The 56,099-nt window shown below is 61.3% G+C and carries 57 protein-coding genes and 2 tRNA genes (1 of these 59 running past the window's edge); 43 read left to right on the plus strand and 16 right to left on the minus strand.

Translation table 11 applies throughout. The features are described 5' to 3' along the window. Positions 1–66 precede the first annotated feature (66 nt). The 3 genes from ACS8YF_RS12270 to ACS8YF_RS12280 form a co-directional block, all read right to left on the minus strand. Complete coding sequence (locus ACS8YF_RS12270) at positions 67–324, minus strand: hypothetical protein (RefSeq protein WP_440850492.1); 258 nt, start codon at positions 322–324, stop codon at positions 67–69. After that, on the minus strand, positions 302–856 hold the full coding sequence (locus tag ACS8YF_RS12275; protein WP_440850556.1) for an isochorismatase family protein: 555 nt from the start codon (positions 854–856) through the stop codon (positions 302–304). The genes ACS8YF_RS12270 and ACS8YF_RS12275 overlap by 23 nt, the downstream gene beginning before the upstream one ends. A gap of 160 nt (positions 857–1,016) precedes the next feature. Further along, positions 1,017–2,060 carry a DMT family transporter gene (locus tag ACS8YF_RS12280; protein WP_440850493.1) on the minus strand — a complete coding sequence of 348 codons (1,044 nt, stop codon included), beginning with the start codon at positions 2,058–2,060 and terminating at the stop codon, positions 1,017–1,019. Between ACS8YF_RS12280 and ACS8YF_RS12285 the strand changes: the two genes are divergently transcribed. The 6 genes from ACS8YF_RS12285 (at position 2,033) to ACS8YF_RS12310 (ending at position 6,105) form a co-directional block, all read left to right on the plus strand. After that, positions 2,033–2,953, plus strand: coding sequence for a LysR substrate-binding domain-containing protein (locus tag ACS8YF_RS12285; protein ID WP_440850494.1), 921 nt, complete (start codon positions 2,033–2,035; stop codon positions 2,951–2,953). The two genes, ACS8YF_RS12280 and ACS8YF_RS12285, sit on opposite strands and share 28 nt — an antisense overlap. 68 nt (positions 2,954–3,021) lie before the next feature. Continuing rightward, positions 3,022–3,498 carry an OsmC family protein gene (locus tag ACS8YF_RS12290; RefSeq protein WP_440850495.1) on the plus strand — a complete coding sequence of 159 codons (477 nt, stop codon included), beginning with the start codon at positions 3,022–3,024 and terminating at the stop codon, positions 3,496–3,498. A gap of 111 nt (positions 3,499–3,609) precedes the next feature. Next, on the plus strand, positions 3,610–4,245 hold the full coding sequence (locus ACS8YF_RS12295) for an SGNH/GDSL hydrolase family protein (protein WP_440850496.1): 636 nt from the start codon (positions 3,610–3,612) through the stop codon (positions 4,243–4,245). A 158-nt stretch (positions 4,246–4,403) separates the two neighbouring features. Next, positions 4,404–4,928 (plus strand): ester cyclase, encoded by a 525-nt coding sequence (locus tag ACS8YF_RS12300; protein WP_440850497.1) that lies wholly within the window; start codon positions 4,404–4,406, stop codon positions 4,926–4,928. Positions 4,929–4,968: 40 nt separating this feature from the next. Continuing rightward, positions 4,969–5,607 carry a LysE family translocator gene (locus ACS8YF_RS12305; RefSeq protein ID WP_440850498.1) on the plus strand — a complete coding sequence of 213 codons (639 nt, stop codon included), beginning with the start codon at positions 4,969–4,971 and terminating at the stop codon, positions 5,605–5,607. A gap of 255 nt (positions 5,608–5,862) precedes the next feature. Next, the gene (locus ACS8YF_RS12310) at positions 5,863–6,105 is read left to right on the plus strand and encodes an SDR family oxidoreductase (RefSeq protein WP_440850499.1); all 243 of its coding nucleotides are present in this window, start codon (positions 5,863–5,865) and stop codon (positions 6,103–6,105) included. A 31-nt stretch (positions 6,106–6,136) separates the two neighbouring features. On the opposite strand, the gene ACS8YF_RS12315 is transcribed toward ACS8YF_RS12310, so the two are convergent. Further along, complete coding sequence (locus ACS8YF_RS12315) at positions 6,137–7,036, minus strand: DMT family transporter (protein WP_440850500.1); 900 nt, start codon at positions 7,034–7,036, stop codon at positions 6,137–6,139. A 130-nt stretch (positions 7,037–7,166) separates the two neighbouring features. Here ACS8YF_RS12315 and ACS8YF_RS12320 point away from each other — a divergent pair, with 130 nt between their 5' ends. The 3 genes from ACS8YF_RS12320 (at position 7,167) to ACS8YF_RS12330 (ending at position 9,306) form a co-directional block, all read left to right on the plus strand. After that, entirely contained in the window at positions 7,167–8,099 is a 933-nt protein-coding gene (locus tag ACS8YF_RS12320; RefSeq protein ID WP_440850501.1) for a LysR substrate-binding domain-containing protein, read from the plus strand. A 263-nt stretch (positions 8,100–8,362) separates the two neighbouring features. Further along, positions 8,363–8,779, plus strand: coding sequence for an SGNH/GDSL hydrolase family protein (locus ACS8YF_RS12325; protein WP_440850502.1), 417 nt, complete (start codon positions 8,363–8,365; stop codon positions 8,777–8,779). 5 nt (positions 8,780–8,784) lie between these two features. Further along, the gene (locus ACS8YF_RS12330; protein ID WP_440850503.1) at positions 8,785–9,306 is read left to right on the plus strand and encodes a GNAT family N-acetyltransferase; all 522 of its coding nucleotides are present in this window, start codon (positions 8,785–8,787) and stop codon (positions 9,304–9,306) included. A gap of 32 nt (positions 9,307–9,338) precedes the next feature. Here ACS8YF_RS12330 and ACS8YF_RS12335 read toward each other — a convergent pair whose 3' ends face one another. Continuing rightward, positions 9,339–10,280: a GlxA family transcriptional regulator gene (locus ACS8YF_RS12335; protein WP_440850504.1), complete on the minus strand. Its 942-nt coding sequence runs from the start codon at positions 10,278–10,280 to the stop codon at positions 9,339–9,341. Between the two features lie 81 nt (positions 10,281–10,361). On the opposite strand from ACS8YF_RS12335, the gene ACS8YF_RS12340 reads away from it, so the two are divergent. After that, the gene (locus ACS8YF_RS12340; RefSeq protein WP_440850505.1) at positions 10,362–11,069 is read left to right on the plus strand and encodes a DJ-1/PfpI family protein; all 708 of its coding nucleotides are present in this window, start codon (positions 10,362–10,364) and stop codon (positions 11,067–11,069) included. 584 nt (positions 11,070–11,653) lie between these two features. Continuing rightward, positions 11,654–12,253 carry a hypothetical protein gene (locus ACS8YF_RS12345; protein ID WP_440850506.1) on the plus strand — a complete coding sequence of 200 codons (600 nt, stop codon included), beginning with the start codon at positions 11,654–11,656 and terminating at the stop codon, positions 12,251–12,253. 25 nt (positions 12,254–12,278) lie between these two features. On the opposite strand, the gene ACS8YF_RS12350 is transcribed toward ACS8YF_RS12345, so the two are convergent. Both ACS8YF_RS12350 and ACS8YF_RS12355 read right to left on the minus strand, forming a co-directional pair. Continuing rightward, on the minus strand, positions 12,279–12,815 hold the full coding sequence (locus tag ACS8YF_RS12350) for a methyltransferase (RefSeq protein ID WP_440850507.1): 537 nt from the start codon (positions 12,813–12,815) through the stop codon (positions 12,279–12,281). Continuing rightward, on the minus strand, positions 12,812–14,497 hold the full coding sequence (locus tag ACS8YF_RS12355) for an aminotransferase class III-fold pyridoxal phosphate-dependent enzyme (protein WP_440850557.1): 1,686 nt from the start codon (positions 14,495–14,497) through the stop codon (positions 12,812–12,814). The genes ACS8YF_RS12350 and ACS8YF_RS12355 overlap by 4 nt, the downstream gene beginning before the upstream one ends. A gap of 71 nt (positions 14,498–14,568) precedes the next feature. Here ACS8YF_RS12355 and asd point away from each other — a divergent pair, with 71 nt between their 5' ends. From asd to ACS8YF_RS12370, 3 genes are all read left to right on the plus strand, one after another. Then, positions 14,569–15,435: an archaetidylserine decarboxylase gene (asd, locus tag ACS8YF_RS12360; RefSeq protein WP_440850508.1), complete on the plus strand. Its 867-nt coding sequence runs from the start codon at positions 14,569–14,571 to the stop codon at positions 15,433–15,435. A 548-nt stretch (positions 15,436–15,983) separates the two neighbouring features. Beyond that, the gene (locus ACS8YF_RS12365; RefSeq protein WP_440850509.1) at positions 15,984–16,262 is read left to right on the plus strand and encodes a type II toxin-antitoxin system RelE/ParE family toxin; all 279 of its coding nucleotides are present in this window, start codon (positions 15,984–15,986) and stop codon (positions 16,260–16,262) included. 9 nt (positions 16,263–16,271) lie between these two features. Beyond that, entirely contained in the window at positions 16,272–16,592 is a 321-nt protein-coding gene (locus ACS8YF_RS12370) for a HigA family addiction module antitoxin (protein ID WP_440850510.1), read from the plus strand. 91 nt (positions 16,593–16,683) lie between these two features. Here the strand turns inward: ACS8YF_RS12370 and ACS8YF_RS12375 are convergent, their stop codons facing one another. Together ACS8YF_RS12375 and ACS8YF_RS12380 are read right to left on the minus strand one after the other, a co-directional pair. Next, the gene (locus tag ACS8YF_RS12375) at positions 16,684–16,839 is read right to left on the minus strand and encodes a hypothetical protein (protein WP_440850511.1); all 156 of its coding nucleotides are present in this window, start codon (positions 16,837–16,839) and stop codon (positions 16,684–16,686) included. A 378-nt stretch (positions 16,840–17,217) separates the two neighbouring features. Further along, positions 17,218–18,420: an MFS transporter gene (locus tag ACS8YF_RS12380; protein WP_440850512.1), complete on the minus strand. Its 1,203-nt coding sequence runs from the start codon at positions 18,418–18,420 to the stop codon at positions 17,218–17,220. 75 nt (positions 18,421–18,495) lie between these two features. On the opposite strand from ACS8YF_RS12380, the gene ACS8YF_RS12385 reads away from it, so the two are divergent. The 3 genes from ACS8YF_RS12385 to ACS8YF_RS12395 all read left to right on the plus strand — a co-directional run bounded on the left by ACS8YF_RS12385 (position 18,496) and on the right by ACS8YF_RS12395 (position 21,571). Beyond that, positions 18,496–18,987 carry a MarR family winged helix-turn-helix transcriptional regulator gene (locus tag ACS8YF_RS12385; protein ID WP_440850513.1) on the plus strand — a complete coding sequence of 164 codons (492 nt, stop codon included), beginning with the start codon at positions 18,496–18,498 and terminating at the stop codon, positions 18,985–18,987. A 399-nt stretch (positions 18,988–19,386) separates the two neighbouring features. Continuing rightward, positions 19,387–20,577, plus strand: a complete 1,191-nt coding sequence (locus ACS8YF_RS12390; RefSeq protein WP_440850514.1) for an MFS transporter — start codon at positions 19,387–19,389, stop codon at positions 20,575–20,577. Further along, positions 20,552–21,571, plus strand: coding sequence for a helix-turn-helix domain-containing protein (locus tag ACS8YF_RS12395; RefSeq protein WP_440850515.1), 1,020 nt, complete (start codon positions 20,552–20,554; stop codon positions 21,569–21,571). Before ACS8YF_RS12390 ends, ACS8YF_RS12395 begins: the two co-directional genes overlap by 26 nt. A gap of 94 nt (positions 21,572–21,665) precedes the next feature. Here the strand turns inward: ACS8YF_RS12395 and ACS8YF_RS12400 are convergent, their stop codons facing one another. Continuing rightward, on the minus strand, positions 21,666–22,574 hold the full coding sequence (locus ACS8YF_RS12400; protein ID WP_440850516.1) for a LysR substrate-binding domain-containing protein: 909 nt from the start codon (positions 22,572–22,574) through the stop codon (positions 21,666–21,668). 87 nt (positions 22,575–22,661) lie between these two features. Between ACS8YF_RS12400 and ACS8YF_RS12405 the strand changes: the two genes are divergently transcribed. Next, positions 22,662–23,579, plus strand: coding sequence for a DMT family transporter (locus ACS8YF_RS12405; protein ID WP_440850517.1), 918 nt, complete (start codon positions 22,662–22,664; stop codon positions 23,577–23,579). A 41-nt stretch (positions 23,580–23,620) separates the two neighbouring features. Here the strand turns inward: ACS8YF_RS12405 and solA are convergent, their stop codons facing one another. After that, positions 23,621–24,748: an N-methyl-L-tryptophan oxidase gene (gene solA / locus ACS8YF_RS12410; protein ID WP_440850518.1), complete on the minus strand. Its 1,128-nt coding sequence runs from the start codon at positions 24,746–24,748 to the stop codon at positions 23,621–23,623. A gap of 105 nt (positions 24,749–24,853) precedes the next feature. Further along, positions 24,854–26,152: an MFS transporter gene (locus tag ACS8YF_RS12415; RefSeq protein ID WP_440850519.1), complete on the minus strand. Its 1,299-nt coding sequence runs from the start codon at positions 26,150–26,152 to the stop codon at positions 24,854–24,856. A 230-nt stretch (positions 26,153–26,382) separates the two neighbouring features. Between ACS8YF_RS12415 and ACS8YF_RS12420 the strand changes: the two genes are divergently transcribed. After that, on the plus strand, positions 26,383–27,795 hold the full coding sequence (locus tag ACS8YF_RS12420; RefSeq protein ID WP_440850520.1) for a PLP-dependent aminotransferase family protein: 1,413 nt from the start codon (positions 26,383–26,385) through the stop codon (positions 27,793–27,795). 111 nt (positions 27,796–27,906) lie between these two features. Here ACS8YF_RS12420 and ACS8YF_RS12425 read toward each other — a convergent pair whose 3' ends face one another. Continuing rightward, entirely contained in the window at positions 27,907–28,923 is a 1,017-nt protein-coding gene (locus tag ACS8YF_RS12425; protein ID WP_440850521.1) for a DMT family transporter, read from the minus strand. Positions 28,924–29,021: 98 nt separating this feature from the next. On the opposite strand from ACS8YF_RS12425, the gene ACS8YF_RS12430 reads away from it, so the two are divergent. Both ACS8YF_RS12430 and ACS8YF_RS12435 read left to right on the plus strand, forming a co-directional pair. Continuing rightward, the gene (locus tag ACS8YF_RS12430) at positions 29,022–29,912 is read left to right on the plus strand and encodes a LysR family transcriptional regulator (RefSeq protein ID WP_440850522.1); all 891 of its coding nucleotides are present in this window, start codon (positions 29,022–29,024) and stop codon (positions 29,910–29,912) included. Positions 29,913–30,083: 171 nt separating this feature from the next. Next, a tRNA-Leu gene (locus tag ACS8YF_RS12435) sits at positions 30,084–30,170 on the plus strand. Between the two features lie 385 nt (positions 30,171–30,555). Here ACS8YF_RS12435 and ACS8YF_RS12440 read toward each other — a convergent pair. After that, positions 30,556–31,572 (minus strand): diguanylate cyclase domain-containing protein, encoded by a 1,017-nt coding sequence (locus tag ACS8YF_RS12440; protein WP_440850523.1) that lies wholly within the window; start codon positions 31,570–31,572, stop codon positions 30,556–30,558. A 29-nt stretch (positions 31,573–31,601) separates the two neighbouring features. Beyond that, positions 31,602–31,946, minus strand: coding sequence for an EAL domain-containing protein (locus tag ACS8YF_RS12445; protein WP_440850524.1), 345 nt, complete (start codon positions 31,944–31,946; stop codon positions 31,602–31,604). A gap of 736 nt (positions 31,947–32,682) precedes the next feature. Here ACS8YF_RS12445 and ACS8YF_RS12450 point away from each other — a divergent pair. The 22 genes from ACS8YF_RS12450 to ACS8YF_RS12555 all read left to right on the plus strand — a co-directional run bounded on the left by ACS8YF_RS12450 (position 32,683) and on the right by ACS8YF_RS12555 (position 55,185). Continuing rightward, complete coding sequence (locus ACS8YF_RS12450; RefSeq protein ID WP_440850525.1) at positions 32,683–33,564, plus strand: MaoC family dehydratase; 882 nt, start codon at positions 32,683–32,685, stop codon at positions 33,562–33,564. Positions 33,565–33,648: 84 nt separating this feature from the next. After that, positions 33,649–34,554, plus strand: a complete 906-nt coding sequence (galU, locus tag ACS8YF_RS12455) for a UTP--glucose-1-phosphate uridylyltransferase GalU (protein ID WP_440850526.1) — start codon at positions 33,649–33,651, stop codon at positions 34,552–34,554. Positions 34,555–34,870: 316 nt separating this feature from the next. Beyond that, positions 34,871–37,786: a 2-oxoglutarate dehydrogenase E1 component gene (locus ACS8YF_RS12460; protein ID WP_440850527.1), complete on the plus strand. Its 2,916-nt coding sequence runs from the start codon at positions 34,871–34,873 to the stop codon at positions 37,784–37,786. Positions 37,787–37,832: 46 nt separating this feature from the next. Next, positions 37,833–39,140: a 2-oxoglutarate dehydrogenase complex dihydrolipoyllysine-residue succinyltransferase gene (odhB, locus tag ACS8YF_RS12465; RefSeq protein ID WP_440850528.1), complete on the plus strand. Its 1,308-nt coding sequence runs from the start codon at positions 37,833–37,835 to the stop codon at positions 39,138–39,140. 64 nt (positions 39,141–39,204) lie between these two features. Further along, positions 39,205–40,644, plus strand: a complete 1,440-nt coding sequence (gene lpdA / locus ACS8YF_RS12470) for a dihydrolipoyl dehydrogenase (RefSeq protein WP_440850529.1) — start codon at positions 39,205–39,207, stop codon at positions 40,642–40,644. A 248-nt stretch (positions 40,645–40,892) separates the two neighbouring features. Then, a complete protein-coding gene (locus ACS8YF_RS12475) occupies positions 40,893–42,737 on the plus strand; it encodes a potassium transporter Kup (protein WP_440850558.1) in 1,845 nt (614 codons plus the stop codon). A gap of 527 nt (positions 42,738–43,264) precedes the next feature. After that, positions 43,265–44,014, plus strand: a complete 750-nt coding sequence (locus tag ACS8YF_RS12480; protein WP_440850530.1) for a YebC/PmpR family DNA-binding transcriptional regulator — start codon at positions 43,265–43,267, stop codon at positions 44,012–44,014. A gap of 269 nt (positions 44,015–44,283) precedes the next feature. Continuing rightward, positions 44,284–44,787, plus strand: coding sequence for a crossover junction endodeoxyribonuclease RuvC (gene ruvC, locus ACS8YF_RS12485; RefSeq protein WP_440850559.1), 504 nt, complete (start codon positions 44,284–44,286; stop codon positions 44,785–44,787). Beyond that, the gene (ruvA, locus tag ACS8YF_RS12490) at positions 44,784–45,392 is read left to right on the plus strand and encodes a Holliday junction branch migration protein RuvA (protein ID WP_440850531.1); all 609 of its coding nucleotides are present in this window, start codon (positions 44,784–44,786) and stop codon (positions 45,390–45,392) included. Before ruvC ends, ruvA begins: the two co-directional genes overlap by 4 nt. Position 45,393: 1 nt before the next feature. Then, positions 45,394–46,458, plus strand: a complete 1,065-nt coding sequence (ruvB, locus tag ACS8YF_RS12495; RefSeq protein WP_440850532.1) for a Holliday junction branch migration DNA helicase RuvB — start codon at positions 45,394–45,396, stop codon at positions 46,456–46,458. After that, positions 46,451–46,858 (plus strand): tol-pal system-associated acyl-CoA thioesterase, encoded by a 408-nt coding sequence (gene ybgC, locus ACS8YF_RS12500; RefSeq protein WP_440850533.1) that lies wholly within the window; start codon positions 46,451–46,453, stop codon positions 46,856–46,858. The genes ruvB and ybgC overlap by 8 nt, the downstream gene beginning before the upstream one ends. Continuing rightward, complete coding sequence (gene tolQ, locus ACS8YF_RS12505; RefSeq protein ID WP_440850534.1) at positions 46,855–47,610, plus strand: protein TolQ; 756 nt, start codon at positions 46,855–46,857, stop codon at positions 47,608–47,610. The genes ybgC and tolQ overlap by 4 nt, the downstream gene beginning before the upstream one ends. A 30-nt stretch (positions 47,611–47,640) precedes the next feature. Beyond that, on the plus strand, positions 47,641–48,084 hold the full coding sequence (tolR, locus tag ACS8YF_RS12510) for a protein TolR (RefSeq protein WP_440850535.1): 444 nt from the start codon (positions 47,641–47,643) through the stop codon (positions 48,082–48,084). Next, on the plus strand, positions 48,085–49,191 hold the full coding sequence (gene tolA / locus ACS8YF_RS12515) for a cell envelope integrity protein TolA (protein WP_440850536.1): 1,107 nt from the start codon (positions 48,085–48,087) through the stop codon (positions 49,189–49,191). After that, entirely contained in the window at positions 49,188–50,504 is a 1,317-nt protein-coding gene (tolB, locus tag ACS8YF_RS12520; RefSeq protein WP_440850537.1) for a Tol-Pal system beta propeller repeat protein TolB, read from the plus strand. The genes tolA and tolB overlap by 4 nt, the downstream gene beginning before the upstream one ends. Positions 50,505–50,579: 75 nt before the next feature. Continuing rightward, positions 50,580–51,164: a peptidoglycan-associated lipoprotein Pal gene (pal, locus tag ACS8YF_RS12525; protein WP_440850538.1), complete on the plus strand. Its 585-nt coding sequence runs from the start codon at positions 50,580–50,582 to the stop codon at positions 51,162–51,164. Positions 51,165–51,180: 16 nt separating this feature from the next. Beyond that, on the plus strand, positions 51,181–51,957 hold the full coding sequence (gene ybgF, locus ACS8YF_RS12530) for a tol-pal system protein YbgF (protein ID WP_440850539.1): 777 nt from the start codon (positions 51,181–51,183) through the stop codon (positions 51,955–51,957). 61 nt (positions 51,958–52,018) lie between these two features. Beyond that, positions 52,019–52,687: a 7-carboxy-7-deazaguanine synthase QueE gene (queE, locus tag ACS8YF_RS12535; protein ID WP_440850560.1), complete on the plus strand. Its 669-nt coding sequence runs from the start codon at positions 52,019–52,021 to the stop codon at positions 52,685–52,687. A gap of 31 nt (positions 52,688–52,718) precedes the next feature. Next, on the plus strand, positions 52,719–53,420 hold the full coding sequence (queC, locus tag ACS8YF_RS12540; protein ID WP_440850540.1) for a 7-cyano-7-deazaguanine synthase QueC: 702 nt from the start codon (positions 52,719–52,721) through the stop codon (positions 53,418–53,420). A 52-nt stretch (positions 53,421–53,472) separates the two neighbouring features. Next, positions 53,473–53,548 (plus strand) — tRNA-Lys (locus ACS8YF_RS12545). 120 nt (positions 53,549–53,668) lie between these two features. After that, on the plus strand, positions 53,669–54,268 hold the full coding sequence (locus tag ACS8YF_RS12550; protein WP_440850541.1) for a helix-turn-helix domain-containing protein: 600 nt from the start codon (positions 53,669–53,671) through the stop codon (positions 54,266–54,268). Positions 54,269–54,393: 125 nt separating this feature from the next. Next, positions 54,394–55,185 (plus strand): hypothetical protein, encoded by a 792-nt coding sequence (locus tag ACS8YF_RS12555; protein ID WP_440850542.1) that lies wholly within the window; start codon positions 54,394–54,396, stop codon positions 55,183–55,185. A gap of 236 nt (positions 55,186–55,421) precedes the next feature. Here the strand turns inward: ACS8YF_RS12555 and ACS8YF_RS12560 are convergent, their stop codons facing one another. Further along, positions 55,422–56,099: the end of a replication endonuclease gene (locus tag ACS8YF_RS12560; protein ID WP_440850543.1), read on the minus strand. The gene runs 1,137 nt beyond the window's last position; 678 of the gene's 1,815 nt are visible here — the last part of the coding sequence; the start codon falls outside the window, past its right edge — the gene reads right to left on this strand; it ends in the stop codon at positions 55,422–55,424.

Genomic DNA, 56,099 nt, shown 5'->3' on the forward strand with positions numbered 1-56,099 from the left:
TTCGCATCGGTTCGGCTCCTATTCACTCTCCACTGCTGACTATTGTCCCGAGATTTGTCGGGTTTTTCAGCAGCGCCTTAATGGGCCCGGCGTGTCAGGCAGCGGCTCGATACCGGACAGAACCAGCGGCGCTAACCAGTCGATCGAACACTGCGGACCGAAGAAATGGATCGTGATGTCGGCGCCCAGACGCTGTGCGCTGTGTAATACCTGCAGCGGCCCGGCCAGATCGAGCGGGACCTGGCCGGGCAGCATTAAGACGCCGACTTCGAGCGGGGTTGCCTCGGATTTTGTTGCACTTTCAGCCATGGCCTTGCCATTCATCGATCAGCGTGGCCGTATCGACGATACGGGCAAAACGATCCGCCAGGACGAGCTCGGTACGCGCCCGGATCTCATCCGCTGGCCAAGTACGATCGTTGCGCGTCATGGGAAACGTCAGGGTCGCGTCGCTGACGAAGTCGACCGTAAAGCCGAGATCGGCGCCGACACGCGTCGTGGTCTCGCAGCATTGTTCGGTCCGAATACCACTGATCGCGATCCGATCGATGCCGCGTTCTTCGAGCCAACTTTGCAGGCTCGTGTCGGTAAACGCGTTGTGGGCGCGTTTACGAAAAGTAGCGTGGGCTTCGTCGGCAAAGCCCTCCAGCGGACGAACCAGGCCCTGATCCGGGTCGAACGGGCCCGCGGTGCCAGGTTGCTCGTGGAATATTCGGACCAGCGGCACATTCGCGCTCAATGCCGCATCGATCAATGCGCGTTGCCGTCTTGCCCACGGATCCACCAAAGCCTCATCCCAGTAATCACGCGCCGTAAAAGACGCCTGAACATCAATCATGAGGAGTGCGGTTGTCATCATCAATTCTCTGTGTGGTTTGCGATGCAACCAGCTTACGAAGCAATTGGGATACCACCGAGGGGAGATGCGGCACAAAACCGGACGTTTTTGGCCAATATAATCGCGAAGCTCAATCGGCGGCACGCCAGGCATCGGCAGAGTGGTCAGGTAGTTTTTATTACCGGCCGGCGGTCATAGCCGACCCACCGGCGAGTGCGATCGCGGCCATGCCGATGAGTTTTGCCCAGCCGACGTCCTCACCGAAGAACACGACGCCCCAGATCGCCGCAAACACGAGATGAGAATAATCAAAGGTGGCGATCACCGGCGAGTCCCCACGTTGATACGCCGCTGCCATGCTGGCGCTCGCGGCCACGATAATGCCGCCCAACGCGACAATGGGCAGCCAGATCAAAGGGTCGATCGAGCACCAGCTGTCAACGATGAAAGCGGCTGTTTCGTTACTGGCGTATGGCACAGGCAGCCCATCGAGCACGCCCAGCATGATCGCGCCAACGATCGGGAAACCCACGTTCATCGCGAGCGAGATCATCCACGGGCTTTCGTGTTGGCAGCGATGTCGCGTGACCCACGCTTGCAGCGCATAGCACACAGCAGCCCCGATCGGTAGCAGGCTAGCCGCCGAGAACGCGGCACTCGTCGGTCGAAGCACGAGCAGTACGCCGGCAAAGCCAAGCACCAAGGCAAAAATGCGCCGCCCGGTCAGCGATGGGCCGCCCCTGAGCCACGTCAACAGCACCAGAAACAAGGGGAACGTATAAAGGCCGGCCGAGGCGACCGCCAATCCAACGGTTGGCAACGCGGCATAGAAGAACACCCACATCGCCACCATGAGCAGACTACGAACGACCAGCCAACCCGGACGATGGAGCCGTCGTGCCGTTCGTCGCTTGGTGGCGATCAACGTCGCCAGCAAGGGCAGGGCGATCCAGGCGCGCATCACGTACAACTGCCACACGCTGATGTCGTCGGTCAGCGTCTTGACCAGCGCATCGCCGATTGAGGTCAGAAAAGAAGACAAGACCATCAGGCCGATCGCCTGGCGCATGCCGTTGGTGGAGGGCTCTGGCACCACATCCTCTGTGTGACTGGACGCTACCATCCTCATCACGCAGACGAACGGCGTCATGCGATTTATATGATAGTTCGCTTGCGTTTGAGTAAAGTCATGCCATGTCGTCTTCTCGTTATCGTCTGCCACCGCTGGCCGCCTTGCGACCATTTGAACTCGCGGCCCGGCATGAGAGTTTCAAGCGGGCCGCCGATGAGTTGCATCTCAGTCAAGCGGCGATCAGCCGCCAGATTCGGGCGCTCGAAGCCGATGTGGGCACGCCGCTGTTCACCCGGCATCATCGCCGCGTGGCATTGACCGCCGAAGGCCGTAGCCTGGCGGATGCCGTGATACGTGGGCTCGCAGAGATCGGCAAGGCCGCTGACGTGTTACGCGCACGCCGCCCCGAGGGCGAGGTGGTGGTTCTCGCCGAACTGTATGTCGCGATGTATTGGCTCGTGCCGCTGCTGCCGGCATTTCATGCCGTCCATCCCGACCTGACAATTCAGGTCAGTGCCACCACCGAGCCGGTAACGCGAGCTGGCGATCGCTTCGATCTCGCCGTTCAGAGTACGGATCGCCCCGCGGGCACGCTGACGCCGCTGTTTACCGCATTCGACGATATTTTTCCGATCTGTGCTCCAGGCTTCGCGGCGTCCGGGTCGATGACGCTCGAAGAATTGGCCGAGCAGCCCCTATTTTACTTTCGCGAACCGCCCGATGACTTTTGGCTCAATTGGCCGCAGTGGTTCATGCAGGTGGGCGTACCGATCGAACCGGCCGCGCCGGCGCAGATCTTCGATAGTTATCCGGTCATGGTTCAAGCCGTTCTGGCCGGTCACGGCATTGGGCTAGGCTGGGGACGGGGTCTGGGTTCACTGCTCGAACGCGGTGATTTGGTCACCCCGACGCGCGAGTCGCTGCATCAGCCGGCAGGTATGGCAGTCTATAGTAACGGCGTGTCGGCACCATCGACAGCTGTCGGTCACGTCGCCGATTGGTTGCGTCAGCGATTGAATGAACCGACGGTGAGTTCGACGTGAATCGTCGGCCGACAGGCGAGCTTTTCACGCACCCTACCATCAAATTGCATCTTCAAATGGAGGCTTAGATGCCTAGGAACGGCGAGCATGACTATTCCGCTACCGTGGTTTGGACCGGCAACTTAGGGGACGGAACAAAAAATTACCGCGCGTTTTCCCGCGATCACGAAATAACGTGCGGAGTTAAGCCGACGATACATGGATCGGCTGACCCAGCATTTTTGGGCAACTCATCTCGTTACAATCCGGAAGAGATGTTGCTGAGCTCGCTTTCTGCGTGTCACATGCTTTGGTATCTGCATCTATGCTCAGATTCTGGAATTACGGTATCCGATTACATAGACAAGGCGACGGGCATAATGATTGAAAGTGAAAATGGCAGTGGTCATTTCAAATCGGTCACGTTAAAACCAAGTATCAAAATCGGCGTAGAAGATGATGCTGAGCTGGCCAAGTCACTTCACGATAAAGCGCATTCCTTTTGCTTTATCGCGAATTCAGTGAACTTCGAAGTCCGATGCGAGCCGGCAATACGCAATGGGTGACCGTGTGCCTGTCAAATCGCTGTAGTGGATTTCCGCAGGTGCTGGACAGCTAGGGTCAACGCAGAGCCCGTGGGTGAATCGCGACTCGGCGCGCGAAGGAGGTAGGGAGATATGCATCAAATTCTGGTTTACGCGGATTCGCTCAGTTGGGGCATTATTCCGGACACCCACGAACGATTTGACTTCGGGCAGCGCTGGCCGGGCGTTATGGAGCTCGAACTGGCCAAATTGGGAAAATCGGTTCGCGTTATCGAAGATTGTCTCAACGGCCGCCGTACCGTCTGGGACGACCCCTACAAGCCGGGGCGCAACGGACTGACCGGCTTGGAGCAGCGGATTGAAATCCACTCACCGCTGTCACTGGTTACGGTGTTCCTGGGCACTAATGACTTTCAATCGATGCACCAGCGTACGGCGTGGGAGTCGGCTCAAGGCCTCGGCGCGATCGTGGCGGCGATTCGTCGGGCACCCATAGAGCCCGGGATGTCCGCGCCTGAAATACTGATCATCGCGCCGCCAGCGATTCAAAAAGCAAAAGGCGCGATCGCGCCGAAATTCGAGGGCGCAGAAATTAAAGCGGTCGGTCTCAGCCAAGCCATACGGCAAGTAGCAAGCGATGCCGGTTGTCATTTCTTCGATGCAGGCTCAGTCACGAAGACGAGTCGGGTCGACGGTGTCCATCTGGACGAAGATCAGCATCTGACGCTGGGCAAGGCCATGGCTGGGATGGTCGGTCAGTTGCTGTGATCGCGGGGGTATGCCATGTCTCACAAAGACCAAGTACGACGGTTCTACGAACGGCTGTGGGACGCGCACGATAAATCCGCGATACCCGCTGTTTTAGGGCCTGTTGCCGTTCCGTGCGAGTCCGCGCCAAGCGCTGTTTTGTGGCAAGACGAGGCGTAGTGCGCGCCGCGCAGTCATTCTGCGCAAGCGTGCTGCAACGCTGGATTGCCGCAAAACAGCGCTTGTCCCGAAGGGTTGGGCCGCAAATCGTGCCCGGCGGCGTTGCAAGTCTTGATCGTGGCACGCCACGATCGGCGACTCGCGCCTTGCCGGACACGATTTGCGGTCTCCAACGCGGCGCTCGCACGAAACGGCAGCAGGCCCTAAGCGAACAATGCACGTTTCGGGGCTCGCTCGGTGACCAGAAAAGCGGCCACGACGGGTTTATTGAATACGTCGACGATGCCCATCGTGCGCTCAGCGAATACCGTTGTGTTATCGAAGAACTGGTCGCCGAAAACGACAAGGTGTTCGCCAAAATGCTGTTTACCGGTATTCACCGCGGGCGCTTCATGGGCGTAGAGCCTACACAAAGACGCGTCAATTGGCATGGTTGCGCGCTGTTCTCGTTCGACGGCGATCTGATAAACGATGTCTGGGTACTCGGGAATTTGCAGCCGCTCAAACAGCAGTTGCATGCTTGATGACTCGGGTTCAGTTGGATCGGTATCAGGAGGAGGCGCCATGTTCGATTACAGCTTATTACACTGGATGACGTTTTTCGGCGCCGCCGTCTTGCTGAATATATCGCCCGGCCCGGATATGGCGTTCATCATGAGCCAGGCGGCGCGGCGCGGGCGCCATGCTGGGTTCGCCGCGATGTTCGGTGTGTGGACCGGCGCATTGGTCCATGTTGTGTTAGCGGCGGTCGGGCTATCGGCAATCCTGCTGGCGTCCGCAGACGCGTTTACCGTCATCAAATGGATCGGCGGCGGCTACCTGATCTGGCTTGGGATTCAGTCCCTGCGCTCGGATGGCGGCGGGATGCTCGGGGAAAAATCAAGCGTGGGCGTGAGCGCAGGCCGGATCTATCGGCAAGGTGTCATGGTCGCGGCGCTCAATCCCAAGGTCGCCATGTTTTTTCTGGCCTTTCTCCCCCAGTTCGTGGTGCCCGGCGCCGGACCGGTAAGTGTCCAGCTTTTCCTGCACGGCGCATTGATCATTGTTGTCGCCGCCATGATCGAGCCGTGGATCGTACTCGGCGCGGCGAAAGCGGCTCGAGTGTTGGCCCATAACCACCAGGTTGGGCTGTGGCTCGATCGCAGCCTCGGCGCGCTGCTGGTGATGTTCGGACTGCGCCTCGTTTTCAGCGCAAGGGAGTGACGGATGGCCGCCGGTGAGAAGGCCGGCATGTAGCAACTTCGGCCGGCGACGACGAACGACGCATCGGCTATCACGGCCCTGTGCCGAGCGTCTCGGGTTCTGGTTGAAGAAAACGGTTGGCGGTATCTTCGTCGGGCTGGGGGTGCGGTTGGCCTTGAGCGGGCAGCGTTGATTGGCCAGCCCAAGCCGGTCAATGCCGAATAGAAATGGTTGGGTTGCGCGCGTGACTGGTTCTACATCCAGTATCGCTATCATATGACGCAACTACCCGCGAAGACCTTGGCGCCGGATATTCGCGTGAATGCCGTCGTGCCCGGCCTGGCCAATACGCCGATAACGGCCAGCTGCGACAAAGCGCAGACGTTATGGCGTGATCACGCGCCGATGGACCGTGCCGCCGACCCGGCCGATATCGCCGACATCGTGGTTGTACTCGCGCAGCTGGCTTTTCTCACGGGCGAGATCGTTATCGCTGGCAGTGGCTTGAACCTGACATGACGAATGCCCGCATCGAGGTTTAGATCGCCTCTCAGCGGTTGACTCCGGGCGCTTTCCCCGCTGCGGGCCGGTTAATCAGGATGAGGCCGGCGACGACCAGCAGCATGCCGATCAATGCGGGCACGGACAGTCGGTCGCCGAACAACAGGAAGTCCCACAGTACGGTGGCAGGCGGAACGCAGAAGAACAGGCTGGTGACCCGTGTAACCTCGCCCCGCTGAATCATGAAGTAAAGCAGCAGTGTCGCACCGACCGACACGACCAACGACATCCAGCCCAGCGTCAGCGTGAACACCGGCGTCCAGTGAACGGATTGCCCCGGCAGCCACAGCGCAATCACCACCAGAACCACCGCACTTACTGAATACTGCACGGCCATGTCGCACAGAATGGGTCTCGACGCACTGTTGAACTTTTGCATGAGCGTGCCGGCGGTAATACCCAGTAGTGCCAACAGGCCCCACACAAGGCCTGCTATCGGCACCTGATGCGCGAGCGCGCCAACACCGACCACCAGGATCAGGCCGCTGAGACCGAGCACCAAGCCTAACCATTGGCGTGCGTGTGTTTGCCGAAAACGAACCAGGCCGGTCAGCAGCGGCTGGGTTCCGAGAATGATCGCCATCATGCCAGGGGTCAGTCGATACGCCAGTGCCAGAAAGAAACACGATTGATAGACCACCTGCATCAACAGGCCGGTTGCGACGGTGATGGCCAACCCCGACCGCGAATACGGCCATTTCGGCCGCACCCACAGGATAATCAACCACACGGCCAATGCGGCGATGGGCATCCGCAGCGCCAGAAACGCCAAGGCGGTCGTATCCTGCAAACCCAGCTTGACCACGATGGCGCCGGCGCTCCAGATGAGCACAAAGGCATAGGGGATGGCGTTCACGCCGCGCGGGCGGCCATGATCATGAACCGACATGACTCTGTTCTCGGATCGCAGTGGGTACAGGCATGCGGCAGCATAGGAGTGGATCGATCGATCATTCCAACTATTTATACTGGGCTCATTCATAACCAATGCTTATGTATTAGCCGCGACGGTAGCCGCCATGAAACAGCCAGTCGATCCCGAGTTGTTGAGAACATTTATGTGCGTCGCCGATACGGGCACGTTTACCGCCGCGGCTCGGCAGGTTCACCGCAGTCAAGCCGCAGTCAGCTTGCAGATGCGCAAACTTCAGGAGGACATGGGTGCGCGCTTGTTCGAAAAGTCCGGTCGATGTAAACGACTCACCGCCGACGGTGAAAAACTACGGGTTCATGCGCACCGTATCCTGCGCGCCTACGAAGCGGCGGCCGCTGCCTTCGACCGGGAGCCGCTGAGCGGTCATATCCGTTTTGCCGCACCGGATGATTTCGCGGCCACGCTCTTGCCCGACCTGCTGGCGCGTTTCTCGAAGACGCATCCCGAAGTCGGCGTCGAGTTGTACTGCAATACCTCCGCCAATATCTTGCGCCGCATCGAGGCCGGCAGTCTGGACATGGCATTGATTACCAGCGGGCCCGGCGACGACTTCGGCCGCGTCATTCAACGCGGCGCGCTTGTCTGGATCGGGTCGCCGGAAACCGCTGTCTACGATCACGACCCGTTGCCCCTGGCGCTGTTTCCCGAAGGCTGCCGCTTTCGTAAAGACGCATTGCACGCGTTGGAACAAGCCGGCATTCGCTATCGTCTGGCCTACACCTGTGTCAGCCTTTCAGCGGTGACCGCGGCCGTCGGTGCCGGCCTTGCGGTCAGTGTACTTCCCCATCGCTGCCTGCCCGACTTATCGGCCCGCGTGGTCGAGTTGACTGCGGCGCGGCATCTGCCGGCATTGCCCGATTACGAACTGTCGGTCTGGCGCAATGGCGCCAGTGGCAATACCGCGCTGCTCGACCACTTGGAAAACTACTTACGGCAGGGCTCGCTCACTACCACGGCACACTCGGCGCGTACGCTCGAGCCCTTTCGCTCCGGACCGACGCCCGTTTCGGATGGTTGATGGATTGCAAGAGCGCACTGAGCTTACGAAGTCCGCAAGATCGGTAACTGATTTCAGGTCGACCCCACTGGGTATATCGTCAAACTGACCACGGCTTGGTCCTGACAAAAAATGGCGGGGCGTAGGCGTGCCTGCATCGGACGAACTCAAAATCGCGCGATGAACTCAGACGGTTGATTCGCTGAGACTGCGGTTCTTGTTTTCTCCCGGGGCCTGCCGGCGACCGAAATGGCCAAGGTGTGCCGGGCGCCGAAGTGGTCGTCGTGGCCTTGGCCCAGCGCCTGTTTGTCTTGGTTTTCGTCGGCGTCGACGATGTCGCTGCACGCACGTCGTCGAGGCAGTGGGCCGACAATCTGCGGAAAATTGTTTCGTTACTCAAAACGAAGTTTCAAGCCCGCCACATTTTGCTGGCCAGCGTGCCGCCGATGCATCAATCCCCGGCGCTGCCACAGCCCTTGCGCTGGTGGCTGCGCGCACGCGCGAAAAGACTCAATCGAATCATGCAAAATATTGCGCAGGATAACGCGGCGTGTCGTTTTGTTCCGGTGATCTTTCCCGCCGAAAAAGTTCATTTCGCAGTCGATGGCTTCCATCCGGGCGCGGCGGCGTATACGTTATGGGCAGATCGCATCGCTAGAATTATCCAATCCGAGCTGGAAGCCGTCGCTACCTCTTTTTAATTGCTATGAAGCGTCTTGTTAAAACAACCTACCTGGAGATGCGTGAACCCGGGCAGTTGCGAGCCGCAAAATCCGGCTACGACCGGTTTCAATTAATCCAGAGCGAAATAGCGTCGCCCGAGTTTAATCGTTTCCTGTACGCTGGCGTCGGCGCTGAATGGTTCTGGACTTCACGGCTCTCATGGACGGATACAGACTGGCTTGCCCACCTGAATCGTCCTGAAACCGAGATATGGGTCGCCCATGTCTCGGGTACGCCGGCGGGCTATTTCGAACTTGAATTTCAGAACGACAAACGTGTTGAAGTCGTATATTTCGGGCTTCTACCCACCTTTATTGGTACGGGTATCGGGGGCGCGTTTCTTACCACAGCCATTTCCCGGGCCTGGGATATGGGCGCCGAGCGCGTATGGGTGCACACCTGCACACTGGATCACCCCAAAGCGCTACAGAACTACCAGGATCGCGGATTCAAAATATTTCATACCGAAGAAGCGATGGAAGAGATCCCCGAAGCGTTTTCATAGCTCAGAACAAGTGTCCAGCCGGATAGACGAAATTAACGGCTGGCGTGCCGTAGCGCCTGTGGTGGATGGCCGAGACGTCGGATGAAGGCTCGCCGCATCCGTTCGGGGTTGGCGAAGCCAACGGCGCGGGCGATTTGTGCCACGGATAGTCCGCCATCGTCGAGCAGTCGTCGTGCTTCTTCCACCCGAAGACGCTCGACCGCTCGCGCAGGTGTCAGGCCGGTTTCGGCTTTGAACCGTCGCGTGAGTTGTCGCGCGCTGAGCGCGGCTGCCGAGGCCAGGCATTCGATCGACAGATCGGCTTGCAGATGGGCATGTGCATATTCCAGCGCGACACGAACACGATCCGACGCCGGTTGCAGCGCTTGCAAGGCCGAAAACTGCGACTGGCCGCCCGAGCGTCGATGATAGACCACCAATTCGCCGGCGATCGCTCGCGAGAGTTGCGGGCCGAAATCAGATTCCATCAGCGCCAGGGCCAGATCGATGCCGGCCGTGATTCCGGCAGATGACCAGAATCGGTCGTCCTGAATAAAGATACGCTCGCCGTCGACAAGAATCCTTGGAAACCGGCTTTGTAGCTCGCCCGCGTGGCGCCAGTGTGTGGTCGCCTTGCGGCCGTCGAGCAGGCCGGTTGCGGCGAGCACAAAGGCGCCGGTGCAAACGCTGGCGGTCCGGCGCGCTGTGGTGCCGGCGTATCGCACGGCGGCTACGCTGTCGACACAGGCGGAAGCGGCCCGAGAACCGCGGCCACCGACCACGATGAATGTATCAACGGGTTGGCGGTTCCAGCGAGTCGTGTCCGTGACCAGGCCCGACGAGCTGCGAATCAGACCACCGGTCATGGATAACATCTGGATGTCGGCGCTGTAGGCGCGACCGAAATAGCCGGCACTATCGAACACCGACAATGGGCCGGTGAGATCGAGGATATGGAAATCCGGAAATACGAAGAAGCCGACGCGGTAAGTCATGGCTGAAAAAGAGGGAAGGATGACATTCGCGACATCCGCGAAATCGCTATCCTGAATCAACCACCCCAATCAGACCAGCCCATGACAAGCGCCGCTCCCACGACGCATATCGTGTTCCCACTGTATCCGGGCGTAACCCATCTGGATTTTTGCGGCCCGCATCAGGTCTTTGCGCGCCTGCCCGGCGTTCATCTCAGCGTAGCCTCGGAAGGCGGCCGGGATATCGAGGCGGAAGGGCTGGTATTCACAGGTCTGGAAGACCTTGCGACGATTACGCACTGCAATGTGCTGTGCGTGCCGGGTGGATTCGGCTGCGTGGAGGCGATGGCGCGTCCCGGCTTCATGGCCGCGATCCGGCGCCTGGCCGGTTTGGCCGACTACGTGACATCGGTATGCACCGGCTCATTGATTCTGGCGGCCGCCGGTCTGTTAGAGGGGCGGCATGCGGCTTGTCACTGGGCATGGCGGCATATGCTGACCGAGTTCGCCGCGATCCCCGACGAGGGCCGCGTCGTCAATGACGGTAATATCTGGACCGGTGGCGGGGTAACGGCCGGCATCGACTTCGCACTCGCGCTGGTCGCCCGGATCGCCGGCGTGGGCGTGGCGCAGACCATCCAGCTCGCGCTCGAATACGCGCCCGCGCCGCCATTCGATTCGGGCCGCCCCGATCTGGCACCGGAAACGGTCGTCAATGGATATCGTGAAAAGCTGGCTGATGTGCTGCGCGATCGCGAAGCCGCCATTCGTCGCATCGCTGCTGGTCGCGCTAACCGAGCATCGCAATGATCGCTTGGGGCGTGTATTGCGGGCTCAGATGGCTCGGTTTAAGCCGACGATCCGGCGAATGCTTGTTCACGGCAGCGATCGCCGATACCAGCGGCGAGCCTCGGGTCGATACAGAACCGACAAGTGCCCGCCGTCGTTGAGGCGGCCGATGACGTGCGTATCGTCTGAGTTCCCGTTTGGTCCACATCCCGAAAACCCGCGCTCGCGGGTTTTTGTGCCCGGTGCCCGGGATTTTGCGTGATCATGCGCAGGTGCCGCGCAGTCTGCGGGTTCGCCGGGCATGCGGCGCCCCGGTATCGAGGCCAGCGGCGCCCGTTCGTCGGAACCTGTGCCTGTGCTGCAAGATCAAAACAACACTGTTACATAGTCGCAAAGATTGTGTGTCAGCATTCGGTAGCGTGCAGTCCGGATGTCGCTTTCACGCTCGTGCGCATCGTGGCGAAACTCGTTTCGGCTGGATTCATTACGCCATTGCCGACGCCCCGACACGAGGCGTAATCGAACGCGTCGAGCGTCTGGCGCGATCCGCTTTGCTCTGCACAGGGGCAATCTGAGGTTCCATCTTTAATTCGGAAACAAGATCAATGACGAAATTCCTCACTGAGCTAAAACAACAGCGATGGGATGATCACCGTTACTATCATCACAGCCGGATCAACCAGTCACTGCATCTGTTCAGCGCCTGCTGTTTCCTCATGACCTACTTCCTGGTGTTCAGGTCCCCCGTGTCGGCTGCAATAACGGGCTGGTTTCTGGCGATGATTTCCCGGCAGATCGGACACTTCTTCTTCGAACCGAAAGGCTACGACGACGAGAACGAAGCGACCCACGAATACAAGGAATCCATAAAGGTCGGCTACAACCTGCGGCGCAAGATCGTGCTGCTGAGTGTCTGGGCACTTTCGCCGATCGTATTGATCCTCAAGCCAAACCTGTTCGGACTGCTGTCGCCGCATACCGACATCTATCAATTCATGCATAACGTCGCGGTGACCTGGATCTGCATCGGTATCGGGGCCGTGCTGTTTCGCATGGTGCAACTGTTCATGCAAGCCAGCATCGTGACCGGGTTGGCCTGGGCAACCAAGATCATCACCGATCCGCTGCACGACCTGAAGCTTTACTGGAAAGCGCCGCTCTATGTGCTGCGTGGCGATCTCTATGATCCCATGATCGCCAGGTAATGATGCACAGGCGCCGCCGGTGGGGTCATTGCTCGAAGTGGGCGCCCAGCACGTAGTAAAGCGTTTCCAGCAGGGGCAGCACAAACCAGTCGGGGTGGGGGAACCGCATGATCAGGAAGAGCCCCCAGATCGCCAGAACGGCACCGACGTACTGCGGATGGGGAACCAGTGAAAACGGAAAGTCTTCCCGCCAGGGCACGTCGTAGCCCAGCTTGTTGCCGTAGAACACGCCCGTTTTGCCGAGCACGGCGAAGACGCTGAAGTTCAGCACCATCCCCGCGACGATCATGGCGGCGCCAATGAGCCACGGGGCGAGGGTCGCCGTGGGGATCGGGAGGCCATCGGCGAACCAGGCGCACCAGAACAAAAAGACGCCGATCTGCAGCACTTTGAAGCCCCGGAACAAGACCTGGACGACATCAATGGGCGCGCCCAGGGCAGCGGGCAATCGATGGCGGCAGATCTGCTGGAACCTTTCCGGATGACGCCAGACCAGGAAATACGTGACGCGCTCGGCGCTCAAAAGGACTGCGCAGAGCAGGAAAACGAGGGTTGTAGTCATATCTGCTGTTGTCTCTTGGTTCGGGCGCCACCAGCGGAGCCCAGCTTCGCTTGAAGCATTTCCCGGAGGATGCGGCGCTGTATCCGTTGATTGGTAAGGGATGGATCGTGCCACCACCAACCGCCTTCGCTCATTTGCCGGGCCGCGGACACAAAGCGGTCCACGACGGCCGTGAACTCGTCTTCCGTGTAGTTCAGACTGAAGATGAACCGGCCGGTGCCGATCCATGGCAGGGTCAGCCCCTCGGCGATCAAGTAGAACTGCAGCATCCAGTTGTAGCGCGATGGCTGCGTGTACAGGACGGTGAAAATGGACGAGAAATGGGCCACGCGAAGCGGCAGGTGCTCGGCCTCGAGACGCTGGTTGAACAGGCGAGCGCGGCGTTGCCAGATTTCGTCTGCATTGGCATAGATCGCCTGTATATCCGCGCCCGCACTGCGCCGGAGAAACTCGTTCATCGTCGCCATGACATAGGGGTGGGAATTGAAAGTGCCGCGGGCAAAGCAGATATCGACCGGGCGGTCATCGCGGAACCGCTTCATCAGGTGGGCACGGCCGCACACCACGCCCACCGGCAGCCCGCCGCCAAGCGTCTTGCCATAGGTAACGAGGTCGGCTTGAACACCAAAATATTCCTGCGCACCGCGATAGGCGATACGGAAACCCACGAAGACCTCGTCGAGAATCAAGACGATACCGCGCTCGGTGCACACCTGGCGCAGCTCGCGCAGCCACCGTCCGTAAGCCGCCACGTCGGGGTTTGCAGACCGCGCGCTGTTAATCAGCGAACCGTCGCCCGGGGCGTTGGCGTTCGGATGCAACACCTGCAGCGGGTTGACCAGAACACAGGCAATGTCGCGCCGCTGGCGGAGCACCCGCAGCGTTTGTTCGTCCATGTCCCGGAGGGTGTAGACGTCGCCGGTCTTGTGCGGGTTGCCGATGCCGGGCTGAACGCCATCCCACCAGCCATGATAGGCACCGCAGAAGCGCACCAGGTGGCTGCGCCCGGTGTGGTAAAGCGCCAGTCGTACCGCCTGCATGACGGCTTCGGTGCCCGACATGTGGAACGAAACCTCATCCAGCCCGGAGATTTCCGTGAGACGCCGGACGTTGTCCTCGACAACCGGGTGATAGGGGCCAAGCACCGGCCCCAGATCGTCGACCCGCTCGGCCCCGGCTGCAATGCAGGCCTTGTAAAAGTCGTAGCCGAGGACGTTGACGCCGTACGCGCCGGTCAGATCCAGGGACTCGTTGCCGTCGAGATCAGTCAGGGTGACGCCCGCGGAGGCGCTGACGAACGCGCCGACGCTGAGGTGTTCCCGCACGTGGCCGGCATACTGGAAAGGCACCCGGTAGCGACGCACGAACTGCATGTCCGAGACCATCCCGGCGACGCGTTCGCCGGCGGTGATCGACACCGGACTGCGCTCACGCAGGCGGCAGGCGAGTGCCTCGAACGCCTGGCGGCGCTGCCGGCCCACGTCCGCCGGGGCGTCGTCGCTCCGATAGAACGCCTCACCCGTGTAGGCATAGCTTGGCACCTGGCGTGCGAAACGACGGGCGATTCGCCCGTGACCGACAAGCGATGGATGCTTGGCCCGGGACAGCAACAGCCGCGAGTACCCGGCCCGGGCGGCAGCGACCAGGGCCGCGATTACGATAACAATGCCTATGACGAGCATAGTCGACGACATATCAACTCCGATGGGCCGGCAGTGCGGGCTGGCCGGCGATCTTTAGTGGAGAGCGCCCCATGCTGAATGTTGCGCGCGCCCGAGCGGCGCTGAATTTCTGGATCACCAACCGCATGATTCCGCGCCGATTGCTGAGTCGGGCATTCGGAGGGTTCAGCCGCATCGAGCACCCGCTGGTCGCCCGGTTGTCGATCGCCGCCTGGCGTCTGTTCAGTCGTGAACTGGATCTGTCCGAGGCCAGGAAAACCTCGTTCGCCAGCCTGCACGATTGCTTCACGCGCGAACTTCGGGATGGCGCAAGGCCGGTCGATATGCGGGCGTCAGTCATCACCAGCCCCTGTGACGGGGTCGTGGTGGCGTGCGGGCCGATCAGGGACAACATGCTGTTTCAGGCCAAAGGTATTGATTACGACCTCCACGAGCTGCTCGACAACGAATCCTGGGGCGGGCTGTACCGCAATGGTCGCTACGCCACCTTGCGCCTGACGGCCGCCATGTATCACCGTTTTCATGCTCCGTATGACTGCAGCATCCGGCAGGTCCGACACATCGCCGGCGATCTCTGGAACGTCAACCCCCCGACATTCGAGCGCGTGCCCCTTCTGTATTGCCGGAACGAACGTGTGGTCATGCCGCTTCAGCTGGAATCGCTGAATACGACCGTGACACTGGTCGCCGTCGGCGCGGTGCTTGTAGGCAGCATACGGCTGGACTTTATAGATTCGGGGTTAAATGCTCGTGACATCGGGCCGGCCACGATCGCGTGCGAGGCGTCCGTCGCCAAGGGCGATCAGCTCGGCCATTTTCAACACGGCTCGACCATCATCGTCCTCGCCCCGGAACACTGCCGTCTGCACGAGACGATCCGCTGCGGGCAAGTCGTTCGCATGGGACAACCGCTGATGCAGGCCGGCACGTCGGCGTGAGATCAGGCCCCGGCCAGGCGGCTCGTGTGCCGAAACGAAAATTCATCGCCTTGTTTCGGCGTTTTTCACCCCATGCGCGGTTGCGGCCATTTGCCGTATCCGCTGAGACGGCTCACCGGGTGGTCGGCTGTGACGATCAATGACGTCGGAAACAGTCTGCCGATGCCCGGCAACAAAAGAGCCAGGACGGCTAACGACTTCGGCGCGATAACCGGGCAGAGCAAGCCGCAGCCGATCAGTCCCCGCTTGCCGCAGCACATCGCGCGGGCCAGCCAGCGACGCCTCGCCGACTGCGGCTGGGCCGAACAATACGATTCTTTCGGTAAATTACGGCAGCACGATGCCAGGGAGGGCATTTGGTCGTCGCTCGGGGCATCGAACTGGCGGGCCGGGCGCGTGCCTGGGTCGTGCGACGCCATTGCATCCGGCGGCGGAATTTTCGGTAGCAGGTGGTGCTCAGGGCGAGCACGAATAAGCCATGAACCATCATTGCGGAGACGCTCCATACTCACATTGTAACCCAAGCCGTTACGGGTTACGATCAATAGGTGATCAAGAGCTTCAAGCACAAAGGTCTCAAGAAGTTCTTCGAAACGGGCAGCAAGGCAGGGATTCAGGCGCAACACGCCAATCGATTGCGCCTGGTTTTGGGCCTTCTGGATGCGGCTACCAAGGTTGGGGAGATGGATGTGCCCAGTTTGCGGCTGCACTCGCTTTCCGGTGACCGGGCCGATATGTGGGCGGTGAGCGTTTCGGGTAACTGGCGTATCACGTTTCGCTTTGAAGGCGAGAATGTCTATATCGTCAATTACGAGGACTATCACTGAGGTATGGCTATGCGTATGCACAATCCCCCGCACCCCGGCGAGGTGCTCAAGGGGCTTTATTTCGCGCCGATGGCACTCAGCGTCACGGCTGGCGCAGCCGCGTTGGGCGTGAGCCGCAAGACGTTGTCCGCCATTCTCAATGGCCGGGCGGGTATCAGTTCGGAGATGGCGTTGCGGCTGGCGCAAGCGTTTGATACCACGCCGGAAATTTGGATCAATATGCAGGCCAAGCGCGATTTGTGGGAGGCCGAGCAGGCGCACCCGGATTTGAAGGTGCAGCGCCTGGTGACGCGTGGCAAGGACGGCACGTCGCCGCGCCCGATGACGTAGCGGTTTGATGGATAGAATGCGTCGTACGCGCTTGGCAACTGGGCGCTGAGTTAAGAAAAAAGCTAAGCCCGGCGCCTGAGCGTGAAAGCATTCACGTCGGTCGGGCGGAGGGGCCGAGCATGGCGCGGCGGTCCTCATCAACGGGCTGCAATGTGAGTTGGCAGTCGATCCGGCTGGCGGTGCTGTCGGGGGAGAACTCGGATTTATCCTCATTTAAGTTGGTGACGTCGAACACGCCGTGGTTCACGCGGTGCCGTCGACCAGCGGCCGGGCGAGGCCTTTGTCGGGGAGGTTGCGCGGCGCGTCGATGTAGTGCGGGCCGCTGCTAAGCTGGGGCAGTAGGGGGCCGGAGTGGATGATCTGGTCACGCCCGGGCCGAGCGACTGGCGGGTTAGGCGCGCCGCCGGCAGAGCGACCGGGCCAGGTTTGGCCTCGAATATTCACGTCGAACCGAATGCGATTCCATCGAGCGCAAAGTGGTTGCTCCCGTAAATTTTGCGAGATGCTAATCGACCGGTGAGATTGCCCGCACCGGGCGGGTATCGGCTCGTTGATTTATGGAATCCCCGGGAGCCGTTCCAATGGCGTTGAAATGCCGAGCCGAACCCACATAAGCCACGGTACGTCAGAGGCTGTTTTTGCAAAGGCGCCAGTCGGTCTTGGACAAGGAATACTGTGGCGACAGACGCGGCACCATCAATATCTGAACGGCGATCCCGGCGAGCATGACGAGCCAGGCCATTGTCAAGTCATGCAACTGCTCCCGCAATATTCCGCTCACGAACGGCATGATGCTGGCGACAATATAGCCGCCACCTTGCACGAACCCCATCAACGCCCCGGCCTGACCGGCTTCCTGCAGGTGGTCGGCTGTGACGATCAATGACATCGGAAACAGTCCGCCGATGCCGATGCCCAGCAATAAAAGCGCCGGGATGGCTAACGGCTTTGGCGCGATAAGCAGGCAGAGCAAGCCACAGCCGATTAGGACCAGGATCAATAGCAGTATCGGGCGACGGTCTGTGAATCGGTCGACGACCGATGACAGCCCGACGGCCGCGATCACTTGAGCCAGTGTCAGGCCGCCGAGCAACAGCCCGCTACTGGTCCCGGACCATCCGCGTTGAACGTAAAACGGGGGCAGCCAGGCCAGAACGAGCGTATAAGCCGATGTGCCGATCCCGAAAAATACGAGAAGGTACCAGGCGCGGGCGGAGCCCACGGGTAGTGCGTGGCCGGTGCCACCCTGGATTGTTTTCCGGCCGGTTGTGGCCGCAGACCAGATGACAAGTGCGATTACGGCGAAAATGGACCATATGGACAAGGATTCAGGCCATCCTATGGCACGCGATAGCGGAGCCGACGCCGACGAAGAAATCATCGCACCGGCCATGATGCCAGTGGTGTACAAGGCCATCAGCTGGCCTGCCCTGTCTGCGTGGTCGCGTTTTATCAGGCCGGGCAGCACAGCCTGTATAACGGCGATGCCGACACCGCCCAGAGCGGCAGTCGCGATCAGTCCCGGCTCGTCATAGAACACCACACGTGTCAGCGACGCGACCCCAACGGCGATCAGACCGTATAGGACGGTTCTTTCGACCCCGAGCATCCGTTGGAGCAGACCGCCGAACAGTGCAAATATCCCCATCGCGAGCACGGGCAGGGTGGTCAGTAGCCCGGCAACGGTATCGCTCACGCTGGTATCGGACTGTATCGGTCCGAGGATCGGGCCTATGGCTGCCATGATAGGCCGCAGATTCAATCCAACAATAAGAACGGCCGCCGCGAACAGGGTGTAATGCTGACGTCGAATCGTGGCGTTGGCCATAACGTCTCTCCGATTTAATATACGGGATAACTCTCGTAACAAAGAATCTTAATGTCAAGACAAAATGCCGACCCAATGGCACGAGCTGACCTCGCGTTTTCTCAGTGGAAGAAAGAACGCCCGGATCTGGATGCTTTCCCGATGATGCTGTTCGGGCGCCTGTTAGAGGCTGCGGAATTGCTGGATAAGACGCACCTATCGCCGCTTTACAAGAAGTACAACCTGCAACGCGGCGAATTCGATGTACTGGCCACGCTCAGGCGATCCGGCGAGCCTTATGCCCTATCGCCAACCGCGCTATATCGGATGATGATGATTTCGTCAGGTGGGGTGACCAATCGCGTGGACCGGCTTGAGAAGGCGGGTCTGGTCCGCCGCCGCCGTAGTCCGACAGATCGAAGAAGTGTCCAGGTTGAGCTGACAGCCGAAGGGTTGACCAGAGTTGACGCGATGCTGACCGAGCACGTGGAGAGACAACGGGAATTGATCGCTCATCTCTCCAGCGAGCAAAAGGTGGAGCTGGACAGTTTGCTCGCCAGCCTGATCCGGGTTCTGTCCAACGAGTGATAAATGCCAGCACTCGGTGTTCTTCGCTGAGTGGTCTCTGGTACGGGAAATTGGGTGGGTCGTTCGAGCCGCATACTGCAAAGACCCGATCCCAAGGACATGGGTGCCAAGTGCAGTACGGCCGGAAACGTGTCGGTAATCTTTTCGCGCGCGCCGCGAAGTAGCGAAATCGTGTCGACTGGCGACAGTCAGGCTTTGGTCTAGCGCCGGAACGCCGCATGACGCGACAAAGCGTCAAAATCATGCGGTGACTCTGTGCTACAGGATCCGCGCACAGCTCATGGACAAGATCCAGGACAGCAAGCCAGCGCAACAGATCAGCAATTAGGGGCGTGCCGACAGGGTTCCCGGCCGGAATACTGTGATGCAACGCCACACGCATCACTCAACAGGAAATCCATGCGCGATGTCGCTCATAGCGTTTCGGCCGGCCGGCTGCTCAAGAACACCATGGTGTTGCTGCTCGCCGTCACCGTCGTCGGCGCCAACGCATTTCTGCTGAGCCCGATCCTCAAGACGGTCGGCGACAGTATCCACTCGAATGCACCGATGACCGCCTGGGCGGTGTCGGCCTATGGTGGGGCGACGGCCCTTTCCGGCTTGTTTCTGACGGCGCTCCTGCAGCCGCGCGGTTATCGTTTCACGCTGTTCGTGGGTGGCGCCCTGTTGGCCGCCGGGGTGGCTGTAACCGGTCTCGCGGGCTCGCTCGGCTTTCTCGTCACCGGGCAGGCGCTGGCCGGCCTCGGCGCCGGTGTCATGCTGCCCGCCGCGTACGGCGCGACTTCGGTGATCGCGCCGGAGGGGCGCGAGTCGCGGGTCATGGGCTGGGTGATCGCCGGATGGTCGATTTCGCTGGTTCTGGCGGTCCCGACCTCGGCAATGATCGCGCACTACGTCAGCTGGCGGTACGCATACCTCGTCATCACGTTGCTCGCGCTCATCTCGGTTGCGGGCGTGGCGACACTGCCGGCGGACCCGTCGAACGATAGTCCGAGGCGATCGGGTATCACACAAGCCCTGCGTGTTGCGTGGGCGCCGTCGACGTTGCTGGTGTCGTTTTTGTACATGTGTGCGTTCTACGGGGTCTATACATTTCTGGGATACTACACGCAGCGGGTGTTGAACCAGTCCACCATCGGGGCCGGTTTCGTCGTACTCGGCTATGGCCTCGGGTTTGGTCTCGCCAGTGTGGTGGGGGGCGTGATCGACCGATACTCACCCCGCACGCTGGCAGGCCCGCTTTTGCTTATCCTCTGCGCGGTCTATCTTGTCGGCGTGGCCGCCGCGGGCTGCCTTGCGACGCTGGTCTTGTGGGCGATCGTCTGGGGCGTTTTCAACCAGCTCGGGCTGAATTGCCTCGTGACAGTGCTGACGCATCTCAGTTCGGAACACGCAATTCGGTTGCTGGGGTTATACAGCGTGGCCGCCTATGGCGGCGCCATGATTGCGGCCCTCGTGTTCGGCTCGCTTTACCAATGGGCGGGCTTCGGGGCGATACTCGTCCTGGCAAGTGCCCTGTGCATGACGGCTGCGCCGATCGCTGTGAAACTTCGGGGGCGTCAGCATGCAGAACGCGGCTGCGGGGTCTAGTGCTGCTTGGCCGTCGAGGCCGGGCATGGCAAATTGGCCTGGTAACGACTCTGTTCGGAGGGAATGGATGTCGGAAAATATGCCGCCTGTTGTCGGCCCCCGCGAATACCAGGCATCGGTTGACGGTCAGGTCACCGTGTCGAGCGAAAAGCTCGATATCGAAGGCGCTTATGTCGCGTGGCACACCCAGCGTCACAAGACATCGGAATGCCTACGGCCGCCCACGGCGGCGCATCAGTTCGTACTTTATTGCTCGGACGAGGAAAAGGGCGAATATCGCTATAACGACCGAGCATGGCAGCCCTATGCCAAGCGACGTCACCAGTGGTTCATCGCGCCCGCGTTCGAAAACCGGATCATGTGGCGCTGGCGTCAGACCGAGTCGCCGGGGCTGGTGTGCCGCTTCCATCTGTCACCGCATCTGCTCGAGCAGGCGGCATCGCTGCACTTGGATAGGGCCGTTCATCGCGTGCGGTTAAAACACCGCATGAATATTGAAGATGCGCTGCTCACCGAGGTTGCATTCGAGCTGCGGGACGAACTGCAACAGATCGGCGATCGGGCGCGCTCGAGCCGATATAGTCGTGCCCTGATCAATACCTTCGCCTACCGTGTGATCAAGGCTTACGCCGATTCCGCTGGGATCGACAGCCTGCCGGCCGGCAGTCGTCTCACGGATAGTCGAAAGGCCAGACTCGAAGCCTTCATTGATCGCCACCTGGATCAACCGCTCACGATCGACGATCTGTGCCGTGAGGTATGGCTGAGCAAATATCATTTCTGCCGATTGTTCAAGGCGACGTACGGCGAAACGCCGCGCAAGTTTGTACAACGCCGACGTATCGACGAGGCATGCCGACTGCTTCGGGAAACGGAACGCCCGGTCACGGACATCGCACTGACGACGGGATGGTCTGGCAACAGCGGGTTCAGTCGTTGTTTCAAGTCTCATACCGGGGTGACACCGAGCGAGTACCGGCGCGGCCTATTGTAATCCGGCGGTGCATGGCGAGGTGCGGGCAGAGGATGCACGTCGATTTTAGGATCTTCGGCTATCGGTCAAAATCGGGTGTTTGCCTGACGCGGGTTCACGCGATTTTATCGATTTGATGCCAAATCCCGTTGAGCCCGATGTCTTGCACTCGTTCCTTGACGATTTCCACCGCCGTATCGGCCCCTGATATCGGCGGGATTTCGACCAGGCGGGCCAGGCAATCGGGTAGCGTGGGTAGCCCTTCGGACGCACCGAGCTCCCGCATGCCCGTGGTCAGCCGGCGCTGGTCGAGCACACTGATAGCCAGTCCGCTCGCCACCGCCGATTCGATCGCAGCGACACTGCCGCTGGCGAAAACCGTTTCCCAAGAGCGCCCGGCCGCATCCAGTGCCGCCAAACCAAGCCCCCGGTAAGGGCAATCTTCCGGATGAAGGGCCAGCGGCAGGGTTTCGCCGTAGGGGGTGGATCGAGGCGCCGCGCCGGCCCAGACCGGGCGGGTCTTCCAAAGCGGTATGCCGGTGGATGCGGCATCGCCCTCGCGGCCGATAACAATCGCCAACTCCAATGCGCCCTGTGCGACCGCGCGCTCGAGTTCGCCACTGGTCGCGGTACGCACATGCAGGCGTATCGCTGGATACGACGACCGAAGCGCCGGCAGCAGGCGATTCAGCAACGCTGGCGCATATTCTTCCGGACAACCGAGACGAACGAGCCCGGAGGCCGACCGATTCAACAGACGATCGAGCAAGGCGTCATGCGCGCTGACCAGAGCGGCGGACTCCGCCTGCAGCTGTGCGCCTTCCGGGGTGAGCTGCACGCCCGTCTTCGACCGTATGAGTAGTTGCCGGCCGAGCTGTGCCTCCAGGCGCTTGATTTGCTGGCTGACCGCGCCGAGCGTGAAATGCCGCTGTTCAGCAACGGCTCGCAGCGTGCCCAGAGCGCTCGCCATATGGAATGTGCGTAGCAGCTCGATATCGAGCGATCGGTGTTTGGTGTTTAACAAAACTAAATACAGACTATTTAATATATAGATTTAATTATCTGCCGAGCTGCCCGACCCTTGCAATGAATATTCGAGAACAAGCGGGTCATGCGCTCGATCGTTTTATCTATATTCGTGAGCTTGGGACTGGTGGTGTGCTGGAGTTCCGGGTTTATTGGCACGCAGATGGCAGCCGATGCCAGCATGCCGGCGCCCACGATCTTTTTCTGGCGTTTTCTTCTGGCAGCGGGCTTGTGCTTGCTGGTATGCGTTTTTCGAAACCTTATGGGTGGGCGCGGTACGACAACAACGCGTCGAGCGATCGCTCGGGAGCTGGCCGCTGGAAGTTTCAGTGTCGGCGGTTATCTTCTCGGCGTCGTTTTTGCCATAGATCTGGGGGTGGGTGCCGGCATTACGGCGTTAATCACGGCGCTCCAGCCGCTACTCGCTGCACTGGTGATGGGCGTGCTGGTCGGCGAACGGGTCGGCCTACTCGGCTGGTTGGGCGCGCTGCTCGCAGCCGCCGGGGTTTCGATTTGTGTCGTCGGCAATATCCATGGCCTCGGTCATGCGCCATTATGGGCTTACGCCTTGCCTTGTCTTTCGGCGGCGAGCCTGACGGTTGGCAGCATGCTGTCAACCTATCGGCCGGCCGACCTCGATTTGATTCAACGCTTGATGTGGCAGTTGCTCGCCGCGGCGGCTATGTTCGGCGTAGCCAGTACACTGGAAAACGGTTATCTGCCTCAGCCGTCGCAATTATTAGAGGCCGAAACATGGCGGGCGATCTTGTTTTTGGTCGTGCTGTCGAGTTTCGGCGGATACGGATTTTTTATTGCGTGTCTGCGGTTGCAGGGCGTGACGCCGACATCGGTGCTGTTTTATCTCACGCCGCCGGCCACGATGATCTGGGCGAAGCTGCAGCTCGGCGACTGCATATCGGTTTCGGAGATCGCAGGCGGTTCAATCGCCGCTGTCGGCGTGCTGCTCGCCCTGCGTGTGTTGATGCAAGTACGGCGAACGTAGGCCGGTTCTCGATGATGATGATGGTTGACGAGGCGTCGCGATCAGAATCGCCCGAGATTGAAGGGCTGAAACGATGCCGGCGGCGCGTGGCTGCACATCCAGTCGCCCAATCGATCACCGATGGCGGGTGCGAATTTAAATCCGTGCCCTGAAAAACCGGCGGCGATGAACAAGCCGTCGATCGGCTCGTCGATGATGAAATGCTCGTCCGGCGTTCGCAGGTATTCGCACACGGCGCCCCGCTGTAATTCGCCGACGCCTGGCATATGTCGATCTATCAAGCGACGAAGATCGGTGAGGTCGGATGGGTGACTGCCGAAATCGCCTGGCGTTGTCTCGTCTTCGATGTGTTGCCCCCTGTCATGTCGTCCGATCTTCACGCCGTGCCCGTCGATCGCCGGAAAACCGTAGTAATCGCCGGCAGATCCACAGTAGCTGAAGCCCGGCCAGCGGGCGGCGTCGTATTCGGGGGTATGATCAAACCAGCCAAAGACCTTGCGAACGCGCTGGATGGGAAGCTCGATGCCCAACGGTCGCAATAGGGCGCGGTTGGCGCGACCGGCCGCGACGAGAATTTGCCCTGCTTGCCACTGATCGCCCGCGAGTGACCGCAGAACAAAACGCTCGTGTCGTCTCGAAATCGACGTGATCGGTGTGTTGTCGATGGCCGCAACGTTTGCCGAGCTGGCGATCACCGAACGCCAGTACCGGAACAACGGTTCGGTTAATACGACGCCGCCCTGCGGCTCGAAACAGCCGCGAAACGAGGCGTTCAGGGACCAGCCGGGCCAGCGCTGCGTGATGTCCGCGTGATTCAACGGCTCGGTGCGGAGATCGAAGGATCGCGCGCTGGTTTCAACCTCGGCCAGAAAGGGCGAGTCGTATGCGCCGATATTGAGTATGCCGGTGGGAAGGAATACCGGGGCGTCCGCCGCTTGATTGAGTCGCTCCCAGCCACGAAGTGCTTCCTGGGCGAGTGGCACGTAGGCGCGCCCCTCGCCATAGGCGACCCGCACAAGTCTGGAATGCCCGTGATGGCTGGCTTCGGTGTGTGGTGGGCGAGCCGCGTCGAACACGCGAACCCGTCGCGTCGTGCGACTCGACAGGGCCGTGGCCGTTGCAAGCCCCATCGTCCCGCCGCCGATGATGGCAATGTCGGTATCAAGCACCTTGTTGATCCTGTCGTTCAGTGTTTTAACGTATCGGACTGGGACAAGGTGACGCGGTCCGACCTGGCAAGGCAATGGATTCACGCAGGCGCCCGCGCTTCGCAGTCAGCGTTGGCTGTCCGGGCGCCCGGACAGTGCGCCCGGGATGCGGGCGGTCGCACTCTGCTTGGCGCGTGGAAACGTCTCTCTAATCCAGAATGTCGCGACGAAGCCGGCAAGGCTCACCAGGGCGGGTAGCCACAGTGCAGCGCGAAGGTCTGCTGGCGTGGCCGCGCTGCCGGCCGACCAGGACAGCGCCCAGCCATAGCCCATCTCGATGACCGCGGTGGTCAGGAAGACGCCCATGTTCACCAGGGCGAGCGAGACCCCAACGACGTGCTCGGGCACGCTTTCCTTGACTGCGGCGAAAGACACCACGACCTGCGCACTCGACAGTCCCAGCGCCAGGAAACAGGCAAGACCAAGTGCCCCGCTGGACCACGTCGCGAACAGCAATCCGGCCCAGGCCAGTGAACCGAGTAGCGATGCCGATAACACGAATGCCTTGCGTGTCTGCAGCCCGTCGGAAAAGTGCCCCACGAGTAGCGAGCCCAGACCGTAAGGCACAAGCGCCGCGGTGAGGACCCAGGAGGCGGCATCGCCGGACATGCCAAAGCCGTCGCCAAGCAGGCGCGTTCCCCAGAGCCCGGCGAACGCATAGAACGTGCCGTTGGTTCCCGAGATCGCGAGCAATATCAGCCAGAGCTGCGGCGAGCGCACGGCGTCGTGCCAGGCCGTCATGCGCGCCAGATCGTCGCCACCGGGCGGTGCCTGCGTGGCGCCGTGAATGTCTTGCGCGCCAGGCGGGGAACGCCACAGTCGGCTGATCAGTACGCCGACGGCCAGCGTGAGGGCCCCGAGACCGATGAATATCGGGCGCCAGTCGAGTGTTTTCAGCAACAGATGTGCGGGCGCTTCGGCCGTAATCGAACCGAGTGCGGCGACAAGCAACGTACAACCGGTGATCTGGCCGAATCGCCGCCGGTCGAACCAGATGGCGTTGTTTTTCATCATGGCGACGAAAACCAGCGACATGCCGAATCCGACGAGACCGGGGCCGGCAAGCGCGATCGGGTAACTTGTCGCCAGGCCCAGCGTGAGCGCCCCGGCGCCGGTCAACATCGTGCCGGCCGCGGCCGGTACGCGAATACCCATGCGGTCCACGATGAGCCCCGCCGGAATTTGCATCAGCGTATAGACCCAGAAATGGGCCGCCCCCAGGCCGCCGATCTCGGCAGGCCCGAGGCCGAAGCTCCGGCCGATCGGTAGCGCGAAACTCGCGGGTGCGAATCGGTTGAAAAAGCCGATGAAAAACGCCGCCGCCAAAAGACAATAGCTGAGGGTGCGCCATGCCACGAGGTTCATGTTGCTGCCGGACCGGCGGGCACGCCACGGCGTCGTCGGGCCGTCAGCACGGATCGCGCCCATACGCGGATGATCGGCTCGTGTGACGGGTTGATCGATAACGCCAGGTGCACCATGCGGCTCCGGTGGGTACGCCAAGGCCCGATCGTCGGCCACTCCATAGCAACGGTACAGACACAGATTGGCGGTATGTATGCGGTACAGTGATCAACCGCGAACGCGAGGCCGCCATGCATCTGTACGAAACGCTGGCCGATGACCTGTCCTGGCTGATCCGTGCCGGCGTCTACCCGCCGGGGGCGCGCTTGCCTTCGGTGCGACAGATCAGCCGGCAACGCGGCGTGAGCGTTTCCACGAGCGTTCGTGCCTACCACGAGCTCGAGCGCCGTGGGGCGATCGAAGCGGCGCCGCGGTCAGGCTATTTCGTGGTGGGCCCGCGGCGATCGGCGTTGCCTTCCGTTCCCGAACACGGTGCCTCGCCCGTGCCCGTTGCCGGCGGGCATCGAATACTGCAGCTTCTCGCCGCCGCGGACGATCCGCGGACCGTGAGTTTTGGCGCGGCCACGCCGCACCCGGATTACATGCCGAGTGCGGCGATGGCGGCGGCGAGTCGAACCGTCTGGCGCCGCGCCCGTCGCCGCTGCATGAGCCAAGCCTTTCCGCCCGGCGCTATTGAATTGAGAACGGAACTGGCCAGGCGATTGGCCATGGCGGGGTGCCGACTCGATCCGGACGATCTGTTGATCACCAATGGCTGTCAGGAAGCGATGGCGATAGCGCTGAAAATGCTGTGTCGGCAGGGAGACGTCGTCGCGGTGGAAGCGCCGACCTACTACGGCTTGCTGGAGGTTCTCGAACAGCAACAGCTGCGGGCCTTGCCGATTCCGAGTGATCCGAGCCAGGGCCTCGCGCTCGACCAACTTGAGCTGGCGTTTCGCACGCGCGAAGTCCGCGCCTGTGTGGTGACTCCGGTGGCATCGAATCCGCTGGGGGTCACGTTGTCCGATGAGCGCAAGCAGGCCCTTGTCGCATTGGCCGAGCGGCATGCGGTGCCCATCGTGGAAGACGATACATATGGCGAGTTGGTCGAGACCGGTCGACGGCCCACGCCGCTCAAGGCCTGGGATCGGGCAGGACGGCTGTTCTACTGCGGCTCGGCGACCAAGACCATCTGTGCCGGTCTGCGCATCGGGTGGCTTGCGGTGCCGGGACGATACCGGCAGCAGGCCGCCATGGCGCAGTACTTGCGCACGATCTCGGTCAACACCCCGGCCCAACTCACGCTCGCGCATTACCTGGCGAACGCTCACGTCGACCGGAATATGCGAGCCGCCGCCCGAGCGTATCGGCAATGCGTGGCCCGGCTCATCGCCCGGCTCGAGCAACATTTTCCGGCGGGGACGAAGATCAGTGCGCCGCAGGGCGGTTTTCTGGTGTGGGCCGAACTCCCGGGCATGGTGGATACCGCGGCGCTGCTGGCCGAAAGCCTCCGCTGCGGCGTCAGTTTTGCCCCGGGCGCATTGTTCGCGCCAAACGCCGGATTCGAGAACTGTATGCGGTTGAACGCGGCTGTCGCATGGGATGAGAGAGCGAAATCTGCTTTGCAGACCCTCGGTGGTCTGGTCCGCGATCGTCTCGGCTGAGCCGATCATCCTGGCAATTTCATTGGTGCCGAGGACGAAGCGTTTGCCGCAGGCCAGCTTGAAGCTGCGGTTTCGCGAGCGCGGCGCGCCGCACCCGTTGCCTGGGCCGCGTTAGCGATTTGATGGGGCCGCATCGGTTCGCGGTAGGCGAGTCGTGGTTTTGACGCGGCCGGGAGCAAGAGGTTGATCCCGCGCAATTTTCGCTTTGTCCGGCCTTGCCGGCTCCGGCGTGCCAGCGGTCAGGACGATCACGCCGGCGAGCACGATCAGCCCCATGCCGAGCAGCGTCAGCCGGTCCGGGATGTCGCCAAAAAACACGAATCCCCAGAATGTCGCGAAGATCAGAAAACTATAGTCGAACGTGGCGATAACTTGTGGCCGCGGGGATTGATAGGCCCTGGCGAGACCCAGGCTGATGCCGATCATCAGACATGCAAGTACGACGATAACGCTCCCGTCGCGGCCGCTCATGGGTCGCCACGCGCCAAACAGGAAAGGGTAGTCGAAGCCGGCGCCGACGCCCGTTCGACTTAGGCAAAGGCTCGCCGCCAGTCCGGTCACAAGAAGGCCGAGATTGAGCCAGACGGCCAGAGCCCGCGTCGGCATGTCGCTGCACTTGGCACGGGTGATGACCGCGGCCACTGCATATAGAAAAGCGGCGCCCACCGGCACCAGGGCGAGTGGTTTGAAGCCCGATGCCGCCGGCCGGACGATCAGCAACACGCCGGCAAAACCGATCAGGATGCCGAGCCAATGCCGCGACGTGATGCGCTCCCGCAGGACGATGGCAGACAGCCCGGCGATGAACAGGGGCGATGTATACAACGCCGCCGCCACCACCGATAGCTCAAGCCATGGAATGGCCGCGTAGATGCCGAGATACATCAATACCAGCGCCAGACTGCGCAGCGCGATCCAGCCATAACGGCCCGTGTTCATGCGTCCGCGCGCCATTGCCAGAAGAATCGGTAGCACCAGCGCGGATCGCAGCACATAGATCTGCCACAGCGTCATGGCGGTACTCGACTGTTTGATCAGCGCGTCGGCCAACGCCATGCCAAAAACGGTCGTGATGATGGTCGCGACGCCGACGCGGGTTGATGACCGCGCTGCTCCGGATTTCCACATAACTGACAGGGCAAGAAAAGGGCGTGGCCAGCTTTTCAGAGCCTAATCGTGTCGTATAGTCGTTGTTGGTAGCCTGGAGAATTTGAAAAAATCGAACAATGAATCGTGCCGATCTTGCTGCATTACAGACTTTCGTGATGATCGCGGAGCAGGGCTCGCTACGCGGCGCGGCGAAATCGTTGGGCGTCAACCCGCCAGCGGTATCGCACCAGTTGAAGGCGTTCGAAACACGTCTCGGCACGTCGTTGTTCCACAGGACGACGAGATCGCTCACATTGACCGAGGCCGGACGGGCGTTGTTCGAAGGCAGCGGCCATCTACTGCAAGCCATCGAGCGGACAGTCGATGCCGTACGCGACCCGAGGCATGCGCAATCGGGCCGGCTTTGCCTCACGTTGCCTTTTCGGGCCTGGCAGCTGATCGTCGCGCCGCGGATGCGCGCGTTTCAATCAGCCTATCCCGGTATCGAACTCGACCTGACAATCGACGAAGCCCTGACCGATCTCGCCGCCCATGGATTTCATGCCGGTATTCGCCTGGGCGATCATCTGCAGGACAATCAGGTCGCGGTGCGGCTTTCCTCGTCGGAACCCGCGGCCTATGTCTCTTCTCCGGATTATCTCGACCGGCATGGTCTGCCGGCGGCGCCGCGCGACCTGCTCCAGCATGCCTGTATCCGCTATCGCCGAGCGAGCTCGGGGCGTATTGCCGAATGGCGTTTTCTGACAGCCGATGGTGCGATCACGGTCAACCCGGGTGGGGGACTGATACTCAATGACCTGCGAACCGTGGTCGACGCCGCACGCCAGGGTCTGGGGATCGGCTGGTCGCTCAAGCGAGGCGTGCAGGCGGATCTGGACGGCGGCGACCTGGTCCAGGTTCTGCAAGCCTTCACGCCCGCGCGCCCCGGATTTTTCCTCTACTTTCCACAATCGGCACGCCATCTCGGGCTCTTGCGCGCTTTTATCGAGCACTTTCGTCTGGCGTAAGGCGCTGGCGCCTCGTTGCATCCGGGGTTTGCCCGGTATCGCGGCAGCAAGTTCGCCGCGGGACCAGCCCGCCCCCGTGTCATCGGATATCCGAATATCGGGCTGCGTCGGTCGGGTTGCCAGACCATTCGGCGCACGCTTCGACCGCTTCCCTGCTAAAATCCGCGGCCAGCCCGGGTGGCGAAATAGGTAGACGCATGGGACTTAAAATCCCTTGACCTTCGGGTCGTGCCGGTTCGAGTCCGGCCCCGGGCACCATTGCACTGTCTTGGACGGTGCGGGATGATCTGTTGTATAGCTCGCATCGCAAGGGTTGCGGGCTTTTTTTACGGCTCAACGCGGATTAGCAGGAAGCGTGAAGGCGAGCGGCGAGACTCCGCTTATAGCGTGGGGTTTGCCATACCCGCCAACTCACTAAGGTCACAACGATGTCCGAGGCTAATCCGATCCGCTATGCCTGTTCTGCGAAGGTTTCAAGCTTTCAAACGGGCCCGGACGTCCGGAGGGCAGCCTGTGGTGCTGAAGTGCGTGCCGCTCACCCGCCGCGCTGTGGCGGCTGCTGCTGGCTGGTTTGATCCGGCAATTCTATCCGCAAGGGGAACTTTTCAGTCCGCGTTGACAGCCAAGACTGCTCATTCATGTGTCAGTGAATAGGGTGCTTTTTGCGCTGCTTTTCTCGGTACATGACGCGATCAGCCGACTCCAGCAATTTCCCCATCTCATCACCATCCTGCGGGTAAATCGCCCAGCCGATGCTGGAATCAAGCTTCAGTGTGTGCGGCTCGAACGCGAAGGGCTTGGCAAGCTCGCCTTGAATGCGCCGTATTAAATGCTGGACGTCGGCTGTTTGTTTGAGTTTCAGCATTAGTATCGCAAATTCGTCACCGCCTAGCCGGGCCACGGTATCCGATTCTCGAGTTACCGCCAGCAAGCGGCGGCCCATTTCCGTGATGGCTTCATCGCCCGCCCGGTGCCCGTAGAGATCATTAATAGGTTTGAGGCGGTCCATATCCAGATACAGAACACCGAAGTGGTCTGAATTACGCTGCGCCTGTGTCAGTCGCTGGCGGAAGCGGTCGAAGAACAACGCCCGGTTGGCAAGCCCCGTCATCTGATCGTGCGTGGCCAGATAAAATAGCCGGCCCGTTTCATGCTCAGCGGCATGGAAAATAAAAGAGCTGAGCAGGTCGGTCACAAGATCCAGTATCTCGATGTCCGTATTGTCAAAGCCGTTTGGCTTGGGCGATAGCACTTTCAGCACGCCTACGGCAACGCCGTCGTGCCGAAGCGCCGCCGTAACCATCGAGCGGATACCAACCTGTAGACAGGCTTCGGAATTGACGCGCGGGTCCGACTCGGTGTCGTCGCATAGCAATATCTGGTGCGTGTCGACACACAGCCCGGACAAGCTGCCCTGGCGATTCAGTCGGAGGCCAATCTGTGATTCCGCCTGTCCCACAGCCGCCCGGTAGACCATTTTATCGCCTTCGGTCAGCTCTATCACCGCCCCGTCTGCACCGGTCAACTCACATGCACCTTGGGCGGCCACATCCATTATGGCGCCGAGATTCAACCATAGCTGGCTGATGTGAGTTTGAATATTTATTATTTGTAAAAGTTTGTCTGGCGGAATGCGTGTTTTTCTGATTGGCTGGCTCATTCTTGAACCTGCTGTTGCTTTGATGCTGTCTAGCACCTGAATAAGACCATGGGCGTTTCCTTGTAGGGACTCTGCCTGTTGATATAAGCGGCAAATTGAGGCGCCGGCAGCGCTGGCGCAATCAGCTGGCCTGGAGTCCGATTGCCATCGTATCGGCTGAGGGCGCCCGTTTGGGTTTGCGTGTCGATCCCTTCAGGCACCACCGGAATATTCAGTTTGTCTCCCGGTGCAATCATCAGGCGGGTAAGCTCCTCATCCCTGGCCTGGCCCGACAAGCGTTCCACGAAGGTTCGGTCAATCATGATGCCATCGCCCTGGGAGTGCTTGAGGTCGGGAAACGACGAGCAACCCGTGCTGAAATCATCAACGACCACTTGCATATCCGTCGGGGAGCTGTGCTCGAACGGGGTGTACAGGCGGGATAGAAACAGGCGGCGTATCCGGCTGGAATGGAAGGGCCGGCAACCCACCAGCCATCAAAGTTACACCATGGAAAACGATACCGATGATTCGACGGTAAGACCAGCAACCGGGGCCGAAGAGCCACTTACGAGCCGACTGTGTCGCGATGCGTGTGGCCCGGGTGGGGCAAGCTGTGGAAACCGCGTGGCGGGCCTTTCTGGACCGTCACGCTGATGATCGACTGCCAGGTGTTTGATGCGCCGCGGTGCAGAACGGCCACCGGCCCGAGCGCACGATCCAGAATGGCATCGACGACGTGCCGGTGCGCCTGTCAGGATGCGGGATCGGTCAGGGGCCGGTCGGGCCGCTGAAACCGGTCGGTGGGATTGGTGTACGGGCAGCGTTATTTCCTGATGAGCGCCGCATTTCGGCCGGTACACTTATTTCGACGCGGTCTACGGCCCGCCCCGGGGCATCACGGTGGCGCGCGAGCCATTGCGCCTTGAGAGCCGGGCCGGCGCGATCGTTCGCGATCTGCGGTCTTACTGTTTCAAGGCATGTGCTTGTTTTGCCTCGCGGTGCGTCCGGCGAATCAAGGCGAAGCGGAAATATCCGAATTGAAGCTGAATGGTCGGGCACGGCTCATCATTGTATTGCCCAACCAACGCGTTAAACTCCGATCTTCCATCGTCCACAGACGATAAACCGATGTCAGGAGAGATCAGGCTCGATTTCGAGCAGTTGCCGGCCGTGGCGCCGTCCTATTTTCGGGCGGTCGCGAATTTCGGCTCCGGCCTGTCCAGGGGCGAAACGATTCCCGAGATCGTTGCCCGATTGAATGACCTGGAAGTCAGGGCGGAGAATCTTGCGCGCTACCGCCGGGTCTGCGGTTTCCCGCGCGCTGACACCTTGCCGGTGACTTACCCGCACGTACTGGCGTTTCCCATGCACATGGCAGTGCTGACGCACAGGCGTTTCCCGCTCAAGTTGCTCGGGTTGATTCATGTGCGCAACCACATCACCCAGCATCGGGCGATCCGGGCCGACGAGCCGCTGGATCTGGTGGTGTCGGTGGGCGGGCATCGCGAGGCGGCCAAGGGCATCGAGTTCGATCTCGTCACCCGGGTCAACGATGCAAGCGGCGCTGCGATCTGGGAAGAAACCGGCGTGATGCTGTCGCGCGGCAAGGGCGGCTCCGGCGGCGCTTCGAGCCGTAAGCGACAGGCACCCGCAGCGGATTTCACGCTCGCGGAGGAAGCCACCTGGCAGGTGCCTGCCGATATCGGTCGGCGCTATGCGTCGGCGGCTGGCGACTACAACCCCATTCATCTCAGCGCCTGGAGTGCCAAGCTGTTCGGCTTCCCGCGTGCTATCGCGACGGGGATGTGGATGAAGGCGCGGGCGGCGGCCGCGCTGCAGCCGCATCTGAGCGCCGAGGCGTATTCACTTTCGGTTGCCTTCAAAAAACCCGTGTTTCTACCGAGCACCGTGGTATTCAAGCACGGTGGCGCCGACAACGGCGTGGATTTTGCCTTGACCAGTCGCTCCGGCGATGTTCAGCACTTCACGGGCGAGGTTCGATATCCGTGAGTCGGCGGCCGGTGCGGCTTGCCGCAGGCTGTGACAGATCGCGCGGTGACCACGACGGAATCAAGTCTAGATAAAGGAACTGTTATGCGAATTCGTAAAGCGGTATTTCCAGTAGCCGGACTCGGCACCCGTTTTTTGCCGGCAACCAAGGCCAGTGCCAAGGAGATGCTGCCGGTCGTGGACAAGCCGCTCGTGCAATACGCGGTGAAGGAGGCGATTGCGGCCGGTGCCGAAGAGATGGTGTTCATCACCAGCCACGCCAAGAATTCGATCATGGATCACTTCGACCGCGACTACGAGCTCGAAGCCGCGCTCGAAGCCAAGGGCAAGGAAGAGCTGCTGGCCGCCGTGCATGACGTGTTGCCGCCAGGTATCAGCTGTGTGTACATCCGTCAGCCCGAGCAGCTTGGCCTGGGCGATGCGATTCGCTGTTCTCTGCCGGCAGTGGGCGATCAGGACTTTGCCGTGATCCTGGCCGATGATCTGATCGCCGGCTCGTTCCAGCCCTGCATGGCGCAGATGCACCGCGTGTATCAGGAGTACGGGACCAGCGTGCTGGCGGTACAGCGGGTACCGTGGGAGGAAACCCACAAGTACGGCATCGTGCAGGCCGAGCCGATCGGGCCCGGCCTGTCCGAGATTCGCGGCATCGTCGAGAAACCGGCGACCGAGAAAGCACCCTCAAATCTGGCCGTGGTCGGCCGTTATATTCTCACGCCGCGCATCTTCCGGTTGATCGACAAGACCAAGCCGGGCGCCGGCGGCGAGATTCAGCTGACGGACGCGATCGAAGCGCTGATGGGCGAACAGACCGTGCTGGCCTATGAATTCGAAGGCACGCGTTATGACTGCGGCAGCAAATTCGGCTATCTGAAAGCCAATGTTGAAATGGGACTTAAGCATGCCGAAATCGGCGATGAGTTCCGGGATTATCTCAAGCGGCTCACCGCGAGCTGGGAAGACGATTCGGAAGCGAAACAGGCCAGTTAGTGTCCGGTTTCGCAAGTAACCTTACACTGCGCGCGGTCGTCACCGCGTGTGGCGGCGTCGCGAAATTCAGCCGTATGATCGGATACGACCGGGTTTTGCGCCTTGCCAGCCACGCCGACGGCTCTCGCTCGTTTGATAGGAAACTTGCGAGACAGGGCACTAGCAGGCGGCCCGGGATGCCGGCGTTCGCGCCGGCCCGGGGCGCTGGCAATTTGTTATCATGAGCGCCCGGCGCAGACCGGATGATGGCAGCGGAGCGCCGGCCAACGACACCGGGGTGTATCCGGCACCCTGACACGGCCACAGACCAGTTTCTATGAAAAGTGACTTGAACGACGAGTTCATCAGTACCTCCCCGTTGTTCGGCGGCAACTCTTCCTACGTCGAAGCCTATTACGAGCAATATCTGCGCGATCCGGAATCAGTCGAGCCGAGTTGGCGCGACTATTTCAAGAGCCTCAACGGCGATGGCCGTGGCAGCGATATCGCCCACGGCCCGATCCGCGATTCGTTCGTCGATGTACAGGCTTCGGCGGGGCAGGGCGCGTCGGCGAAACCGGGGCTTTCCTCCCGCGCGGCCCAGAAGCAGGCGGGCGTGTTGCAGTTGATCAACCATTACCGCAGCCGCGGGCATCGCGTGGCCGATCTCGACCCGTTGGGGTTGTATCAGCCACCGTCGCTGCCGGATCTCGACCCGGCTTATCACGGCCTCGGCGAGGCGGACATGGACAAGGTGTTCAACACCGGTTCGCTGTACGCTCATGACGACGAGATGAAGCTGCGGGACATCATCGATGTCTGCAAGCAGGTGTACACGGGCACGATCGGCACCGAGTACATGTACATCACCGATACCGAGCAGAAACGCTGGATCCAGCGGCGTCTGGAAGCCGGCGTCGAGCACCCCGGGCTCAAGGACGATGAAAAGCTCGAGATCCTGCGTCAGCTGACGGCGGCCGAGGGCATCGAACGGTATCTGCACACCAAGTACGTCGGTCAGAAGCGCTTCTCGCTTGAAGGCGCGGACAGCATGATTCCGGCGCTCGACGAGTTGGTCCGTTCCGCCGCTCGCCATCACGTCGACGAAGTCGTGATCGGCATGGCGCACCGCGGTCGGCTCAACGTGCTGGTCAATATTCTCGGCAAGGCGCCGAGCGAGCTGTTCGCCGAGTTCGAGGGCAAGTACGACGTTGAAGAGCTCGATATGTCGGGCGACGTCAAATATCACCTCGGCTTCTCCACCGATATCGAAATCGAGGACGAACGCGTGCATCTGGTGCTCGCGTTCAACCCGTCCCATCTCGAGGCGGTCAATCCGGTCGCCCAGGGGTCGGTGAAAGCGCGTCAGGTGCGCCGCCACGATACCGCTGGCGAAACCGTGCTGCCGGTGCTGATTCACGGCGATGCCTCCTTCGCCGGGCAGGGCATCGTCATGGAGACGCTGCAGCTGTCCCAGGCCGAAGGTTACTCGACCGGTGGCACGGTGCATCTGATCGTGAACAACCAGCTCGGTTTCACGATGCAGGATCCGATCACCGGCAAGCAGGGTGAGATGTCGCGTACGTCGAACTACTGCACCGACATCGCCAAGATGCTCGAGGCGCCGGTATTCCACGTCAACGGTGACGATCCGGAGGCGGTGGTGTTCGTCATGCGCCTGGCCATGGATTATCGCGAGACGTTCGGCAAGGACGTGATCGTCGACATGATCTGCTATCGCCGGCAGGGGCATAACGAGGCGGATGAGCCGGCGGTCACCCAGCCGCTGATGTATCAGAAGGTCAAGAGCATGCAGACGACTCGCGTGCTGTATGCCAAGCATCTACAGGACATCGGCCTGATCGGCAGTGACGGTGCCCAGGAACTGTTCGACGCCTATCGCGACGGGCTCGACGCGGGCAAGAACATCAGTCGGACCACGCTCGGCATGGTGGGCAACGAACACACCGTGGACTGGGACAAGTACCGGCTCGATAAATGGTCGAACATTGTCGATACATCGGTGCCGGTGGAGACATTGCGGCGCCTGTCCTCGGCCATGTACGACAGCCTGCCCGACGGTTTCGACTTGCACAAACGCGTGCAGCGCATCGTCGACGATCGGCGGAAAATGGCCGCCGGTGCGTCCCGGATCGACTGGGGCTTCGCCGAGCACATGGCTTATGCGAGCCTGCTCGACGATGGCTTCAACGTGCGGCTTTCCGGGCAGGACTCCGGTCGCGGCACGTTCTTCCATCGCCACGCCAAGATCTACAACCAGAAGGACGGCGAGGCGATCCTGCCGTTGAACGAATGCTCGCGCGACGGCACCACCTTCGAGGTTCACGACACGCTGTTGTCGGAGGCCGGTGTGCTCGGCTTCGAATACGGCTATGCCTCGGCCGATCCGGATACATTGACGATCTGGGAAGCCCAGTTCGGCGACTTCGTCAACGGCGCCCAGGTGATCATCGACCAGTTCATTGCCAGCGGCCGGGCCAAGTGGGGCCGGATGTGCGGCCTGACGATGTTCCTGCCGCACGGTTACGAGGGTCAGGGCCCGGAGCATTCATCGGCCCGTCTGGAGCGTTTCCTGCAGTTGTGCGCCGAGCGCCACATGATCGTCTGCGTGCCCTCGACGCCGGCGCAGTGGTTCCATCTCCTGCGTCAGCAGATGGTACGCAATCTGCGCATGCCGCTGGTTGTGCTCACACCCAAGAGCCTGCTGCGGCATCGCCTGTCGACGTCGACGCTGGAGGATCTGGCGGAGGGTCACTTCCAGTTCGTGATCGACGACACCGCCGATCTCGAAGCGGACAAGGTCAAGCGCGTGGTGTTCTGCAGCGGCAAGGTCTACTACGACCTGTACCAGGAGCGGTCAGAGCGCGAACTCGACGATGTGGCGCTGGTGCGCATCGAGCAACTGTACCCCTTCCCGGCGGAGGACTATGCGGCCGTGCTGGCGCGTTATCCGAATGCCGATCAGATCGTGTGGTGTCAGGAAGAACCCGAGAACCAGGGCGCCTGGTATCAGATCAAGCATCGCCTGCAGGTGCCGCTGGAAGATCATCACGAGCTGCTCTATGCCACGCGCCCGGGCGCGGCGACCACCGCGGTGGGATACCACAAGCTGCATGTGCGGCAGCAGGAGGCGGTGGTCGAGGCGGGCCTGGTCGGCGGCGAGCACCTGATCGAGAAAGGCACGGTCAAGGCCGATCCACGCGGCAAGAAATCCGGTGTCCGCAACAAGTAGTGAAGCGGATCAACATTCACAGACAAACGACGAATCAGGAATAGTAATGGCGACAGAAGTCAAAGTGCCGGAGCTGCCGGAATCGGTCAGCGAGGCCACGGTTGGCGAATGGCAGAAAAAGCAGGGCGACGCGGTCGAACGCGACGAGAACCTGCTGGATCTCGAGACTGACAAGGTGGTGCTCGAAGTGCCGGCCGTTGCTGCTGGCAAACTCGCCGAAATCAAGGTTCAGGCGGGTGACACCGTCCAGGCCGGCGATGTGCTCGCGATCATCGAGGAAGGCGCGGCCGGTAATGCCGCTGGCGACGAATCCGACGACGACGAGTCGACCGAGGACACGAGCCAGTCCACGGCCAGCCAGGCCTCGTCGAGCCAGGACACGTCGGATGAACACGCGAGCGGCTCGGGCAGCGACGACACGCTGGCGAGCCCCGCGGCCAGCAAGCTCATGGACGAGAACGACGTCGCCGCGCGCGATGTGACGGGTACCGGCAAGGACGGCCGTATCACCAAGGCCGACGTGCAGAAGGCGATCGAAGACAAGCCCGCGGCCAGCGGCAAGAGCGCTTCGGGCAGTAGCCGTGACAACAGCGCCGAACAGGCGACGGCGACCGAGCAGGCCGACCGTCAGGCATTGGGCGAGGTATCGCCCGAGCGCGTCGAGCAGCGTGTGCCGATGACGCGGATCCGCCAGCGCATCGCCGAACGCCTGCTGGATGCCTCGCAGAACACCGCCATGCTGACCACCTTCAACGAGGTGGACATGAAAGCGGTCATGGATCTGCGTGCGCAGTACAAGGAAAAGTTCGAGAAGGACCATGAGGTCAAGCTCGGCTTCATGTCGTTCTTCGTCAAGGCGGCGGTCGAGGCGCTCAAGCGCTATCCGATCATGAACGCCTCGATCGACGAGGGCGATATCGTCTACCACGGTTACTACGACATCGGCGTGGCCGTGTCCTCGCCGCGCGGTCTGCTCGTGCCGGTGCTGCGCGACGCCGACCAGCAATCGTATGCCCAGGTCGAGTCCAAGATCCGCGATTTCGGCAAGCGGGCGCAGGACGGCAAGGTCACGATGGACGAGATGACCGGCGGCACGTTCACGATCACCAATGGCGGCGTGTTCGGCTCGCTGTTGTCGACGCCGATCATCAACCCGCCGCAGGCGGCGATTCTCGGCATGCATGCGACCAACGACAAGCCGGTGGTGCGCAATGGCGAAATCGTGATCCGGCCGATGATGATGCTGGCCGTGTCCTACGATCATCGCTTGATCGACGGCCGCGACGCGGTGTTGTTCCTGCGCACGATCAAGGAACTGCTCGAGGATCCGGCGCGACTTCTGCTACAGGTCTGATTCGATTCCGACGCGCCGGCTTCATGCCGGCGCGCTTCTTTATAGAAATCAAGCAAGGACAAGCATGAGCAAGCAATACGATGTCGTGGTGATCGGTGCGGGGCCGGCCGGTTATGTGGCCGCGATCCGTGCCGCCCAGCTCGGTATGAAGGTCGTCTGCATCGACAAGTGGCTCAATCTCGACAACAAGCCCTCGCTCGGCGGCACCTGTCTCAATGCCGGCTGTATTCCGTCGAAGGCGCTGCTGGAGTCCAGCGAGCTCTATCACCGCGCCAATCACGAGTTCGCCACCCACGGTCTCAAGGTCGGCGATGTCGAGATGGATATCGCCCAGATGCAGAAACGCAAGGCCGGCGTGGTGAATGAGCTCACCGGGGGCATTGCCGGTCTGTTCAAGGCCAACGGCGTGGAATCCATGGCCGGCAGCGGCCAGGTCGTGGATTCCGGCGAGGTGAAATACACCAGCCATGATGGCAACGAACAGACGATCAAGGCCGAGCACATCATCATCGCCTCGGGCTCGATTCCGGTGGAACTGGATATCGCGCCGTTCGACGGCGAGCTGATCGTCGATTCCTGGGGCGCGCTCGAATTCGACGAAGTGCCGAAGAAGGTCGGCGTCATCGGCGCCGGTTATATCGGCGTGGAACTGGGCAGTGTCTGGTCGCGCCTGGGCGCCGAGGTCACATTGCTGGAAGCGGTGGACGACTTCATGCCGATCGCCGATCGCGACGTGGCCAAGGAAGCGCTCAAGACATTCAAGAAGCAGGGGCTGGATATTCAACTCGGCGCCCGCGTCACCTCGGCCAAGACCAACAAGAAATCGGTCCGGGTCGAGTACACCCAGGGCGATGAAAGCAAGAGCGAGACCTTCGATCGCCTGATCGTCGCGGTCGGGCGTCGACCGAACACGGCCAACCTGTGCGCCAAGGGCGCGCGCGTGGACCTGGACGACAAGGGCTTTGTCGACACCGACGATTTCTATCGCACCAGCCTGCCGGGCGTTTATGCGGTCGGCGACGTCGTCGGCAACCCGATGCTGGCGCACAAGGGCATGGAAGAAGGCGCCACGGTCGCCGAAATCCTCGCGGGCCAGAAGCCGCACGTGAACTATGACGCGATCCCGTCGGTGGTCTACACCACGCCGGAACTCGCCTGGGTCGGCAAGAGCGAAGCGCAGGTGAAGTCGGCCGGTATCGATTATCGGGTCGGGCAGATTCCGTTTTCAGCCAATGGCCGCGCCAAGGCGCTGGGCCAGCAGGGCGGCTTCGTCAAGATGATCGCCGACGCCCAGACCGACGAGATCCTCGGCGTGCACATGATCGGGCCGTATGTGTCGGAACTGGTCCAGGAAATGGTCGTTGCCATGGAGTACCGGGCTTCGAGCGAGGACATCGCGCGCATCATGCACGGGCATCCGACCCTGTCTGAGACGGTGCACGAGGCGGCGCTTGCCGTCGACGGGCGTCCGATCCACTTCCCGCCGCCGCGCAAGAAGAAGTAGGCAGCCGGGGCGATCTGCGGGTTCCGACGGGCAGCGGTCGGAACCCGCGGTTTACAACGGCGCGTGGCGACGGCGCGCCGTGTAGACTCCCGGGCCTTGGCGCTTTCCTTACCCTCGCCGGTTGCCCCTGTATGACTGACCAGAGCGACGAGCGTTCGCTGGCCCGCCACGCGCGCCAGGACGACGCCCCGAAGCCGAACCACACCGGCCAGGAATCGGCCCGGGCGGACGAACCCAACGGCAAGTCCATGCCGTTTCTCTGTCTGGCGGCGCTGGGCATTGTTTACGGCGATATCGGCACCAGCCCGATCTACGCGCTGCGCGAAGCCTTCTATGCGCATGCCAGCATCGGCACGCAGGCAGCCAATGTATATGGCGTGCTGTCGCTGATGTTCTGGTCGTTGATTATCGTCATCTCGGTCAAGTACCTGTCGGTGGTCATGCGGGCGTCCAACAACGGCGAGGGCGGCATCATCGCGCTGGTGGCGTTGCTCAATCCGTGGAAGACCGAGAAGACCAGCCGGCGCTACATTCTCATGCTGCTCGGCCTGTTCGGTGCGGCGTTGCTCTACGGTGACGGCACGATCACGCCGGCGATCTCGGTGCTGAGCGCCATCGAGGGGCTCCAGGTCGCCACGCCGGCCTTCAAGCCCTACGTGGTACCGATCACGATCGTGATCCTGATCGGCCTGTTCCTCATCCAGCGCCGCGGTACCGCCGCGGTCGGGGCCTTCTTCGGGCCGGTCATGCTGCTCTGGTTCGCCGTGCTCGGCGTGCTGGGCATCGGCGGCATCGTCCACACCCCCGGAGTGTTTGCCGCGATCAACCCGGCCTATGCCGTCGCGTTCTTCGCCACGAACGGCTTTGCCGGCTTCCTGGTGATGGGCACCGTATTCCTGGTTGTCACCGGCGGCGAGGCGCTCTATGCCGATATGGGGCATTTCGGTATCGCGCCTATTCGCATCGCCTGGTTCGCGGTGGTTCTGCCCGGGTTGCTACTCAATTATTTCGGCCAGGGCGCGCTGATGCTGTCGAACCCGCAGGCGCGCCAGCCGTTCTACGACCTCGCGCCGCACTGGGCGCTGTATCCGGTGGTACTGATCGCCACACTGGCCACGGTGATCGCCTCCCAGGCGGTGATTTCCGGGGTGTTCTCGCTCACGCGCCAGGCGGTTCAGCTGGGGCAGCTGCCCCGGCTGCGCATTATCCAGACGTCGCGCGAGTCCTACGGCCAGGTCTACATCCCGATGATGAACTGGATTCTGATGGCCGCGACCATCGGCCTCGTGATCGGGTTCAAGAGTTCGGACCGACTGGCCTCGGCCTACGGCGTGGCGGTGTCGCTGGACATGGTGATTACCACGCTGCTGGCGTTCTTCGTGGCTCGGCGCTGGGGCTGGTTTCCGAATATCGCCGCCGGTATCGCGCTGGTGCTGATCGTGATCGATCTTTCGTTCTTCGGCGCGAACATCTTCAAGATCCCGGACGGTGGCTGGTATCCGCTGCTCGTGGCCGCCCTGATTTTCTTCATCATGGCGACCTGGCGAACCGGCCGTGAACTGGTGGGTCGGCACCTGGATGAAGACACCGAGCCGATGGATGAATTCATCCAGGCGCACGCCGATGATAGCTTTCGCGTGGCCGGCACGGCCGTGTTCATGACAGGGGCGACCCGCAAGACGCCGCCGATGCTGCTGCACCATCTGCGCCACAACAAGGTGTTGCACGCACAAGTGATCCTGCTGACCGTGCATACGCGCGATGTGCCGCGGGTGCCGGCGGCCGAGCGTATGGAGATCGAAGACCTCGGTCGCGGTTTCTATCGCATGCAGCTCTACTACGGCTTCATGCAGACCGCGAACGTGCCGGTGGCGTTGCGGTTCGCGCGGGAATACGGGCTGGAGGTCGATGTCGAGGAAACAACGTATTACGTCGGCCGCGAGACACTGATTCCCACAGCGGAGGTGCCGGGCATGATGGTCTGGCGCGAACGGCTGTTCGCCTACATGTCGCGTAACGCCATGCCGGCGACGGCGTATTACCTGATTCCCAGCGATCGGGTCGTCGAACTCGGGCTCCAGATTGAACTCTAGGGCCTGTTGCCGTTTCGTGCGCGTCCGCGCCAAGCGCTTCCTGAAAAATTACTAGGGGCGGCAAGACGAGGCGTAGCGAACGTCGCGTAGTCGTTCTACGTGAGAGAGCACCAACGCTGGATTGCGGCAAAACAGCGCTTGTCCCTTCGGGTTGGGCCGCCCATAAAATCAACCAGGGCGCCGATACGGCGTTGCGCGTCTTGATCGTGGCACGCCACGACCGGCGACGCGCGCCTTGTCTCGACGGATTTGCGGTCTCCAACGTGGCACGTGTACGAAACGGCAACAGGCCCTGGGTTCCCAGTTCCGCCAACAAATGGTCTGGCTGAGAAAAGAAGGGCTCAGGGTTTCGATGTTGCCGGCCGGCCAGCGCCGGAATGGATGACGCGATGCCAATCCGAGCGGGCGGTGACGCCTTGCTTTCGCGGGTCGCCGCGATGGACCCGCGCCGGGTGTGACGGCTTTACCTGCGCGAGTCGGCATGCAGCCTGTTAAAATGATGGCGAGCGTATCCAGACGAGGCGTTTATGGCAGGGCATAGTAAATGGGCGAATATCCAGCACCGGAAGAAGGCCCAGGACAAGAAGCGCGCCAAGGTATTCACGCGGCTGATTCGCGAGATCACGGTCGCGGCCCGTATGGGCGGTTCGGATCCCAACGATAATCCGCGGCTTCGTCTGGCCTGGGACAAGGCGTTGGCCGCGAATATGCCCAAGGACAACATCGAGCGCGCGGCCAAGCGCGGCGCGGGCGAGTCCGGTGGCGACAACTACGAGGAAGTGCGTTACGAAGGGTACGGCCCGCAGGGCGCGGCGATCATGGTCGACTGCATGACCGACAACCGCAATCGCACTGTCTCCGAAATCCGCTATGCGTTCAGCCGCAACGGCGGCAACATGGGCGCCGACGGGTCGGTGGCCTATCTGTTCGATCGCAAGGGCGTACTGACCTTTTCGCCCGAGGTGAGCGACGAGGACGTGCTCGACCCGGCGCTGGAAGCTGGTGCCGAGGATCTGGTGGAGTACGAGGACGGCTCGTTCGAGGTGCTCACCGCGCCGGACGACTACACTCACGTGCGCCAGGCGGTCGAGTCGGCCGGGTTCACGCCCGCCGACGCCGACGTCACCATGCGCCCGTCGACCACGGTGGAACTGACCGGCGACGCGGCCCGCACCTGTCTCAAGCTGATCGATGCGCTGGAAGACATCGACGACGTGCAGAACGTCTACAGCAACGTCGAATTCGACGAGGAATCGCTCTCGGACGAGGCGGCCTAGGGCCTGTTGATGTTTCATACGAGTCCGCGCCAAGCGTTGTTTTGCGGCAAGACGAGGCTTAGCTCGCGCCGTGCAGTCACCCTGCACAAGCGGGCTACAACGCTGGATTGCCGCAAAACAGCGCTTGTCCCTTCGGGTTGGGCCTCAAATCGCGCCCGGTGGCGTTGCAAGCCTGGGTCGTGGCACGCCACGACGCGGCGGCTCGCGCCTTGCCGGACACCATTTGCGGTCTCCAACGCGGTGCTCGTATGAAACATCAACAGACCCTCGTGCCGAGAATCATCGGCATCGACCCCGGTTCGACCGTGACCGGCTATGCCGTGGTCGACGGCGGCGCCGCCCCGTGTGCGCAGATCATCGATTGCATCCGCCTGCCGCGCGCCGATTTTCCGACACGGCTGGGCCTGATCTTCGATCGTCTGTCGGAGGTGATCCGTGAATACCGGCCCGACGAAATGGCGATCGAGAACGTGTTCGTCTCGCGCAATGCGGCCAGCGCGCTCAAGTTGGGTCAGGCGCGCGGCGCGGCCATCTGTGCCGGGGCCTCGGCCGGTCTGCCGGTGGCGGAATATACGCCGACCCAGATCAAGCAGGCGATCGTCGGTCGCGGCCATGCCGACAAACTCCAGATCCAGCACATGATTGCCATGCTACTCGGGGCGAAGGGGCCGCTACAGGCGGATGCCGCGGATGCCGCCGCCGTGGCGCTGTGCCACGCCCATCATGCGCACACCCGTGGCCGCATACAGGCAGCGAGGGTGCGCACGCCATGATCGGCCGGCTGCGCGGGCGCATCGTGGAAAAACAGCCGCCGCGGCTGGTGATCGACGTCGGCGGCGTCGGTTACGAGCTGGAAGCGCCGATGTCGACGTTCTTCACGCTGTCACAGCAGTCCGGTGAGGTGACGCTGCTCACGCAGATGGTCGTGCGCGACGATGCCATCCTGCTGTACGGCTTTGCCGAAGAGGCCGAACGCCGCCTGTTCCGCGAATTGATCAAGGTCTCGGGCGTGGGGGCCAAACTTGCTTTAACCGTGCTGTCGGGCATGAACGTGGCCGACTTCGTGGCCACCATCGAGGCCGACGATGCCGCACGGCTGACCGGGCTGCCCGGCGTGGGCAAGAAGACCGCGGCCCGGCTGTTGGTCGAGATGCGCGACAAGTTGTCCGGCACGGATATCGCGCCCAGCCTGAATTCGGCACCGCCCGGCGGTGGTGTTGAGGTCGCGGATGTAGGGGCGAGTGCCGACGCGCGCCATGCCCTGATCGCTCTGGGCTACAAGCCGGCCGAGGCGGATCGATTGCTGCGTGGCCTGGATGCCGATGGCAACGACAGCGAAGCGCTGATTCGCGAAGCATTGAAACGAGCGGTGCGCTGACATGCCGCCCGAGTTCGAAGAGGCGGGCGAGCAGCGCCTGATCGGTTCGGCCGAGCGCCCCGAGGACGGCCGCTTCGATCGCGCGCTGCGCCCGACCGGGCTGGCCGAATATGTCGGCCAGCCCGAAGTATGCGAGCAGCTCGACATTTTCGTTTCCGCCGCGCGCGCGCGCGCGGAAGCCCTCGATCACGTACTGATCTTCGGCCCGCCCGGACTGGGCAAGACCACGCTTGCGCACGTGATCGCCAACGAAATGGGCGTGGGTTTTCGCCAGACCTCCGGCCCGGTGCTGGAGCGGCCGGGCGATCTGGCGGCCCTGCTGACAAACCTCGAGCGCAACGATGTGCTGTTCATCGATGAGATCCATCGGCTGTCGCCGGTGGTCGAGGAGGTGCTTTACCCCGCGCTCGAGGATTACCAGATCGATATCGTGATCGGCGAAGGGCCGGCGGCGCGCTCGATCAAGCTGGACCTGCCGCCGTTCACGCTGGTCGGCGCCACCACGCGGGCCGGTGCCTTGACCTCGCCGCTGCGGGACCGCTTCGGCATCGTGCAGCGTCTGGAGTTCTATTCCCGGGCCGATCTGGCGTCGATTGTCACGCGCTCGGCCGGGATTCTGGAAATTGCCATCGAGCCGGCGGGTGCCGACGAGATCGCTCGCCGATCACGCGGTACGCCACGCGTGGCCAACCGCCTGTTGCGGCGCGTGCGCGACTACGCCGAGGTACGTGCCGACGGTCGGATCAATGGGGGCACCGCGGCCCGGGCGATGGACATGCTGCGCGTTGACGACAACGGCTTCGACGTCATGGACCGCAAGCTGCTTGGCGCGTTGATCGAAAAATTCGAAGGCGGGCCGGTCGGGGTGGAAAGCCTGGCGGCCGCCATCGGCGAGGCACGCGAGACCATCGAGGACGTCATCGAGCCGTATCTCATCCAGCAGGGGTTCATGATGCGCACGCCGCGCGGCCGGCTGGCCACATCCGCGACCTATCGTCATTACGGCCTGCCGGTACCGCAAGCCGATCGTCCCGCCGACTCGGATCTGTTTGATTTCGATGGCTGATCCGGCGGCGGCGTTCGCGATCGGTCTGCGCGTCTACTACGAGGACACGGATGCGACCGGTGTGGTCTACCATGCCAATTATCTGCGTTATTTCGAGCGGGCCCGTACCGAATGGCTGGAATCACGGGGCCTGGGGCATCGCGCGCTGGCCGAGGAACACGGCGTGGTCTTCACCCTGGCCGATCTTTCGATTCGTTTCCGCCGCCCGGCCCGGCTGGACGACCGTCTGGCCGTTAGCGCGACGATCGCGGAACGTACGCCGGCGCGCGTTGTCTTCGAACAACAGATCACGCGCGATGGCGCCGCTTTAGTTCAGGGCCAATTCACGGTCGCCTGTGTAAAAGTCGCCAACTTCCGGCCGTGCCGGTTGCCTGAAGCGCTTATCAAGGAGTCGAGATGAACGTCGCGACCGACATGAGTCTTGTCAGTCTCATCATGCAGTCGAGCACCCTGGTCAAGGCCGTGCTCGTGATTCTGCTGCTCGCATCGATCGCCTCATGGGTGGTGATTTTCTCCAAGCGGCGATTGATGAAAAACACGGTCGCCGAAATGGAATGGTTCGAGGATCGCTTCTGGTCCGGCGGCAATGTCAAGGACATCTACGAGGAAGTTCTTCGTCAAGACGATCATCCCGAAGGGATGCCGGCGCTGTTCAAGGCCGGTTACGAAGAACTCAAGCGCCAGCGTAATCAGGGCGACGCCACCAGCGCGGACATCGTGCCCTCGGTACAGCGGGCGATGCGGGTGGCGTTGTCGCGTGAACTCGAACGGCTGGAATCCGGGCTCGCGTTCCTGGCGACGGTCGGTTCGATCAGTCCTTATGTCGGTTTGTTCGGCACCGTCTGGGGCATCATGAGCGCGTTCATCGGGCTTGGTAATGTGCAGCAGGCGAGTCTGTCCATGGTCGCGCCCGGGATCGCGGAGGCGTTGATCGCCACCGCCATGGGTCTGTTCGCTGCCATCCCCGCGGTGGTGGCCTACAACTTCTTCACCAATCGCCTCGAGTTCATCGAGAACCGGTTCGATACCTTCATGGAAGAAATGGCGGGCATCGTCGAACGCGGGGTGCATGCCGCCAACCCCATCGGCCGTGAGCGAGCGCAGAAGAAGACGGAAAGGCCCGAGCCCACGCGCACCGCGCCGGAACTGTAACGGTTTGTGGATCGCGAAGGATCGTCGCTCATGAGATCGCGAAAAAAACGCCGTCTGACCGCCGAAATCAACGTCGTACCCTACATCGACGTGATGCTGGTACTGCTGATTATCTTCATGGTCACGGCTCCGTTGTTGACCACGGGCGTGAATGTCAATCTGCCCAAGGCGCCGGCCAAGGTGCTCGACATGAAGAACGATCATCCGATCGTTCTGACCGTGACCGCGAATGGCGACATGTCGCTCAACGTCGGCCCGTCGCCGGACAAACCGTTGTCCCCGGACCAGATCACATCAACCGTGTCCAAGGTGCTCCACGAACGCCCCAACGCACCCGTTGCCGTACGGGGCGACGGCTCCGGCGCCTATGCCAACGTCGTGCGCGGCATGGTGTTGCTGCAGCGGGCCGGGGCCGGACATGTCGGCCTGATCACCAACAACATCGACAAATCGAAGCGTGGGAGCGGCGGCTAAGTGCTGGATTTGTTGTACAAGATCGGTGACAACTGGCGTGCGGTCATGCTCGCGCTCTTGCTGCACGGGCTCGTCGCGGCGCTGCTGATCTTCGGGCTCGAGTTCTTCCACCCTGGGGCCTCGAAAGGCAACCACGGCCAATCCATTGTAGAGGCCTCGGTTGTGAGTACCCGCGATCAGCCCACCCAGCCGCCGACGCAGAAGGCCAGGCCGCAACCGGAGCCGAAGCCCAAGGCCAAATCCGACCAGCAGACCGAAGCAGCCAGGCAGAAGGCGGCCGAGCAGAAGGCGGCCGAGCAGGCGGCGCAGGCGAAGGCACAGAAGGAAGCCGCCGAAAAAGCAGCGCAGGCGAAGGCGCAGAAGGAGGCCGCCGAGAAGGCAGCGCAGGCGAAGGCGCAGAAGGAGGCCGCGGAGAAGGCGGCGCAGGCGAAGGCGCAGAAGGAGGCCGCCGAGAAGGCGGCGCAGGCCAAGGCGCAGAAGGAAGCCGCGCAGAAAGCGGCGCAGGAAAAGGCGCGGAAAGCTGCCGAGCAGAAGGCGGCGCAGAAAGCGGCACAGGAGGAAGCGCGAAAAGCCGCTGAGCAGAAGGCGGCTCGGGAAAAGGCGCAGAAGGAGGCCGCCCGCAAGGCGAAACAGAAGGCGGCCCAGGAGAAAGCCAGGAAGGAAGCCGAGGCAAGGAAGAAGGCTCAACAAGAAGCGGCGCAAAAGAAGCAAGCCGCCGCGGAGGCCGCGAAGAAAGCCGCGGCCGAGAAAAAGGCGCGTGAAGCGGCGGCGAAATCGGAACTCCGTAAGGCGCTGGCTCAGGAGTCCGCCGGCCGCCAGAGTGCGGCTAACCGAAAGGCGCTTGCGGCCTACAAGAGCGCGATCGAGGATAAGGTGGAGGGCAACTGGATTCGTCCGCCCGGCGTCTCTAATATCTCGTGCAAGGTCAAAGTCAAACAGTTGCCGGGTGGCCAGATCACCAATGTGCAGCTTCTCGGGTCTTGCGGTAGCCCGGCGATCGATCGGTCGGTCAAGCAGGCCATCTACAAATCCGATCCGTTGCCGGCACCGCCGTCGGACAATCTGTTTCAGCCAGAAATCGAGTTCACCTTCAGGCCGGACCAATGAAATACAGAAATCTTCACTCGCTCGTTGTCGGCTTCGCCGCCCTGTGCCTGATGGCCATCGCGATATCCCCGGCCCAGGCTGCGCTGCAGGTGGATATCACCAAGAGTTCGGATAGCGCCATTCCGATCGCGATTGCGCCGTTCGGCTCCGGTCAGAGCCAGAAACTGCCGGTCGACGTGGCCAGGATCGCAAGCCGCGACCTGGCCTCGACCGGGCTGTTCAAGATGTTTCCGCGCAGCAATATGCTGGCGCATCCGAGTTCGCCGGATCAGGTCAATTACGATAACTGGCGCACCCAGAATGTGGACAACCTGGTGGTGGGTTCGGCCGCGCCGAACGGCCAGGGCGGCTACAAGATCACCTTCAGCCTGCTGGATGTGGCTCAGGGCCAGTCGGTGGCCAGTTATCAGCTCAACGCGGGGGCCAATCAGTTGCGCCAGGCCGGGCATACCATCGCAAACCTGATCTATCAGCGATTCACCGGCAAGAAGGGCTACTTCCTCTCGCGCATCGCCTACGTGACGGTTACCGGCAGCTCGGCGGACCATCGCAAATTCCGTCTGGTGGTTTCGGATTACGACGGTAGTCATCCCAGCACCGTGTACTCCTCGCAGGACCCGATCATGTCGCCGGCGTGGTCGCCGGACGGCAGCAAGCTCGCTTACGTGGCCTTCAATGTCTACAAGGGCGTCAGCAGCGTCCGGGTCCAGGATCTGGCCACCGGCCACGTCCGCACGATCACTTCGGGGTCCGGGGTCAATGGCGCCCCGGCATGGTCGCCGGATGGCAAACGGCTCGCGCTGACGAAGTCGACCAACGGCAACAGCAATATTTATGTCTACAACCTGTCGACCGGCAAGATGCGGCAACTGACCCACGACAGCGCGATCGATACCGAGGCGGCGTGGTCACCCGACGGCCAGAACATCGCGTTCACCTCGGATCGGGGTGGCCAGCCCCAGATCTACGAAATGAGCAGCCAGGGTGGGCAGGTGCAGCGCCTGACTTACGACGGCCAGAGTAACCAACGCCCGGATTTCTCGCCCGATGGAAAATCGCTGGCCATGGTTCAGAAGAGCGGCAACGGTTTCCGCATTGCGGTGATGAACCTTGCCAACAATAATGTGCGCATCGTGAGCGACGGGCCGCTGGACGATAGTCCGGCCTTCGCACCCAATGGCCAGGCCATTCTCTACGCGACCCAGGGCAGCCGCAATTCACTGGCGACTGTTTCGGTCGACGGCAAGGCGAAATCCACGCTTTCCCAGGCCGGCGAAGTGCGCGAGCCCGCGTGGGGCCCGTTCGGAAACTGAGTTAACGGATTGATACGCCGGTCGGATTCCCCTTCAGGCGGCGGTTGACAAACAATAGCAAGGAGCGTTCGAGCAATGCGTCACTTCGACTTCCAATTCGCCCGCCGGCTGATGCTGGTGATGATGCTACTCGCCAGTGCGCTCGCAGTGACGGCTTGCGCCGGCAACAAGAACGTTCGCGGCAACGGCGGCATGCCGCAAGCCGGGATGCAGGGCAGCAACGGTCAGGCGTCCGGCACGGGCCAGCGTCGTGACATCGACGTGCGCGGTCTTCAGGATATCCCGCAAGGCGACCGTCACTTGTTCACCGACCCGAACAACCCGCTGTCGACCCGCACCATCTATTTCGCGCTGGACAGCAGCTCGATTGCGTCGAAGTACGGGAAGGTGATCCAGGCCCACGCCCACTATCTGGCCAATCACCCGAAGGTGCATCTGCGTCTGGAAGGCAACACCGACGAGCGTGGCACACGTGAATACAATGTCGCGCTTGGCGAGCGCCGCGCGGAATCGGTAAAGCAGGCACTGGTATTGTCCGGCGCCAACGCGAGCCAGATCACCACGATTTCCTACGGTGAAGAAAGGCCGGCTGTGCTTGGCCATACCAAAGCGGCGTACGCCAAGAATCGTCGTGTTGACTTCATCTACACGAATCAATAGTCGCTAGGGGCGAACGATGCGTAACGCGTTGATCACCAAGATATTCGCCGCCACGGTCGCGCTTGCCGCGACTGGGCTGGCAGCCCATCCTGCCATGGCGGATTCCGCCGACAGCAACTCGCAGCCGTTGCGATTGGCCCAGAACGACAATGGCCCGAAACTGTTCACGCTGTATCAGCAGATTCAGAATCTCCAACAACAGGTCCGGGATCTGAACGGCCGGGTTGATACGCTGCAGCACAAGCTCAAGCAAAATGAGAAAGGCCAGCGCGATCTCTATCAGAATCTCGACAAGCGATTGAGCAAGCTGGAGAACGGCGGTGCGGGCGGCAGTGGCAGTAGCGGCAACGCTCATGGTAGTCAGGCGGCGACCGGCAACGATGACGGTAGCAATGCCTCGGATGTCGATGCCGCTACCCAGGCGGCTTACATGGACGGCTTCAACAAGCTCAAGAACGGCAAGTACGATGCAGCCATCGCCGCGTTCAAGCAGTTTGTCGCCCAGCACCCCCACACCAGTCTCACCGACAACGCCTGGTACTGGCTGGGCGAGACATATTACGTCCAGCAGAAGCTCGGCCAATCGGAAAAGGCATTTGACACGGTCGTGAATCAGTTCAGTGATTCGTCCAAGGTGCCGTCGGCGTTGTACAAGATTGGCCTGATCAAAGCGGCGCACAATCACAGCGACAATGCCAAGGCGACATGGCAGCGCGTGGTCGATCAGTATCCGAACAGCGACGCCGCCGGTCTGGCCCGGAAGAAACTGCAGTCGCTGGGCAGCGGCGGCTGACGGATACGTAACCGTGCCCGACATACTCGACGTACGATCCGACGAGATCCGCCGCGACGGCGTGCAGAGCAGCCGTTGGGCACAGCGCGAGGATGCGCTGCGCATCACCGAAATATTCTGTTCCCTGCAGGGCGAGGCCCGTTCGGCTGGGCGAGTGTGCACCTTTGTTCGCCTGACCGGTTGCCCGCTACGCTGTCGGTACTGCGATACCGCTTACGCCTTTCACGGTGGCGAGTGGACCCGGCTGGACGACATCCTCGCCCGGGTGGATGCATTCGGTGCACGTGATGTCTGTGTGACCGGCGGCGAGCCGCTGGCCCAGCCCAACGTCGCGCCGCTCGTGCGTCGCCTGTGTGATGCCGGCTACGATGTGTCCGTGGAAACCGCCGGGGCGCTGGATATCCGGCCCATCGATGTGCGCGCCTCGCGGGTGGTTGATATCAAGACCCCTGATTCGGGCGAAGCAGCCCGTAATTGGTGGGATAATATCGATGCACTCACCGACCATGACCAGCTGAAGTTCGTGATCTGCTCGCGTTCGGATTACGAGTGGTCCAAGTCGCGTCTGGCGGAAATCACGCCGCCGCCGGGATGCATGATCTGGTTTTCGCCCAGCCACGGTGAAATCACCGCGCGCGACCTCGCCGACTGGATCGTCGCCGATCGCCTGCCTGTGCGCTTCCAGCTCCAGCTGCACAAGCAGCTCTGGGGCGACGCGCCGGGCCATTGAACGACATCACTCCCGTTTTTCAGGAAAATCCATGTCTTCGTCCGATCAGCCCCTGGCCGTCGTTCTGCTGTCCGGCGGTCTCGATTCAACCACATGCCTGGCCGAAGCGGCGGCCGCCGGGTATCGCTGTTATGCGCTGAGCTTCGACTATGGCCAGCGCCATACCGCGGAACTTACCGCGGCGAAACGGATTGCGGCTGCGGCCGGGGTGGCCGAGCACAAGATCGTCACCATCGACTTCGACGGCATGGGCGGCTCGGCGCTCACCGACGACCGCATCGATGTGCCCGAAAGTCCGACCGAGGGCATACCCTCGACCTACGTGCCTGCGCGCAATACGCTTTTCCTGTCGGTCGCGCTGGGTTGGGCGGAAGTACTGCATGCCGAGGCGATCTATATCGGGGTCAATGCCGTCGACTATTCCGGCTACCCGGACTGTCGGCCCGAATTCATCGAAGCATTCGAACGCATGGCCGCGCTCGCGACCAAGGCCGGGGTCGAAGGCTATCCGGTTGCGCTAAGGACGCCCCTGATGCATCAGACCAAAGCCGAAATCATTCAGCGCGGGCAGGCGTTGGGCGTCGATTACAGCCAGACCGTGACCTGCTATCAGCCCGACGCGGATGCCCGGGCCTGTGGTCTTTGCGATGCCTGCCGACTGCGCCGTGCCGGGTTCGAGGCCGCCGGCGTGAGCGATCCGACCCGCTACCAGCCGGACGCGCCGAACGCCTGAATCGCAGGGGTGGCAAAATCGCCATTTTCCGGTATCATTCGCGCTCCGCGTGGGGCCGTTAGCTCAGTTGGTAGAGCAGTTGACTTTTAATCAATTGGTCGCTGGTTCGAATCCAGCACGGCCCACCATTAAAAAACTTGTTAAACAGTCGGTTATAGCATTTAACAAGGAGTATCAAACGAGTGCGGTTTCGCTCGTTCTACGCGGGTGCTACGTTCGTCGCGTGTTAAACACGTGAGAACGAAACCATGCAGACCGCTATTCTTACCCCTTCGCAATCGCGCGATGCGCGCGATCAACTCGCGCTATCCCAAGGGCGCGTGGCAGCCGACACTGGTGTTAGTCGGGCTTACCTCTCGCAGTTCGAGTGCGGGAAGCTTGCGCTGCGTAGCGCAGAGCTAAAACTGCTGCGAGAATTTTACGCCTCACGTGGCGTAGAGTTTATGCTGGCACCCGCAGACGACCCAGCAGAACCTGGTCCAAGTGGGCCGCGTGTGAGGGACGGATTTCTAATCCCGGACACACTAACGCGCGATGAAGCTGACGATCTGCTGAATATGCTCGTTGAGAATGATGAGCAGGCCCGTAAACGACTCATGGCTGACGCGCCAAACGACTCGGTCTTGCCGGGTAAGAACATGCGAGCATCGGCTCGGGAAGCCCGTGAGGCAATCAATCTGATGGCTCGAAATTGGCTTCTTGTACTGCGATTGCACGGTCGGGAGTTCGATCCACTAATTGAATCAAAGAGCAATGGTAGGACCGTAGGCCTCGTCCACAGGCGTGAGCTTGTTCCGATTTTCGAAGGCAATCTTCGAAATACCGAGTACCCGCATGATAGCGTTTAAGCTCCAAACTCACACCTCCCCCAGACAGTCTAACTTTGCCTAAGTCGTGTTGCTTGGATCACGCAAGGCCGGCTTTCCTACGGCTGGCGTGAATCAATTTTTAAATGGTTTGTGGGAGGTAAAGGTTGATTACCCAAGAGCAAATAGACGGGATAGAGTGTCAAGTCTGTCTCGATAAGTCATTTTTTTTTATTGCCTGTCAAAGCTTAATTTCAACATGGGCCCGCGAAGAAGAAGCCAAGACTTTGAAGGCACGAGCGAGCAATGTAAGCAAGAAAGGGGGGCAGTCTAGTGGTCAGCGTGCTAGTGAGCTTTACGCATCATCGGCGCTTGCTCGATGGGAAAGCGACCGATCTGCAATATCGACAATTGTTTTCAGCGCCCTAATGGTCGAAGCCCTCCTAAATTTTCTCGCCCGCGAACGTCTAACTAAATTTAGACGCGAAGCGATCGACAGTCTCGCTATCCCTGAAAAGCTTGCCATGTTGACCAAGCTTCTTGGTAGCGAGGATTTAGAAGAGAATGATCACTGTATTGGGTACGTAAAATTCCTTGCAAAGCAGAGGAATCGACTAGTTCATTTCAAACCGAGAACCTTCAAATTTGGCGCGTTGCAGCGCGGAGACGAAAAAACCTTCCACTATGGCGTCGAACAGGCGGCGAAGGCGGTTACAGCCTGCTGCCTAGTCCAGATTACGTTGAGCCAGTATGCCGGTGTTCGCGGCAGATACGATGACGTTATCGACGATACAGAAATATGTAAACTTCCCCTCGAACAATTACTACAGCGAGACGCTGCAAATTATCTGCGCCAGAGAAATCGAGAAATTGAGGTTCATAAGGAGAAAAACGGACTAGCTGGGATTAGGCAAAGCCTTAGAAAGCAATGGTTTTGGTGTCAATCAATGTTGGGCTGATATTACGTTATCTTTTGCATTGCCTTGAAAGTCATTGCGCCTCTTTCTGGGTCGCTGATTGCCCCGCAGGGCCGGCACGCAGCTAGCAATTCGGGGAAGTATTATTCTTCACAGGGTTAGTCTGTCCCGCAGTGGTCTGCCGGACGCGGGATGCGCTGTCGATTTTCTTGAGTAATCGATCTTCTGCTGTGCCGACGGCCGGCTACGACGGAAAAAGCCAGCCGGGTGGCTGCCCATCACCGGTGCGCTCGGGATTTCGGCAAACCTCCTGGCGGCGTATGCCGAAGATCCGGGCTGAGTACAGTTATTTCCACGAGTCCAAGTGCTCGCGGCTGCGCCGCTGCGCTAATGCGATGCGCTGGGATTCTTTCGTTAAGGGATTCGCGCTCGGTATGTGCCGTTAAGGACTGGGCGGCGACGCCGCGGGCTTCGTCACTCGTTACGTTACGATCGAACGGATCAGCGCTTCCCTGATAACGAGTATCGCCGCCCGGCCGATATTCGATCTCCCAACGGAGAGGGCGCGTCGTATACGTAACGCCGAAGGCGTCGAGATAGGCGCGCTGTTTCGCTTCTCCGTAACGGCCGCATTCGCTATCTATCGCGTAACGAACATGCGCGGGCCGCTCGCTGGCTTTAACGGCTGCGCCGCCCATGAGTTCCATGTAACGGGCGTAGTCGCCCTCATCGGCGGATTTGCGCAGCGCTTCCGCCTTTGGGTTGCCTTCAATCTCGTGACGTATACGACGGAGTTCGCGCCACGGCCCGATAGCGGGCGTGCCCATGAACTGGAACTGTCGAATACCCCATTGGGACGCCCAAGCCCGTACGCGCTGGGCCGCGTCCTTCGGATCGGCTTCTAAGCCCACTTGTTGCCCGTCTGAATCGAGCGTCGCCGCGTAATCGAGCCCGTG

The sequence above is a fragment of the Salinisphaera sp. SWV1 genome (assembly GCF_052044155.1).
Taxonomy (GTDB): Bacteria; Pseudomonadota; Gammaproteobacteria; order Nevskiales; family Salinisphaeraceae; genus Salinisphaera.

Bases quoted from the DNA above. Each gene is read 5' to 3' on its own strand.
- tolQ (WP_440850534.1), top strand. From the start codon at position 46,855: ATGAACGTCGCGACCGACATGAGTCTTGTCAGTCTCATCATGCAGTCG.
- ACS8YF_RS12320 (WP_440850501.1), top strand. From the start codon at position 7,167: ATGAAACAGCCAGTCGATCCCGAGTTGTTGAGAACATTTATGTGCGTC.
- ACS8YF_RS12480 (WP_440850530.1), top strand. From the start codon at position 43,265: ATGGCAGGGCATAGTAAATGGGCGAATATCCAGCACCGGAAGAAGGCC.
- galU (WP_440850526.1), top strand. From the start codon at position 33,649: ATGCGAATTCGTAAAGCGGTATTTCCAGTAGCCGGACTCGGCACCCGT.
- asd (WP_440850508.1), top strand. From the start codon at position 14,569: ATGCTGAATGTTGCGCGCGCCCGAGCGGCGCTGAATTTCTGGATCACC.
- tolR (WP_440850535.1), top strand. From the start codon at position 47,641: ATGAGATCGCGAAAAAAACGCCGTCTGACCGCCGAAATCAACGTCGTA.
- ruvB (WP_440850532.1), top strand. From the start codon at position 45,394: ATGCCGCCCGAGTTCGAAGAGGCGGGCGAGCAGCGCCTGATCGGTTCG.
- ACS8YF_RS12475 (WP_440850558.1), top strand. From the start codon at position 40,893: ATGCCGTTTCTCTGTCTGGCGGCGCTGGGCATTGTTTACGGCGATATC.
- ACS8YF_RS12415 (WP_440850519.1), bottom strand. From the start codon at position 26,152: ATGAACCTCGTGGCATGGCGCACCCTCAGCTATTGTCTTTTGGCGGCG.
- ACS8YF_RS12420 (WP_440850520.1), top strand. From the start codon at position 26,383: ATGCATCTGTACGAAACGCTGGCCGATGACCTGTCCTGGCTGATCCGT.
- ACS8YF_RS12390 (WP_440850514.1), top strand. From the start codon at position 19,387: ATGCGCGATGTCGCTCATAGCGTTTCGGCCGGCCGGCTGCTCAAGAAC.
- ACS8YF_RS12270 (WP_440850492.1), bottom strand. From the start codon at position 324: ATGAATGGCAAGGCCATGGCTGAAAGTGCAACAAAATCCGAGGCAACC.
- ACS8YF_RS12345 (WP_440850506.1), top strand. From the start codon at position 11,654: ATGACGAAATTCCTCACTGAGCTAAAACAACAGCGATGGGATGATCAC.
- ACS8YF_RS12350 (WP_440850507.1), bottom strand. From the start codon at position 12,815: ATGACTACAACCCTCGTTTTCCTGCTCTGCGCAGTCCTTTTGAGCGCC.
- ACS8YF_RS12310 (WP_440850499.1), top strand. From the start codon at position 5,863: ATGACGCAACTACCCGCGAAGACCTTGGCGCCGGATATTCGCGTGAAT.
- lpdA (WP_440850529.1), top strand. From the start codon at position 39,205: ATGAGCAAGCAATACGATGTCGTGGTGATCGGTGCGGGGCCGGCCGGT.
- odhB (WP_440850528.1), top strand. From the start codon at position 37,833: ATGGCGACAGAAGTCAAAGTGCCGGAGCTGCCGGAATCGGTCAGCGAG.
- ACS8YF_RS12385 (WP_440850513.1), top strand. From the start codon at position 18,496: ATGGCACGAGCTGACCTCGCGTTTTCTCAGTGGAAGAAAGAACGCCCG.
- ACS8YF_RS12355 (WP_440850557.1), bottom strand. From the start codon at position 14,497: ATGCTCGTCATAGGCATTGTTATCGTAATCGCGGCCCTGGTCGCTGCC.
- ACS8YF_RS12285 (WP_440850494.1), top strand. From the start codon at position 2,033: ATGTCGTCTTCTCGTTATCGTCTGCCACCGCTGGCCGCCTTGCGACCA.
- ACS8YF_RS12460 (WP_440850527.1), top strand. From the start codon at position 34,871: ATGAAAAGTGACTTGAACGACGAGTTCATCAGTACCTCCCCGTTGTTC.
- ACS8YF_RS12370 (WP_440850510.1), top strand. From the start codon at position 16,272: ATGCGTATGCACAATCCCCCGCACCCCGGCGAGGTGCTCAAGGGGCTT.
- ybgC (WP_440850533.1), top strand. From the start codon at position 46,451: ATGGCTGATCCGGCGGCGGCGTTCGCGATCGGTCTGCGCGTCTACTAC.
- ACS8YF_RS12430 (WP_440850522.1), top strand. From the start codon at position 29,022: ATGAATCGTGCCGATCTTGCTGCATTACAGACTTTCGTGATGATCGCG.
- pal (WP_440850538.1), top strand. From the start codon at position 50,580: ATGCGTCACTTCGACTTCCAATTCGCCCGCCGGCTGATGCTGGTGATG.
- ACS8YF_RS12450 (WP_440850525.1), top strand. From the start codon at position 32,683: ATGTCAGGAGAGATCAGGCTCGATTTCGAGCAGTTGCCGGCCGTGGCG.
- tolB (WP_440850537.1), top strand. From the start codon at position 49,188: ATGAAATACAGAAATCTTCACTCGCTCGTTGTCGGCTTCGCCGCCCTG.
- ACS8YF_RS12315 (WP_440850500.1), bottom strand. From the start codon at position 7,036: ATGTCGGTTCATGATCATGGCCGCCCGCGCGGCGTGAACGCCATCCCC.
- ACS8YF_RS12295 (WP_440850496.1), top strand. From the start codon at position 3,610: ATGCATCAAATTCTGGTTTACGCGGATTCGCTCAGTTGGGGCATTATT.
- queC (WP_440850540.1), top strand. From the start codon at position 52,719: ATGTCTTCGTCCGATCAGCCCCTGGCCGTCGTTCTGCTGTCCGGCGGT.
- ACS8YF_RS12440 (WP_440850523.1), bottom strand. From the start codon at position 31,572: ATGAGCCAGCCAATCAGAAAAACACGCATTCCGCCAGACAAACTTTTA.
- ACS8YF_RS12425 (WP_440850521.1), bottom strand. From the start codon at position 28,923: ATGTGGAAATCCGGAGCAGCGCGGTCATCAACCCGCGTCGGCGTCGCG.
- ACS8YF_RS12405 (WP_440850517.1), top strand. From the start codon at position 22,662: ATGCGCTCGATCGTTTTATCTATATTCGTGAGCTTGGGACTGGTGGTG.
- ACS8YF_RS12340 (WP_440850505.1), top strand. From the start codon at position 10,362: ATGACAAGCGCCGCTCCCACGACGCATATCGTGTTCCCACTGTATCCG.
- ACS8YF_RS12305 (WP_440850498.1), top strand. From the start codon at position 4,969: ATGTTCGATTACAGCTTATTACACTGGATGACGTTTTTCGGCGCCGCC.
- ACS8YF_RS12330 (WP_440850503.1), top strand. From the start codon at position 8,785: ATGAAGCGTCTTGTTAAAACAACCTACCTGGAGATGCGTGAACCCGGG.
- ACS8YF_RS12550 (WP_440850541.1), top strand. From the start codon at position 53,669: ATGCAGACCGCTATTCTTACCCCTTCGCAATCGCGCGATGCGCGCGAT.
- ACS8YF_RS12290 (WP_440850495.1), top strand. From the start codon at position 3,022: ATGCCTAGGAACGGCGAGCATGACTATTCCGCTACCGTGGTTTGGACC.
- ACS8YF_RS12275 (WP_440850556.1), bottom strand. From the start codon at position 856: ATGACAACCGCACTCCTCATGATTGATGTTCAGGCGTCTTTTACGGCG.
- ACS8YF_RS12380 (WP_440850512.1), bottom strand. From the start codon at position 18,420: ATGGCCAACGCCACGATTCGACGTCAGCATTACACCCTGTTCGCGGCG.
- ACS8YF_RS12395 (WP_440850515.1), top strand. From the start codon at position 20,552: ATGCAGAACGCGGCTGCGGGGTCTAGTGCTGCTTGGCCGTCGAGGCCG.
- ACS8YF_RS12335 (WP_440850504.1), bottom strand. From the start codon at position 10,280: ATGACTTACCGCGTCGGCTTCTTCGTATTTCCGGATTTCCATATCCTC.
- ruvA (WP_440850531.1), top strand. From the start codon at position 44,784: ATGATCGGCCGGCTGCGCGGGCGCATCGTGGAAAAACAGCCGCCGCGG.
- ybgF (WP_440850539.1), top strand. From the start codon at position 51,181: ATGCGTAACGCGTTGATCACCAAGATATTCGCCGCCACGGTCGCGCTT.